Here is a 55661-nt window from a genome sequence, read left to right on the forward strand (position 1 = left end):
ACGTGGTGTTCGCCCGCCAGCTCGCCGCGCTCGGCGGTCCCGGCGACATCGCCTGCGCGCTGTCGACCAGCGGCGGCTCGGCGAACGTGCTGCGCGGCCTGGCCCAGGCCAGGAGCCAGGGCATGACGACCGTCGGCTTCGCCGGCTCGGGAGGCGGGCGCATGGCCGAGGAACGGCTGGCCGAGCACCTGTTCGTCATCCCGTCGTCGTCGGTGCACCGGATCCAGGAGGCGCAGGCGACGCTCTACCACGTGCTGGCCGAGCTGGTCTCAGCAGATGCGCGGTAGCGGATCGCCCACCAGAACGTCGACCACCCGGGTGCCGCCGAAGGCGGTGCGCAGCAGCACCAGTCCCGGCGGGTCGGCGGCGACCGTCCCGACGATCGCGGCCTCGGCGCCCAGCGGGTGGGCGCGCAGCGTGTCGAGGGCCTCCCCCGCGTGCTCGCCGTCGACCACGGCCACGAAGCGGCCCTCGCAGGCGACGTAGAGGGGATCGAGGCCGAGCAGCTCGCACACCCCGGTCACCTCCGGGTGCACGGGGACCTGGTTCTCCTGCAGCACCACGGCCACCTCGGACGCGCGGGCCACCTCGTTGAGCACGGTGGCGACCCCGCCCCGGGTGGCGTCCCGCAGGGTTCTGACGTGCCGCGGCAGCGCCTCGAGCAACGCGGCGACGATGCCGTGCAGCGGCGCGGTGTCGGACGTGATCGCCGCCTCGATGCCGAAGTCGTCCCTGGCCAGCATGATGGCGGCTCCGTGAGCGCCGATCGGGCCCGACACGATGACCGCGTCCCCCGGCCGCGCGCCCGAGGCCGACAGCGTGACCGGCTGCTCGACGACGCCGACCCCGGCCGTGGTGACGTAGCAGCCGTCGGCCTTGCCGCGCTGGACGACCTTGGTGTCACCGGTGACGATCGTCACCTGCGCCTCCGCCGCGGCCGCCGCCATCGAGGCGGTGATGCGCCGCAGGTCGGCTACGGGGAAGCCCTCTTCCAGGATGAAGCCCGCCGACAGGTGGACCGGGCGGGCCCCGCACATGGCCAGATCGTTCACGGTGCCGTTGACGGCCAGGTCGCCGATGTCCCCGCCGGGGAAGAACAGCGGCGAGACCACGTACGAGTCCGTGGTGAAGGCCACGGGACCGTCGCCGAGCCGCACGAGCGCGCCGTCGTCCAGCGGGGCGAGCATCGGGTTGCGGAACGCCTCCAGGAAGACGGCCTCGATCAGGGTCTGGGTGGCCTTGCCTCCGGCGCCGTGGGCGAGCGTGATGCGCTCCTCCCTGACGACGGGCTTGCGCCGCCGCATCCGCTCGATGCGGTCGAGCACCTGCTGCTCGCGGGTCACGGCCGGCTCGCCTCCCTCGGCTCGCGCGCCGCCGCGCTGATCTGCTCGCGGCTGAACCGCCCGAAGTTGTAGTACGCGGCACACGCGCCCTCGGAGGAGACCATGCACGTCCCGATGGGCGTCTCCGGGGTGCAGGCGGTGCCGAACACTTTGCACTCCCACGGCTTGAGCACGCCCTTGAGCACTTCGCCGCACTGGCACGACCTGGGGTCGGCGACGCGGAGGCCGGGCAGGTCGAAGACCCGTTCGGCGTCGAAGGCGGCGTACTCGTCGGCCATGGCGAGGGCGGAGTGGGCGATGAAGCCGAGCCCGCGCCACTCGAAGTGCGGCCGCAGCCGCATCACCTGGCCCATGGCCGACAGCGCGATGCGGTTGCCGTCCCAGGGCACCACGCGGGCGTACTGGTTCTCCACCTCGCAGCGGTCCTCGGCGAGCTGCCCGAGCAGCATGTGCACCGAGGTGAGGATGTCGAGCGGTTCGAAGCCGGCCACCACCAGCGGCTTGCGGTAGTCGCGGGCGATGAACTCGTACGGCCGGCAGCCGATCACCGCCGAGACGTGGCCGGGGCCGATGAACCCGTCGAGGCGCAGGTCGGGCGAGTCGAGGATGGCCTTGATCGCCGGGATGATCATGACGTGGTTGCAGAAGACGGAGAAGTTGCCCAGACCCTCGGCCGCGGCCCGCAGCACGGTCATCGCGGTGGAGGGCGCGGTGGTCTCGAAGCCGATGGCCATGAACACGACCCGCCGGTCGGGGTTGGCCCGCGCGATCTTCAGCGCGTCCAGCGGCGAGTACACCATCCGGATGTCGGCCCCCGCCGCCTTGGCGTCCAGGAACGACCCCGATCCGCCCGGCACGCGCGTCATGTCGCCGAACGACGTCATGATCACGTCGGGCTGCCGGGCGATGTGGATGGCGTCGTCCACCCGGCCCATCGGGATCACGCAGACCGGGCAGCCGGGGCCGTGCACGAGGTTCACCTCGGACGGCAGGTGGTCCTCCAGGCCGTGCTTGTAGATGGTGTGGGTGTGGCCGCCGCACACCTCCATGAACGTGTACCGGCGCCCCGGCCGGCAGCTCTCGGCGATCCGCTCGGCCAGCGCCCGCGCCCGGCCCGCGTCGCGGTACTCATCGACGAACCGCATCGGTCCCCCTCCGGTCCTTCCGGCTCACACGCCTCACGTGATGTCCGAGCCGCGCAGCGCGTCGAGCTCGTCCGCGTACGGCTGCCCGAGCCCCTGGAGGTAGTCGAACACCGCCTGCGCCTCCCGCTCGGAGATCTTCGACAGCGCGAACCCGACGTGCACGAGCACCCAGTCGCCGGGCCGCAGCCCCTCGTCGGCGAGGAGGCCGACGTTGACGCGCCGGCGCACGCCGCTCACGTCGACGACGGCCAGGTCCTCGTGCTCCTGGGCGAACTCGACCAGCTCACCGGGGATGCCGAGGCACATCGGCCGCCTCCTCGCCGAAGGTGACCGACTCCAGGACCAGCTCGTCGCCGCCGCTGAGGTCGACGCTCCCGTCGCCGCAGAGCGGGCAGGCCGCCAGCGGGTCGGCCGACTCGGAGCGGCCGCCGCACGCGCGGCAGACCACCGTCATCGGCGTGATGACCAGCTCCACCACGGCGTCCTGGACGGCGGTGCCGGCCGCGGCCAGCGTGAAGGCCTGCCCGAAGGCGTCGTCCACGACGGCGTGGCGGGCGCCGACCCGTACCCGTGCGGCCGTGACCGGCCTGCCCGCCGCCCGCTGCTCGATCAGCTCGACCAGGCCCTCGCACATCCCGATCTCGTGCATGCCGTCCTACATTCGCTTGATCTTCATGTACCGGTGGATCTCCGGCCATTGGTGGACGACGATCGCCACCAGCCCGCAGAGCGCGACCAGCTTCACCACGCGCTTCTTCCACATCTCACATCACCTCACTGTGGGTGCGGAGCCCGGGAACCAGGCCCGGCGTTTTCCGCAATCATTTCCATAACCAGGGACTTCACGAGGTCGGCCGCCGTCCCGACCATGGCGCGTACCGGCTCGCTGAGCTCGAACAGCGCCTCGTCGGCGGTGACCGGCTCGCAGCAGACGACCCGCACCAGGGCGGGCAGGTGTCCCATCCGCCTGGCCAGCCGCAGGACGCTGACCGGGTCCATGCCGTGTCCTTCCAGAGGTCCTTCCAGGGGCCCTCCCGAGGACACCTCACCGTCGCCCGGCAGGTCGGGTTCGAGCACGGTGAGCGTGCCGGGCGCGTGGCCGCGTGGCGCCGCGTCCACGAAGATCACGCCCGTGTACGCGCGCTGGAGCGCGTAGGCCAGGTCCATGCCGCGGATGCCGAAGTCGACGACGTCCGCGCCGGGGACGGCGGGCCCTTCGGCCAGGTGGCGGGCCACCTCGACGCCGAAGCCGTCGTCCCCGAGGAAGACGTTGCCGATGCCGGCGACCAGGATCCGGGCGCCGCCCGGCCGCTCCTGGTGCTCGCCCATCGGCTCGATCTCCTCCGCGGAGTAGAAGAACCGGTGCCCGGGCATCCTGGCCTCGCCCAGGTCGCGTCCGGGATCGTCGGCGAGCGTGACCGCGACGTGCAGGGCGCCCTCGTCGTCCTGCTCGACGCTCTCCACGACCGCCACCCGGCCGTCGAGGACGAGGTCGAAGACGTCGGTCCGGCTTCTCGGCCGCAGCCGGACCAGGCTGCCGGGGCCGACCGCCGTCCCGTCCACGATCACCTCGCCGGGGCCGCGCCCGGCCATCCGCGTCCAGAAGTCGTTCATGCCTGTGGCTCCGTCCTGCGCATGAGACCGTGCAGGCGCATCAGGTCCTCGGGAGCGAGCGCGGTGCAGCGGTCGAGGATCGCGCGGGCGCGCGGGTCGCCGTCACGGATCTCCTGCCGCTCCTGGTCGCTGAGCGCGAGCACGCTCAGCGTGAGCAGCTGGTCGATCTCGGTGTTGTCGAAGAGGTCGCCGGGGCTCTCGGGCGCGATCTCCGGGTGGTCGTACAGGATGATCGGCGAGGCCAGGACGGTGTGCCGGTCGCCGTGCGGGCCCACGAGCACCGGCCAGGCGCCCTCGTTGCGGCACGCCTCGGCGTGTTCGCGCAGCTCCGGCGGCGGATCCGTGAGTGAGACGAACCGGGCGCGCGGCGCGTGCAGCACGGTGTGCGCGGAGACCAGCGTGCGGCGCAGCGCGTCGGCGCGGGTGCCCGGACCCCAGGGCGTGGTGTTGACCACCTCCACGGCGATCGCGAACAGGCCGGGTCCCAGCCGCCGCGCGCTCGCCTCGATCCGGCCGCGCAGCGGCTCCCAGCTGCGCACCACCGCGCCCGCCGGCCCGCCCGCCCCGGGGGACAGCCCGGTCGGGGGCCCGGTCGGCGGCCCGGTCGGCGGCTCGGTCGGCGGCTCGGTCGGCGGCTCGACCGGCTCGCCCGGCGGCGCCGCCGCTCGGTCCGTGGCGCCGTCGAGCGCGTGCAGCGGCTCGATCCGGCGTCCGGCGGGCAGGTCGATGGCCGTGACGGCCGGGCCCTGCGCCAGCTCGTCCACGACGAGGCCGGGCATGGTCAGCTCGCGCTCCCGCGCCTCCTCGCCGGGCCGGCGGCCGGGGCCGCCGGCGACCGGCTCGCGGGTGACGACGTGCAGGAACCGCACGCACACGTCGACGGCGTCGCCGGGCTCCGCTTCGACGAGGCATTCCGTACGCATCAGCCAGCGGTTGCCCTCGTGGGCCCGGCCGTACGCCTCCGGGTGCACGCCGCCGATCGTCCAGCGGTGCCGGTTCTTCAGCGACGACTCGCGGTACGGCCACAGCAGGTAGCCCTCGTACAGCACGGCCTGGGCGATCTGCCGTACCTGATCCGTCTGCGGGTCCATGCGCGGTCAGCCTCCGCTCGTTTCCAACAGTGACCTGACCGTGTCGTCCCATCCGAGCAGGGTGTGCCGCACCCGGTGCGCGTACAGGCGGTCGAACGTGTCGCGCTCCAGCCGGATCCAGGCCGTGCGCGGGAAGTGGCGGTCCATGAGCTCCTTCCACGCCCGCACCGGCATGCGGTGGCCCGCCTCGGTGTCCCACGGCAGGCAGGCCGCCTGCAGGCGGCCGCCGTCGAGGTAGAAGACGGTGCCGGTGAACAGGAACCGCAGCGGCACCTCCCCGCCGGGCAGGCCGTGCAGGTAGGTGGCCGCGGCCACGTCGAAGTCGTAGGTGCACGGGACGGTGAGCGTCGCCGGCGTGCTGCCGGTGAAGGCGGGCACGTGGGTGACGGTCCGGGCCCACAGCAGGCTGGACACGTTGCGCCCCCACGTCTCGGGCGGGCCGAACAGCCCTTCGAGCCGCCGTCGCGCGTCCTCGTCGTAGTCGCGCGCGTCGGCGTCGATGCGCAGCTGCGTGGCCAGCGTGAGCGCGCGGACCGGCGCGTCGGCGTGCACGCGCAGCCGGAAGTCCAGGGCGGGCGCGGCGGCAGGAGCGGCCGGCTCGACGCCCTGGACCTCGATCCGCACGGCCGGTGCTGTCGGTGGCATCGTGATCAGGCGGGCGACAGGTTGGGCATGTCGGGGTCGACGGGATCGTGTTTGCGGGGGCTGATGCCGGTCGAGCGCCGGGCCGTGGAGCGGCCGTCGGGCAGGTGGCCGTCCTGCTTGTCGTAGTTGCCGCGGCTGTTGCCCTCCTTGACGCCCTTCACGTGTGCGGAGGCGTCGGGATGCACGTCCGGGCGGCCTGTCCTGATCGGGTGTTTCTTGCTCACGCTGGGCTCCTGGTGTCGGTGGCCGGTACGGTGACGGACCGGTCGTCGAGGTCGGTGAAGAATCTGGCGAGGTGCGTGCGCACGTCCTGGCCGCCGGTCAGCCCGCGCCAGCGGGCCCGGATCGTCCCGACGAGCGCGTAACAGTCGTCCAGCGGCACGATCCACGCGCCGCGGTCGCGGTCGACGAGCAGGGCTTCCACGTCCTGGCGCAGCTGCGCGAGCACCGGGTTGTCCCGCACCAGCAGGTCCCAGGCCGCCGGGTCGGCGGGCGCCCGCACCGCCCCCGCAGGGCTCGGGTAGAACTGCACGATCCCTCCGGAGTCCGAGTCGCGCACCAGGCACACCATGCGCACCGGGGCGCCCAGCCGCGCCCAAACCGGCTCGGGAAGGACGAAGCCGCTCAGCCGCCGGCGTTGGTCCGGCACCAGGACGAGGTGCCCGCCACCGGCCGCCACGTGGTCGAACAACACCTGGCAGGCCCGGCACGCGCAGCGCAGCTCGCGGGACGGCAGCTCCAGCAGGTGGCGGTGCACGTCCGGCAGCGCCTCGCCGCACAACGCGCACGCCTCCGCCTGACGGGACGGCTCCCGCTCGCGGGCCTGCTGCGCCTGCGCGGCGAGCCGGCGCAGCAGGCCGGTCACGGCGCCCGCGGGCCGGAGCGCACGGCCAGGCTCTCGACCGGGATCAGCGGCGTCTCCCCGCGTTCGACCTCGATGTCGACGTGCTCGATCTCCGGGGCGGCGGCGCGTACCGCCTCCCGCAGGGCCGACGTCGCGGCCTCGGAGGAGGAGCGGCAGCCGGCGGGCCGCACGCGCAGCCGTACCAGGTCGTCCTCGACGGCGAGCACCTCGGCCGAGCCGCCGATCGCCGCCTCCACGCGGGCCCGCACGTCCACCGGATGCAGGTCGTGCAGCAGCAGGAGCGGCGCCACCGACTCGTCGGCGGCCAGCCGCGCCGCCTGCTCCTCCTCCAGGACCGCCATGACACGGGCCAGGCCCTCGCCGTACAGGTCGAGCAGCTCCTTGACGAGCTCGACCGCGTCGGGGCCGGCCTCGTCGAGCATGACCTCGATCCGCGCGATGCGATCGTCCATCCCCCGCCCCTAACCGGAGAGACTCGCGCCGAAGGTGGGCGAGTGCACCTGTTTGAGCTCCTTGCCGCCACCCAGGTACATGTGCACGCCGCACGGCAGGCAGGGGTCGAAGCTGCGCACCGTACGCATGATGTCGATGCCCTTGAAGTTCTCGGGCCCGTTCTCCTCGAAGATCGGCAACCCCTGCACCGCGTCCTCGTACGGCCCCGGCGTGCCGTACATGTCGCGCGGGCTGGCGTTCCACGGCGTCGGCGGGTACGGATGGTAGTTGGCGATCTTGCCGTCGCGGATCACCATGTGGTGCGACAGCACGCCCCGCACCGCCTCGTGGAAGCCGCAGCCGATCGCGTCGTCCGGCACGTCGAAGTCGGTGAACACCTGCGTGCGGCCGGCCCGCACCTCTCCCAGCGCCTGGTCGAGGAAGTGCACCGCCATCGCCGCCGCGTACGCGACGAAGTACGCGCGGGCCCGGTTGCGCTCGATGGTGTTGGCCCAGCGCGGCACCTTCCACTCCAGCCGCATCTCCGGCAGGGAGCCGCTCTTGGGCAGGTTGATCTCGACGCTCCGGCCCGTGGCGCGCACCGTGCCGGTGTCGACCAGGCCCGCGAGCGCCGTCGACCACAGCCGCGCCAGCGGGCCGCCGCCGGTGTCGAGCGCCAGGTGGTCGCCGGTGCGCTGGTCGTACCAGCGCGGGCTCATCACCCAGCTGTAGTTGCCGTGCTCCAGGTCGCGTTTCTGCGGCTTGGGCAGGGTCGTCTGGTTCCACGGGTGGCGCTGGTCCACCGGGTTGCCGAGCGGGTCGTGGGTGACGAACGTCTCCTCGGACTGCCAGTCGTCGTAGTAGGAGCTGCCCAGCAGGATCCGGATGCCGAGGTTGATGTCCACCAGGTTGGTGGTCAGCAACTCGTCGTCCAGGACGATGCCCGGCGTGACGAACATCTTCCTGCCCCACGCGTTCATGGTCCGGTAGTCGTAGTCGACCACGGACGGGTCCTGGAAGGCGCCCCAGCAGCCGAGCATCACCCGCCGGCGGCCGACCTCCTCGTAGCCGGGCAGCGCCTCGTAGAAGAAGTCGAACAGGTCGTCGTTCATCGGGACGGCCTTCTTCACGAAGTCGAGCACCCGCAGCAGCCGCACCAGGTAGTCGGTGAACACCTGGGGCGTCGCCACGGTGCCCACGCCGCCCGGGTAGAGCGTCGACGGGTGCACGTGCCGGCCCTCCATCAGGCAGCACATCTCCCTGGTCACCCTGCTGACCTGCAGCGCCTCCTTGTAGACGGAACCGCTGAACGGGTTGAACGCGCGCATGACGTCGGCGATCGTCCGGAAACCGTGCACCCCGGCGTTCGGCGCCTCGGCGGTCTCGGCCCGCCGCAGCAGGCTGGGGTTGGTCTCCTTGACCATCTGCTCGCAGTAGTCGACGAAGACCAGGTTGTCCTGGAAGAGGGTGTGGTCGAACATGTATTCGGCCGCTTCACCCAGATTGATGATCCATTCGGCCAGTGGCGGGGGTTTGACCCCGTACGCCATGTTCTGGGCGTAGATCGAGCAGACCGCATGGTTGTCACCGCAGATGCCGCAGATCCGGCTCGTGATGAAGTGCGCGTCGCGCGGGTCCTTGCCCTTCATGAACACGCTGTAGCCGCGGAACAGCGACGAGGTGCTCTTGCACTCGACGACCTCGCGGTTCTTGAAGTCGATCTTGGTGTAGATGCCCAGGTTGCCGATGATCCTCGTGATCGGGTCCCAGGACATCTCCACCAGCTCGCGGGCCTCGCCCGCTTGCTGCTTGGCGCCCGCCGTACGGGTTGTCACCTCGCCACTCTCCCTTTAGCCGTTTCCCCAGCGCGGGTCGTACCCGCTCGTCAGCCTGCGGCGGTTGTGACGCCACTTCGGTTCCTTGTTGGCCGTGTTGTTCGTGATCGACCGCATCTTGCGGATCAGTGAGCCGTACGCGCCGCTGACCGCGGCCGACACCGATCCGCCGGGGGGTTCGTCCATGAACGGCATGAACTTGTCGGGGAAGCCGGGCATGGTGCAGGCGATGCAGATGCCGCCCACGTTGGGGCAGCCGCCTACGCCGTCCATCCAGCCGCGCTTGGTGACGTTGCAGTTGACCACCGGGCCCCAGCAGCCGACGCGCACCAGGCACTTGGGGGAGTTGTAGTCGTGGGCGAAGTCGCCCTGCTCGTAGTAGCCGCCCCTGTCGCAGCCCTCGTGCACGGTCTTGCCGAACAACCAGGTGGGACGGAGCATCTCGTCGAGCGGGATGGTGGGGGCCATCCCCGCCGCCTGGTAGAGCAGCCAGGTCAGGGTCTCCATGAAGTTGTCCGGCTGCACGGGACAGCCGGGCACGTTGACGATGGGCAGGCCGCCGGCCGAGCGGAAGTCCTTGCCGAGGTAGTCGGCCAGCCCCATGCAGCCGGTCGGGTTGCCGGCCATGGCGTGGATGCCGCCGTACGTGGCGCAGGTGCCGATGGCGACGACCGCCCAGGCCTTGGGAGCCAGCCGGTCGATCCACTCGTTCACCGTGATGGGCTCGCCGGTGGCCGGGTCGTTGCCCATCGACGTCCAGTAGCCGTCGCCGTTGATCTTCTCGTTGGGGATCGATCCCTCGACCACGAGGATGAACGGGCCGAGCTCGTCCTGATGGGCCTGGTGGAAGGCGGCCATGAAGGCGTCGCCCACCTCGGTCGCCAGGACCTTGTTGTGCAGGTGCACCTTGGGCAGCCCCGGCACGAGCCCCAGCAGCACGTCCTCCAGGCTCGGCAGCGACGCCGCGGTGACGGAGACGGTGTCGCCGTCGCAGCTCATCCCCTCCGAGGTCCACAGGATGTGAAGCTCGTCCAGACCTGTTGGCGTCTGCGTGGTCGTCATGGCCCAAGCCCCCTTCGTGGCCGGATGCAGAGATTCCGGTCCGGTGTCGTGATGTGCCCGGACTGTAGCTCTACGTAGCGGACATACCGCCCCCGAAGCCGGCCGAAACCTCGCTGACCTGCACGGAGGCGAACGCGCCCGGCTACCGGAAGAGGTCGCGGGCGGCGGCGACGGCTGCCTGGCCGAGGCTGATGCCGCCGTCGCCGGCCGGAACGCCCGCATGGGTGAGCACCCTGAACCCGGCCTGCTCCAGCCGCTCCACCGTGCGCTCCGCCAGCAGCACGTTCTGGAAGACGCCACCGGACAGCGCCACCGTCGTCAGCCCCGTCTCCTCGCGCAGCGCCGTGCAGCAGCGCACGATGAGCTCGCGGACGCCGTTGTGGAAGCGGGCGGACACGACGGGCGGGCCGGCGCCCCCGGTCAGGTCCTCCAGCGCCGCCCGCACCAGGTCCGCGCCGGCGACCACGAGCACCCCGTCGTGCCGCGCGATGCCCGCCGGGTAGGCGCCGCGTTCCGCGGGGTCGGCGAGCTGCTCCAGCTCGATCGCGGCCTGCCCCTCGTACGTGATCGTGTCGCGCACGCCGGCCAGCGCCGCCACGGCGTCGAACAGGCGCCCGGCGCTCGAGGTCAGCGGCGCCGCCGCCCCGCCGCGCAGGGCCAGCGCGGTCACGCTCTCCCACTGGGCCCTCCACCGGTCCCCCGCGCGGCGCGCCACGGCCGCGTCCGCCGCGACGTCCAGGCCCGCCAGGTAGGCGGCGGCCATCCGCCACGGCTGCCTGACCGCCATCGCGCCGCCCGGCATGGGAACGGGCGCCAGATGCCCGGCCCGCTCGAAGGAGACCAGGTCGGCCAGGAGGAACTCGCCGCCCCACAACGTCCCGTCGGCGCCGTGGCCGAGGCCGTCGAACGCGACGCCGATCACCCGGCCGTGCTCGCCGTTGTCGGCCAGGCACGAGGCGATGTGCGCGTGGTGGTGCTGCACCGGGACCGGTTCGGCGTCCGGCAGGCCCAGCGCGTACCGGGTGGACGGGTAGTCCGGATGGAGGTCGTGCGCGGCCACTTCGGGACGCACCCCGAGCAGGGCGGAGAAATGCTCGATCCCCGCCTCGTACGCCCGCAGCGTCTCGTAGCCCTCCAGGTCGCCGAGGTGCGGGGAGACGACCGCGTGCCGCCCCCTCACCAGGCAGAACGTGTTCTTCAGCGCCGCGCCGCAGCCGAGGACCGGCCGGGGCGCCTCCCACGCCAGCGTGAACGGGGCCGGGGCGTGGCCGCGCGAGCGCCGCACCAGCGTGCCCCTGCCCCTGACCACCCGGGCGACCGAGTCGTCGGCCCGCAGGTGGATGGGCCGGTCATGGGTCAGGAACGCGTCCGCCATGCCGCCGAGCCGGTCGAGGGCGGCGCGGTCGTCGTACTCGATCGGCTCGCCGGCGAGGTTCGCGCTCGTCAGCACGATGGGCGCGCCCGTCTCCGCGAGCAGCAGGTGGTGCAGCGGCGTGTAGGGCAGCATCAGCCCGAGGTGGCGCTGCCCGGGGGCGACCGCGCCCGCCACGGCCCCGGAGACGTCCGTGCGGCGGGGCAGCAGCACGATGGGGCGCTCGCGGCCGGTCAGGAGCTCCTGCGCCACCGCGTCCACCTCGCACAGCCGCCGGGCCTGCGCCAGGTCGGCCACCATGACGGCGAACGGCTTGTCCGCCCGCCGCTTGCGCCGCCGCAGCTCCGCGGCGGCCCGCTCGTCGGAGGCCACGACCGCCAGGTGGTAGCCGCCGAGGCCCTTCACCGCCAGCACCCCGCCTCCGCGCAGCACTCCGGCGGCGCCCGGCAGGTCGCCGCCGGCCTGCGGCCTGCCCCGCGCGTCCACCAGCCTGAGCGCCGGGCCGCAGGCCGGGCAGCAGACGGGCTGGGCGTGGAAGCGCCGGTCGGCCGGGTCGTGGTATTCGGCCAGGCAGGCGTCGCACATGGCGAAGCCCGCCATGGTCGTCAGCGGCCGGTCGTACGGCAGGGCCCGGGTGATCGTCAGCCGTGGCCCGCAGTTGACGCAGTTGACGAAGGGGTAGCGGTAGCGCCGGTCGGCGGGGTCGGCCAGCTCCGCCAGGCAGTCGGCGCACGTCGCGATGTCGGGCGAGACCAGCGTGCGCGGCGTTCCCGAGCGCTCGCTCGCCACGATCAGGAACCGGCCGCCACCCCCGGCGGCCGCCCGGCCGCTCGGGGTGACGGTCACGCTCTCGATCGCGGCCAGCGGGGGCGCGTCGCGTTCGAGCCGCGTCAGGAACTCGGCGATCCGGTCGTGCTCGCCGTCCAGCTCGACGAAGACGCCGCGGGCGTCGTTGCCGACCCGGCCCGCCAGACCCAGCCGGGTGGCGAGCCCGTGCACGAACGGGCGGAACCCCACCCCCTGGACCACACCCTCGACCCGGACCCGCACCCCCATCGGGCCAGTCTGCACCGGAGGGCGGCGGGATCGGGGCAGCCCCGCCGACACGTGGCACGCCCATGACGTTCGCACCGCCGGATCGGGAGAGAGGGCGGCGCACCGTGGGTAGGGACAGCGCGACGCCGGAGAAGAGGTTGCCATGGCCGAGACATTCGATCAGGGGGTCCGCGGCGGGCCCGCCCGTTACCTGCCGATCGCCGAGCACGGCCTGATCGGCGACCTGCGTACCGTGGCGCTGGTGGGCACCGACGGCACCATCGACTGGTACTGCTGCCCGACCTTCGACTCGCCCAGCGTCTTCGGCTCGATCCTCGACGCCGACAAGGGCGGAGCGTTCGAACTGGCCGCGAGCGTGCCCGCGAAGACCAAGCAGTTCTACTTCCCTGACACCAACGTCCTGATCACCCGGTTCTTCACCGAGGGCGGGGTGGGCGAGATCCAGGACTTCATGCCGGTGACCACCGACTCGGGCGAGGCCCGCCGCCACCGGCTGATCCGGCGGGTGATCTGCGTGCGCGGGTCGATCCCCTTCCACGCGCGGGTGGCGCCCAGGTTCGGCTACGCGGCGCAGCCGCACCGCGTGCGCGAGCACGACGGGATGGTGCTGTTCGAGTCGGAGGACCTGTCGCTGGCGCTGACCGCCACGGTGCCGGTCGAATGCGACGACCTGGACGCCAGAGCGGCCTTCACCCTCGACGAGGGCGAGTCGGAGGTGTTCGCGCTCGACCAGGTCGGCGGCGAGGTGATGCCGCGCGCCTGCGCGTACGCCGAGGCCGAGGACGAGTTCGCCGCCACGGTCACCTTCTGGCGGCGGTGGTTGTCCGCCTCCCGCTACCGCGGCCGGTGGCGGGAGATGGTGCACCGGTCCGCGCTGACCCTCAAGCTGCTCACGTACGCCCCGACGGGCGCGATCGTCGCCGCGCCGACGACGAGCCTGCCCGAGCAGGTCGGCGGCGAGCGCAACTGGGACTACCGCTACCTCTGGGTACGCGATGCCGCCTTCGCCGTCTACGCCCTGCTCCGGCTGGGATTCACCGGCGAGGCCGAGGCGTTCATGAACTTCCTCACCCGGCGCGTCACCCGGTGCGCCGACGGCCCGTCGGGACCGCTCCAGATCATGTACGGCATCGACGGGCGTACCGACCTGCCAGAACGCGAGCTCGACCACCTGGAAGGGCACCAGGGCTCCGCCCCCGTACGCGTCGGCAACGCCGCCGCGGACCAGCTCCAGCTCGACATCTACGGAGCGCTCATCGACTCCATCTACCTCTACGACAAGTGGGGACAGCCCATCTCCAGCGACCACTGGGACGAGGTCTGCGGCCTGGTGGACTGGGTCTGCGACCACTGGGACCAGCCCGACGAGGGCGTCTGGGAGACCCGGGGCGGGCGCAGGAACTTCCTCTACTCGCGGCTGATGTGCTGGGTGGCGATCGAGCGGGCCATGCGGGTGGCCATCCGGCGCGGCCTGCCCGCCGACATCCCGCGCTGGCGGCTCGCCCGCGACGAGATCTACCGCACGCTCATGAGCCGCGGCTGGTCCAAGGAGCTGAAGGCGTTCGTGCAGTACGAGAACGCCGACGTGCTCGACGCCGCCGTCCTCATGATGCCGCTGGTGAAGTTCATCTCGCCGACCGACCCGAAGTGGCTGGCCACCCTCGACGCGCTCACCGCCGAGCTGGTGTCCGACTCGCTGGTCTACCGCTACGACCCGAAGGCCAGCCCGGACGGCCTGCGCGGGGAGGAGGGCACGTTCTCCATCTGCTCGTTCTGGTACGTCGAGGCGCTCGTGCGCGCGGGCCGCGTGGAGGAGGGCAGGCTGGCGTTCGAGAAGATGCTGACCTACGCCAACCACGTGGGCCTGTACGCCGAGGAGATCAGCCGCAGCGGCGAGCAGCAGGGCAACTTCCCGCAGGCCTTCACCCACCTGGCGCTGATCAGCGCGGCGTTCAACCTCGACCGCGCGCTCGGCTGAGGCTCAGCCCGCGGCCCGGTGATTCCTGAGCACGTCGGGGAGCTCGCGCCGGTCGCGTCGCGATCGCGGAGAGGGGTGGCCCAGCTCACTTGACCCAGGCGGAACACGAACCGGTCTCCTCGCAGACGCGCATTCTGAGCACGTTACCCGGGGCGACACCTGTCGCTGCATCACCGTCTGGATCACGGTCCCACACCTCGTACGTGCGTTCGGAATTGGAGCGCGAGTCGTGATACCACACCTGCCCGACGACATCGTTTCCATCCTTCTCGACGTCGTTCACGTACAGCGAGTTGGTCATTGCAGGAACCCAACCGGTGTCGGACCCGTGTTCGGCATAGAGGGCGTGGGGGCCTGCCGATGCCTGTGCCGGCCCTTGTGCCGCCAGCGTGACCAATAGTGCGGATGTCACACCGACGGCGGCTCGGCCAACCGGGGATACAACGTTTGCCATGGCATTCCTCTCCTGGGGGGCATGGGTCGCCGTTCATGCGGTTTCGACAGCCCTCTTCGGCTCCTCAGCGTGCCGGACCAACCCATGAGCTTCAATGGTGCTGAGCCGCCACCACTCGGCAATCGGTCTACTCTCGAAGACTCGGCGCCCTCCCGCCGCTTCCGGCGACCCTCTGCGGACCACCGAGCGACTAGGGCCTGTACGGAGTTCGGATCTTTAGGCCGGCCGGAGGCTGCGGAGCCATAAGACGGCTCCTCGGAGATGAAGACCGGCCAGGTAACTGTCGGGGGTCTTGTCGAACCGGAAGGCCAGCCCACGCCACTCCTTGATCCGATTGACGCACCGTTCCACGGTGTTGCGCTCCTTGTAGAGATCCGGATCATGACGGACTGGCCGGCCGCCACGAGAACCACGCCTTTTGCGGTTGGCTGCCTGGTCGACCTTCTCCGGGATGACCGCCTTGACTCTGCGCTGGCGCAGGTAGGCGCGGTTGCCGTGGGAGGAGTACGCCTTGTCGGCGGCCACCGCGCCCGGCCTGGTACGCGGACGGCCGACCGGCAGGCGGATCCTGATGCGCTTCAGCACCGCGCGAAACTGCGGGCTGTCTCCCGCCTGACCGGGAGTGAGAACGAAGGACAGCGGACGGCATCGCCGGTCAGCCGACAGATGCACCTTGCTGGTCAGCCCGCCCCGCGAGCGACCCAGCTTGGCCACCTTCAGCCGGAACCTGTGCCCACGTCGCAGGCGCCGGCGCGCGTTCCCCTCTCCGTCGTCGGGGCCATCGTCACCGGCGTTTTGCCCCTTTGGCGTAGCCCCTTTTCCTGCTCGGCCGCCTTACTCAGCGCTGCGGCCAGCTCGCCGTCCAGCGCCATCCCAGCAGCGTGATGGTGGGCACGGGCCGTGGTGGAGTCCACGCTGACCACGTCGAGGTCTGCCTGACCACGGGCCGCAGCCTCAGCGATCATCGCCTGCATCAACTGCTCGAACACCCCGCTCACCGCCCACGAGCGGAACCGGTCATAGACCGTGGACCAGGGCCCGTACTCTGCGGCGGGCAGGTCCCGCCACGGGCTGCCGGTCCGAAACCGCCACATCACCGCGTTGAACTGCTGCCGCAGGTCCGGGATCGGGCCTCGCTCGCCCAGCGGCAAGTGAGGCTCGATCAAGGACCACTCCTCGTCAGTGAGGTCTCCACGCGCCATGGCGAAGACCTACCAGGATCGCGGATCGGAGCGCAGGAAATCCTCCTGATCTCAACTCCGTACAGGCTCTAGGTGGGCGCCGGTCCCGTGCTGTCGCGGATGAGCAGCCGGGGCTGGAAGCGCACGTTGTAGCCGCCGCTCTCGCCGTTCATCAGCGCCCACAGCCGGTCCCACGCCTGCCGGCCCAGCTCGTTCTTGGGGATCGACACCGTGGTCAGCGGGGGAGTGGTGTAGCGGGCGAACGGGATGTCGTCGAACCCGGTGACGGACACGTCGCCGGGCACCCGCACGCCCAGCTCGTGCAGGCCGGTCAGCGCCCCGGAGGCCACCATGTCGTTGAACGCCACCACCGCGCTCGCGCCGCACTCCAGCACCGGGCCGGCCGCGGCGTGGCCGTCGTCGAACATCGAGCCGCACGGCACCTCCGTCAGCGTGAACCCCGGGTTGCCGGCCGCCGCCGCACGCAGCGCGGCGAGCCGCAGCACGTGCGAGGAGCTGGCCTCGGGACCGCTCAGGTAGGCCAGGTGGCGGTGGCCGAGGCCGGTGAGGTGGGAGATCAGGTCGTCGATGCCCGCGACGTTGTCGACCGACAGCGACGGGGCGGCCAGGCCGGGGACGTCGCGGTAGACGAGCACGAAGGGCGCCAGGCGGTCGCTGAGCTCGCGCAGCCGCTCGTCGGGGGCGCGGGGCGAGGCGAGCACGAGCCCGTCGGAGTTGCGCCGCGCCTCGATCGCCAGGATCGTCTCCTCCTCGATGTCCTCGTTGGACTCGGCCACCAGCAGCTGGCGCCCTGCCTTGCCCGCGGCCTGGCTGAGCCCGCGCAGCACGCCCTGGAACAGCGGGTTGGCCAGGTCGGGGACCACCAGGGAGATCGTGCCCGTGCGGCCGAGCGCGAGGCTGCGGGCGGCCACGCTCGGCTCGTAGTCGAGCGCCTGCGCGGCCGCGCGCACGCGGGCGGCGAGCTCCGGCTTGACGGTGGTGGAGCCGTTCATCACCCGCGACACGGTGGCGCGGGAGACGCCGGCGGCCTCGGCGACCCGGCTGATGGTCGGCGCGCCCGCCGGCCGTGGCCCCCGCCTCCCGGCCGATCCCGGCTGGGAGGCCGGCTCCTCCCGGTCCTCCGCACGCTCTCCGGTTCCTGCCCTCATCCGCTCCCCCTGCACGCTCCGGCCGTTCCGCCTGCATGCATTAAATCGCCGAGCCGTGACGAGCGCGCCCGCGGCCGGGCGCGCTCGCAAGATACCGGTTTCTCAATCTGCCTGCAACCGGTTGCCGCAGGAGTCGGAAGGAAAAATAGCCCGGCATTGCCGCAGCTCAGTGCTTCGCTCGACAGGCGTTGACACCCTCTGACGGCTCTGTTAGAAACTGGTTACTCACTGGCCGGACGGCACCTTGGCCCCGGTCGCCCTGACACGCGCATCCCCCGCGCGATCGGCAAGGGGTGGTCTATGAGCAACCGTTCGACCCCGGCCGTCGCCCCGCCCGAGCGAGAGCCCCCTCTCGCGAGGGTGAGGCGGCGGCGACGGCGGTCCTCGCCGAGCGGCCCCGCGCGCGACCGCATCGGCTATCTCTTCCTGACGCCGTGGCTCATCGGCATGGCGCTGTTCACCGTGGGGCCGATCCTGGCCTCCCTCTACCTGTCGTTCACCGAATACACCCTGCTCAAGCCGCCCGAATGGCTGGGGCTGGACAACTACCGGCAGATGCTGGCCGATCCGCGGCTGCACAAGTCGCTCGGGGTCACGTTCCTCTACGTGTTCGTGTCGGTTCCCGTCCAGCTGGTCCTGGCGCTGGCGCTGGCGCTGCTGCTCAACCGGGGCGTGCGCGGGCTGAGCTTCTACCGCTCGGTCTACTACCTGCCGTCGCTGCTCGCGGGCAGCGTGTCCGTCGCGATCCTGTGGCGGCAGATCTTCGGCAAGGAGGGCCTGGTCAACCAGGTGCTCGCGATGGCCGGCATCGAGGGCGTCAGCTGGGTCGCCCACCCCGACTTCGCCCTGGGCACGCTCATCGTGCTCAACGCGTGGACGTTCGGCGCGCCGATGGTGATCTTCCTGGCCGGGCTGCGCCAGATCCCGCACTCCTACTACGAGGCGGCGGAGGTCGACGGCGCGGGCCCGGTGTCGAGGTTCTTCCGCATCACGCTCCCGCTGCTGACGCCGATCATCTTCTTCAACCTCGTGCTGCAGCTGATCGGCGCCTTCCAGAGCTTCACCCAGGCGTTCGTGATCAGCGGGGGTCGCGGCGGCCCGTCCGACGCCACCCTGCTCTACACGCTCTACCTCTACGAGCGCGGCTTCGGCTCCTTCGACATGGGCTACGCCTCCGCGATGGCGTGGGTGCTGCTGGCCATCATCGCCGTCCTGACCGGGCTCAACTTCCTCTTCGCCAAGCGGTGGGTGTTCTATGGCAACTGAGCTGAGGCCATCGCGCCGCCGCCGGTCGTGGCGGCTGCCGAGGCACGTGCTGCTCATCGGCTTCGGGCTGGTGATGCTCTATCCGCTGTTGTGGATGGTGTCCAGCTCCGTCAAGCCCACCGAGACCATCTTCCGTGACCCCTCGATCTGGCCGACCGAGCTCGACCTGGGCAACTACGTCGAGGGCTGGGGGGCGCTGAGCCACCCGTTCCACTTCTACCTGTGGAACTCCGCGGTGATCGCGATCCTCGCGGTGGCCGGCAACCTGCTGTCGTGCTCGCTGGCGGCCTACGCGTTCGCCCGGCTGAGGTTCCGGGGCCGCAACCTCTTCTTCGCCGCGATGCTGGCCACGCTGATGTTGCCCATCCACGTGCTCATCGTCCCGCAGTACGTGCTGTTCTCCCAGCTCGACTGGATCAACACCAACCTGCCGCTGGTGGTGCCGAAGTTCCTGGCGCACGACGCGTTCTTCATCTTCCTGATGGTGCAGTTCATCCGCGGCCTGCCCAGCGAGCTCGACGAGGCGGCCCGCATCGACGGTTGCGGCCACATCAGGATCTACTGGCGGATCATCATCCCGCTGTCGGTTCCCGCGCTGGCGACCTCGGCGCTGTTCACGTTCATCTGGACCTGGAACGACTTCTTCAGCCAGCTCATCTTCCTGACCGATCCCGAGCTGTGGACGATGCCGGTGGCGCTGCGGTCGTTCATGGACGGCCAGGGTGAGACGGCCTGGGGTGAGCTGTTCGCCATGTCCATCGTCGGGCTGATGCCCATCTTCGGCTTCTTCCTCGCCGGTCAGCGTTACCTGACCCAGGGCATCGCGACCACGGGCTTCAAGTGATCCCGGCACGGCAGGTCACGCGGGCGTCACCGCACGGGCGATTAAAACGTTCTATATCAGCAGAAAGGAAAGGACCGATGTCACGAAGGTCCAGAAGGCTCGCGGCGCTCTGCCTGGCCGGCGTCATGCTGGCGGTCTCCGCCTGCGGCGGCGGGTCGCCGGAGAGCGGCGACGGCACCGTCGAGCTGCGCTTCGGCTGGTGGGGCAACAACGACCGCGCCGATGCCACCCAGAAGGTCATCGACGCGTTCCAGGCCAAGAACCCCGGCATCACGGTCAAGGGCTCCTACACCGACTTCAACTCCTACTTCGACCGGCTGGCCACCGAGGTGGCCGCCGGGCGCGCGCCCGACGTCATCACCCTCGGCGGCGCCTACCCGCGCGAGTACGGCGACCGCGGCGCCCTGCTCGACCTGTCCAAAGTGACCCTCAAGACCGACAAGATCGGCGCCGCGGCGCTGGACAACGGCAAGTTCGGCGGCATCCAGTACGGCGTGCCCTCCGGGGTCAACACGATCGCCACCGTGATCAACCCCGCCGTGTTCGAGAAGGCGGGCGTGGAGGTGCCCGACGGCGACACCTGGACCTGGGACGACTTCAGGCGCATCGCCAGAGAACTGGCCGGCAAGCTGCCCAAGGGCACGTTCGCGCTGGCCGACCCCACCAGGACCGACATGCTGGACGTCTACTCGCGCCAGCGCGGCGAGGCCCTCTACACCGCCGACGGCAAGGTCGGCATCAGCGCCGCGACGCTGGCCGGCTGGTGGACGATGACCCTCGAACTCCGCGACGCCGGGGCGACCCCGCCCGCCTCGCAGACGGCCGAGCTCATCACCCAGCCCGCCCCCGAGCAGTCGCTGATGGGCCGCGGCCTGGCCGCGATGCAGTTCGACTGGAGCAACCAGCTCACCTCGCTGACCAAGGCCGCGGGCAAGCCGCTGAAGCTCATCCGGGTGCCCGGCGAGACCGGCGCCACGCAGCCGGGCATGTGGCTCCAGGCGTCGCAGATCTACAGCATCAACGCCAGGAGCGAGCACCCGGAGGAAGCGGCCAGGTTCGTGGACTTCCTGGTGAACGGCCCCGACGCCGGAAAGATCATCCTCGCCGACCGCGGCATCCCGGCCAACTCCGACGTACGGCAGGCCATCGCGAGCGTGCTCGGCGAGGAGGAGAAGGCCCAGGCCGAGTTCATCGACGACCTGACGCCCAAGGCAGGACCGCCGCTGGTGATCGGGCCCGCGGGCTCCACCGACACGCCCAAGATCCTCGACCGGGTCAACGCCGAGGTGCTGTTCGACCGGCAGAAGCCGGCCGAGGCGGCCGCCGACTTCATCCAGCAGGTCGGGACGGCGATCCAGCAGTGACCGGGGCCGGGATCGACCGCCGCGCGCTCGTCGGCCGGCACGCGGTCGAGGTGACGCGGATCGTGCCGGAGTCGCCGCTGTCGGTGGGCAACGGGGAGTTCTGCTGCACGGTCGACGTCACCGGGTTGCAGACCTTCCCGGACGCCCACCCGGTCGAGGACCGCACCGCCGCCTGGCCGGGGACGCTGCTGGCCACCATGTCCGCGTGGGGCTGGCACAGCGTTCCCGGCGCGTACGAGCCGGGCAAGACGACCCGCATGTACGACACGCCACGCGGGCCGGTGCCGTACGTGGACATGGCAGGCGATCTGAGCGGCTCGGGCGAGTCGCCCGCCTCGGCCGCCGAGGCGTGGTTGCGGGCCAACCCGCACCGGCTGGACCTCGGCCGGATCGGGTTCGCCGCGACCGCCGGCCCGCCGCTGAGCCCCGGCGACCTCACCGGGATCCACCAGCGGCTCGACCTGTGGACCGGCGTGATCACCAGCCGCTACCTGCTGCGCGGCGCGCCGGTCCGGGTCACCACCGCCTGCCATCCCGAGCGCGACGTGCTCGCCGTGCGGGTCGAGTCGCCGCTGCTGGCGGGCGGTCTCGCGGTGCGGCTGGCGTTCCCGTACGGGTCGCAGGCGTGGGGGAACGCGGCCGACTGGTCGCGTCCCGGCGCGCACTCCTCGAAGGTGCGGCCCGCTCCGGGCGGATGCACGGTGGAGCGGGCGCTCGACGGCACCGCGTACGGCGTGGCGGTGGCCATGACCGGCGGCGGCCGGGCCGCGCAGGACGGGCCGCACGAGGTGCTGCTCACCTTCACCGAGCCGGCCGCGGAGCTGGTGGTCGCCTTCGCGCCCGCCGCCGGCGGCGAGCTCCCCGGCTTCGGCGAGGTCGCCGCCGCGTCCGGCCGCCACTGGGCGCGCTTCTGGAGCACGGGCGGCGCGGTGGACCTGTCGGGCGCCGGCGACGCGCGGGCTCCCGAGCTCGAACGCCGCGTCGTGCTCTCGCAGTACCTCACCGCGATCCACTGCGCCGGCTCCACCCCTCCGGCGGAGACCGGGCTGATGGCCAACAGCTGGCGCGGCCGCTTCCACCTGGAGATGCACTGGTGGCACGCGGCGCACTTCCCCCTGTGGGGGCGGGCGGAGCTGCTCGAACGCAGCCTCGGCTGGTACGCCTCCATCCTGCCGCGGGCCCGCGAGACGGCCAGGGCGCAGGGTTGCCCGGGGGCGCGCTGGCCCAAGCAGGTCGGCCCCGACGGGCGGGAGAGTCCCAGCCCGATCGGGCCGTTCCTGCTCTGGCAGCAGCCGCATCCGATCTTCCTGGCCGAGCTGGTGCGCCGCGCGACCGGCCCTCGGGCGCTGGCCGAGTACGCCGGCGTCGTGCTCGACACGGCCGCGTTCATGGCCGCCTTCGCGACCAGGGGCCCGGGCGGGCACGGGCTGGGGCCGCCGCTGGTGCCGGCCCAGGAGTCGTACGCGGACGTGCGGGCGAGCGCCGCCAACCCGACGTTCGAGCTCGCGTACTGGTCGTGGGCGCTGGAGGTGGCCCAGCGCTGGCGGCGGCTGCTGGGCCTGCCGCCCGAGCCGGTGTGGGCGCAGGTCGCCGCCGGCATGGCCCGCCCGCTGGTGCGCGACGGGGTGTACGCCGCGATGGACGCCCCGCCGTACACCGTGCGGGACGACCACCCGTCGATGCTGTACGCCCTGGGCTTCGTCCCGCCCACCCGGCTCATCGACCCGGAGATCATGCGCGCGACGCTGCGCGACGTGCTCGCCACGTGGGACTGGGAGAGCACCTGGGGCTGGGACTACCCGGCCATCGCCATGACCGCGACGCGGCTCGGCGAGCCGGAGACGGCCGTGGACGCCCTGCTGATGCCCGTGGCCAAGAACGCCTGCCTGCCGAACGGCCACAACCGGCAGACCGCGTCCCTGCCCGTCTACCTGCCGGGCAACGGCGGCCTGCTGGCGGCGGTCGCCCTCATGGCCAGGGGCTGGGACGGCGGCCCGCCCGCCCCCGGGTTCCCCGCCTCCTGGCAGATCCGCCACGAGGGCCTGCTGCCGCTGCCCTGACCCTTACCGAAAGGGGCAACGGACGGCCCTGATCGGGGAAAGGAGGGTTGAAAGCGTCTCCGCCCGGCCAGATGGCATGGCACGGGGGTGGAGATGGCGAAGCCGAGGGTCGTGGTCGTGGGTGCGGGGTTCGGCGGGTTCTCCTGCCTGCGGGGCCTGGAACGGAGGCTGCCTCGGGGCGCCGCGGAGCTCGTCCTCGTCAACCCTTCCGACTACCACCTCTACACCCCGCTGCTTCCCCAGGTCGCGGCCGGTGTCATCAACCCGGCGGACGCGGCGGTCCCGCTGCGAGGGCTGCGGCGCACCCGGCTCAAGCCGGGGGAGGCGATCGGGATCGACCTGGACGCGCGCACGGTGACGGTGCGCGACCGCGACGGGAACGTCAGCGGCATCGGCTGGGACCGGCTCGTGCTCGCCCCCGGCAGCGTCACCCGCGCGTTCGACATCCCCGGCCTGACGGAGCACGCGCACGGCTTCAAGACCATCATCGAGGCGGTCTACCTGCGCGAGCGGGTGCTGGCGCAGCTCGAACTGGCCGACGGGCTGCGCGACGGGGCCGAGCGCGCGGCGTACACCACCTTCGTGGTGGTCGGTGCGGGGCTGGCGGGCACGGAGTACGTCGCGCAGATGCGGATGTTCGTGCGCTCGGCGCTGGCCGCCTACCCCCGGCTGCGGGCCGAGCACATCCGCTGGATCATGGTCGACCCCGGCCACCGGGTCCTCTCGCACCTGGACCCCGGGCTGTCCGAGCGCGCGCTGGCCATCCTGCGTGCCCGGGACGTCGAGGTACGGCTCGGTGCCGCCGTCGACCGGCTGACCGCCGACACGGTCCACCTGAACGACGGCACCACGGTGGCGTGCCGGCTGCTGGTGTGGACGGCGGGCGTCGCCGCCTGCCCCCTGGTGGGCGAGCTCGGGCTGCCGACGGAGAAGGGCCGGATCGTGGTGGGCGCCGACCTGGCCGTACCCGGACGGCCCGACGTCGTCGCCCTCGGGGACGCGGCGGCGGTGCCCGACCTGACCCGCCCGGGGTCGGTGTGCCCGCAGACCGCCCAGCACGCGATGCGGCAGGGCCACGCCGCCGCCCGCAACGTCGCCGCCGGTCTCGGTCATGGGCGGGCCAGGCCGTACCGGCACCGCGACCTGGGCGCCGTGGCCGATCTGGGCGGCGGGCAGGCCGTCGCCGCGCCGTTCGGCCTGCGGGTGACGGGCCGGGCGGCGGCGGCGATCACCGGCGCGTACCACCTGTTCGCCCTGCCCGCCGCCGGCACCCGGCTGCGGGTCGCCGCCGACTGGGCGCTGGCCGGGCTGGTCAGCCGCCAGACCGTCAGCCTCGGGCTGGTCCCGGACGCCGCCGCCGAGCTCTCCCGGGCCGAACAGCTGAGCATCCAGCCCTCCGCCGGGCCGGAGCCCTCCGGGCGAACCCCAGCATGAGCTCCGGCCGGACCGGACGCCATCGAGAGCCGTGCCGGGGAAACGGCTCAAACGATCATGACCCGGCGCCCGCGGGTGTGACCGGCTTGGCTGTCGATGCACGCCTGGAGGGCCTCGGCCAGGGTGTACGACTTCTCGACCGGGATGTGGAGCCTGCCCCGCGAGATGAGGCCGGCAGCCTCGGCGAGCGCCTCCGGCATGCTCCCGGCCACGCCGGAGAAGCGGACACCGAACTCCGGCGCGGCGAGATCGGCGATGGAGATCACCTTCTGCGGGTCCCCGGTCAGCTCGACGAGCTCGCGGATCACGCCTTCTGCCACAGCGCCCTCACGGACCCTCCAGTCGTGCGGGTTCACGCCCGCCGCGCGCACGGCGATGCGTACTTGACCGGGGCCGGCGTGGGGCTCCTCGGCATCGATGAGGTGCAGGACATCGGGGCCGCCGAACTCGGCCGCACGTGCCGCTCATGCCCGCGCTGCGCCGCGAGATCCGTGACGGGGCTGAGCGCCGCGCCCGATCAGCTCTTCGACGTCGTGGAGCGCCCCGAAGTCCCGTTCTTGTGGGCGCCGGGCCGCGCCCGGCACACGGTCCCGGCGGCGGGCAGCCTTCCCGTCACGAGGTAGGCGTCGACGTGCCGGGTCGCGCAGGCGGACCTTCGGTAGGCGGTGTGGCCGTCGCCGTCGTAGGTCAGCAGGCCGGAGCCCCGGATGCGGGCGGAGAGGCTGCGCGCCCAGCGGAGCGGGGTGGCGGGGTCGTGGGTGTTGCCGACCACCAGGACGGGCGGCAGCCCCTTGATCGGCCGCGCGTGCGGTGCGCGGGCCGGGGCCACCGGCCAGCCCGCGCAGCTCACGGTCATGTCCCAGAACTCCGACGTGCCGCGCATGTGGGGGGCCGCCTTGGCGACCCGCCGCATCCGGTCGCGCACGTCACGGTAGCCGCGGATGCGGGGGTCGACGTCCGTGCAGAGGATCGAGCGGTAGGCGGCCGTGCTCACCGGGTCGTCCAGCGCCTGGGCCCGCATGGACGCGAAGAGCTGGGCGTCCCCCCGCTCGGCCTGCGCGATCGCGGTGGCCAGCCCTCCGGCGAACTCCGGGATGCCGGTGAGGAACGCGTAGGCGGTGTAGCGCAGTTCGCCGGCGGTCAACGGCCGGCCGCCGCGCACCCCGATCGGTTCGCGCTCGGCCCTGGCGACCAGGCTGTCCCACACCGTGCCGGCATCGCGGCCGTGCAGGGCGCACGTCGCGGTGCCCGCGCACCAGGCGGTGAAGCGGCCGAAGGAGTCCTCCACCGCCCCGGCCGCGTCGACGACCAGCCTGGACGTGGGGATGCCCTGGTCGACCGCGCCGTCCAGCGCCATCGTGCGCACCCGATCGGGGAACATCCGGGCGTACCGCGCGCCGAGCATGCTGCCGTACGACTTGCCGAAGAAGCTCACCTTCGCCACGCCGAGCGCGGCCCGTACCGCGTCGAAGTCGCGAGCGACGTCGGCGGTGCCGAGGTGGCCGAGCAGAGGGCCGGTGCCCCGGGCACAACTGCGGCCGACGGCCCTGCTGGACGCGACGAGGCGCTCGTAGCCGGTCCGGCTCTTCGGGAACTGGCTGATGGCGGGGTCGTGGACGGGCAGTCCGCACCGCACCGCGGGCGTGCTCGCGCCCACGCCCCGCGGGTCGATGCCGACGATGTCGAAGCGGCGGCGCAACTCGTCGGAGAAGGTGCCGGACGCGTGGTCGCGCACGAGAAGCGCGGCCGGCACGCCCGGGCCCCCGGGGTTGTAGAACAGGGTGCCGACCCGGGAGCCGGGGTCGGTGGCCTTTCGGCGTACGACGGCCAGGTCGATCGTCGCCCCCGCGGGGGCGCTCCAGTCGAGCGGCACCTTGATCACGCCGCACTCGGCGCCCGGCCGGTCGGGGCACGCCCTCCACGACAGGCCGCCGGGAGCGGCGGGGGAGGGGCGGGCGCCGGCGGCGGCGGAGGCCCCGCCGACCAGGCCGATCGCCGAGGCGGACGTGACGGCGATGAGCATGCGCAGGAAGTTCACGGGGGAGCATTCTTCGCGGGCCGCCCCGGCCCGGCATCGGCCGTTCGGCCGATCTCCCCTCGGCCGAACGGGCCGTCACGTGCCCTGAATTTGACTGAGCCGCCCGAATGGGCCACGCCAAAACGGGCAGAAGCCGCATCATGCCAGGAAGGGGATGGCTGGCCCGGTGGCCGGTGATGCGCCAGCTCGCCGGCGAGGACGGCAGGAGCGACGCGGCACGCTCGGCCCGCACCGACGCCCTGCGCCCCCGCACCGAGGACGCCGGCACGGTCGCCCGCTCGATCTGCCCCTACTGCGCCGTCGGGTGCGGCCAGCTCGTCTACGTCAAGGACGGTGCGGTCACCCAGATCGAGGGAGATCCCGACTCGCCCGTCTCCCGTGGCCGGCTGTGCCCCAAGGGCTCGGCCAGCAAGCAGCTCGTCACCCATCCTGGCCGCCAGACCGAGGTGCTCTACCGCAGGCCGCACGGCACCGCCTGGGAGCGCCTCGACCTGGACACCGCGATGGAGATGATCGCCGACCGGGTGGCGCGCACCCGGCGGGAGACCTGGGAGGAGAGCCACGAGGGCAAGGTCGTGCGCCGCACGCTGGGCATCGCCAGCCTGGGCGGGGCGACGCTCGACGACGAAGAGAACTACCTCATGAAGAAGCTCTACACCGCCCTCGGAGCCATCCAGGTCGAGAACCAGGCCCGCATTTGACACTCCTCCACCGTCCCCGGTCTGGGGACCAGCTTCGGGCGTGGCGGCGCGACCACCTTCCAGCAGGACCTGGCAGGCGCGGACTGCATCGTCATCCAGGGCTCCAACATGGCCGAATGCCACCCCGTCGGTTTCCAGTGGGTGATGGAGGCGAAGGCCCGCGGGGCCAGGGTCTACCACGTCGACCCGCGCTTCACCCGTACGAGCGCGCTGGCCGACCGGCACCTGCCGATCCGCGCGGGCAGCGACATCGTGCTGCTCGGCGCGCTGATCAACCACGTGCTGGAGAACGAGCTGGACTTCCGCGAGTACGTGCTGGCCTACACCAACGCCGCCACGATCGTGTCCGAGGACTTCCGTGACACCGAGGACCTCGACGGCCTGTTCTCCGGCTGGAATCAGGAGACGGCCACGTACGACCCGAGGAGCTGGGCGTACGAGCCCGCGGGCGAGCAGCCCCCGGCCGCTCAGGCGGAGGGCGGGCCCGAGGACGCGGAGGCGGCCGGCGCGGACGCCTACGGCGCGGGCGGGCCCGGCGCGCACCCCAGCCCGCACACCGACCCGACGCTCAGCCACCCGCGCTGCGTCTACCAGATCGTGAAACGGCATTTCGCCCGCTACACCCCGGAGCTGGTCGAGCGGCTGTGCGGCATCCCGCGCGACGGTTTCGCCGAGCTGGCCGAGGCGGTGACCGCCAACTCCGGCCGCGAGCGCACCACCGCCTGGGTCTACTCGGTCGGCTGGACCCAGCACACCGTCGGCGCGCAGTACATCCGCACCGCCTCGATCCTGCAGCTCCTCCTCGGCAACATGGGACGGCCCGGCGGCGGCATCCTGGCGCTGCGCGGCCACGCCAGCATCCAGGGCTCGACCGACATTCCGACGTTGTTCAACATCCTGCCCGGCTACCTGGACATGCCGCACGCCGGGCGGCACGGCGGCCTCGACCACTACCTGGAGGTGGAGGGCGGCACGACGGGCTTCTGGGGCAACCGGCGCTCCTACCTGGTGAGCCTGCTCAAGGCGTGGTGGGGCGAGGCCGCCACCGAGGAGAACGACTTCTGCTTCGGCCACCTGCCGCGCATAACCGGCGACCACGGCCACTACACCACCGTGATGGGCCAGATCGACGGCACGGTGAAAGGCTATTTCGTGGTCGGGGAGAACCCCGCCGTCGGCTCCTCCGGCGGCCGGGCCCAGCGCCTCGGCCTGGCCAACCTCGACTGGCTCGTCGTCCGGGACCTGACCCTGGTGGAGACCGCCACGTTCTGGCTGGACGGCCCGGAGCTGGAGACGGGCGAGCTGCGCACCGAGGACATCGGGACCGAGGTGTTCTTCCTGCCCGCCGCGAGCCACGTGGAGAAGGAGGGCACGTTCACCAACACCCAGCGGCTGCTCCAGTGGCGGGAGAAGGCGCTCGACCCGCCCGGCGACTGCCGCAGCGAGCTGTGGTTCTACCACCACCTCGGCAAGCTCCTCAAACAGCGGATGACCGGCGACGAGATCGACCGGCCGGTACGCGAGCTGACCTGGGACTACCCGGAGCACGGCGTGCACCGCGAGCCCTCGGCCGAGGCCGTGCTCCGCGAGATCAACGGGGTCGGCCCCGACGGGCGCGCCCTGTCGACCTCCACCCAGCTCCAGCCCGACGGCTCCACGCGCTGCGGCTGCTGGATCTACTGCGGCGTGTACGCCGACGAGGTCAACCAGGCCGCCCGCCGCCGCCCCGGCCGGGAGCAGAGCGCCGTGGCGCCCGAATGGGGCTGGGCCTGGCCGGCCAACCGGCGCATCCTCTACAACCGGGCCTCCGCCGACCCCGAGGGCCGCCCGTGGAGCGAGCGCAAGGCGTACGTGTGGTGGGACGCCGAGCGCGGCGAGTGGACCGGGGACGACGTGCCCGACTGCGAGATCGGCAAGCCGCCCGGCTACGTGCCGCCCGAAGGCGCCCGCGCCCAGGACGCGCTCGCCGGGACCGACCCGTTCATCATGCAGTCCGACGGCAAGGGCTGGCTGTACGTGCCGGCCGGCCTCGTCGACGGCCCGCTGCCCGCCCACTACGAACCCCACGAGTCGCCGGTCGCCAACCCGCTCTACACCCAGCAGGCCAACCCGGCCCGCCGCACCTACCACCGGCCCGAGAGCCCGTACAACGTGCCGGACGGACGGTTCCCGTACGTGCTGACGACGTACCGGCTGACCGAGCACCACACCGCGGGCGCCATGAGCCGGCCGCTGGCCTACCTCGCCGAGTTGCAGCCCGAGCTGTTCTGCGAGGTGTCCCCGCAGCTCGCCGCTGAGGTGGGACTGGTCAACGGCGGCTGGGCCACGATCGTGACCAGCCGCGCCGTGGTGGAGGCCAGGGTGCTGGTCACCGGGCGGATGCGGCCGCTGCGCGTCGGGGGCGGGATCGTGCACCAGGTCGGGCTGCCGTACCACTGGGGGTGGGGCGGACGCGGCCTGGTCACCGGTGACGTCGCCAACGACCTGATGCCGCTGGTGCTCGACCCGAACGTCTACATCCAGGAGGGCAAGGCCATGACCTGTGACGTGCGGCCGGGCCGCCGGCCGAGGGGCCCGGCGGCGCTGGATCTGCTGGAGAGGTACCGCCATGGCTGAGCGGATGGGGTTCTTCACCGACACGAGCGTCTGCATCGGGTGCAAGGCGTGCGAGGTCGCCTGCAAGGAGTGGAACCAGATCCCCGACGACGGCTTCGTCTTCGAGGCGACCTCCTACGACAACACCGGCATGCTGGGGGCGAACACCTGGCGGCACGTCGCCTTCATCGAGCAGTCACGGCCGGTGCGCGCCGGCGACGAGGAGGGCGTGGACCGGTGGCTGATGTCCTCCGACGTGTGCAAGCACTGCACGCACGCCGCCTGCCTGGACGTCTGCCCGACCGGGGCGCTGTTCAGGACCGAGTTCGACACGGTGGTGGTGCAGGCCGACATCTGCAACGGGTGCGGCTACTGCGTGCCCGCCTGCCCGTACGGCGTGATCGACCGGCGGGAGGACGACGGGCGGGCCTGGAAGTGCACGATGTGCTACGACCGCCAGCTCGGCGGCCTCGAACCGGCCTGCGCCAAGGCGTGCCCCACCGACTCGATCCAGTTCGGGCCGCTCGACGAGTTGCGGGAGCGCGCCGAGGAACGGGTGAGCCGGCTGCGCGACGACGGCCACGAGGAGGCCCGCCTGTACGGCGAGAGCCCCGGCGACGGCGTGGGCGGCGCGGGGGCGTTCTTCCTGCTGCTGGACGAGCCCGAGGTGTACGGCCTGCCGCCGGATCCCGTGGTGACCACCCGTGACCTGCCGGCCATGTGGCGCTGGGCGGGCGCGGCCGCGCTGTCGGCGGCGGGCGCCGTGGCCCTCGCCTTCCTCGGGCCGGCGCGCAGGGGGGAGCGGCGGTGACGCGGGAGCGGGAGGTGGTGCCGGAGGTGGAGTTCCGGTCCTACTACGGACGCCCGGTGCTCAAGCCGCCCGTCTGGCACGAGCCCCATATGCCGACATATCTCTATCTGGGAGGGATGTCGGGAGCCTCGTCCACCATCGCCGTCATGGCCCGGCTGACCGGCCGCACCCGCCTGGACCGCACCGCCCGCATCGCGGCGGCCGCCGGGGCGTCCCTCGGAGCCGCCCTGCTCGCCGCCGAGCTGGGCAGGCCGGAACGGTTCCTCAACATGTTGCGGATCTTCAAGCCCACCTCCCCGATGAGCGTCGGCTCGTGGATCCTCGCCGCCCAGGGCGGGCTGTCGGCGGTCGCTCTGCCCGGAGTCCTGCCCGGCGCAGTGCCGGGAGTCCTGCCCGGCGTCCTGCCGGCCGCCGGCGACGCGGCGCTGCTGGCCACCGGGGTGACCGGGCCGCTGACCGCCACCTACACCGCCGTCCTGGTCGCCGACACCGCCGTACCCGCCTGGCACGAGGCGTACCGGGAGCTGCCGTTCCTGTTCGCGGGCAGCGCCATGGCCGCGGCGGGCGCGGTCGCCATGCTCGGCACGCCCCGGGCCCAGGCCGGCCCGGCCCGTGCCGTGGCCGCGCTCGGAGCGGCCACGGAGACGGTGGCGGGCGCGGTGATGGAACGGCGGCTCGGGTTCGTCGGGGAGCCGTACCGGACGGGCCGGGCCGGCCGGCTCATGCGTGCGGCGCGTGCCCTGACGGTGGGCGGCGGGCTGCTCGCGGTGGTCGCAGGGCGCAGCCGCGCCCTCACCGCCCTGGCCGGGGCCGCCCTCACGGCAGGCTCCCTGTGCACCCGCTTCGGCATCCTGGAAGCGGGCCGCGCCTCGGCCGCCGACCCGAAGTACACCGTCGTCCCCCAACGCCAACGCCTCGACGCGGCCTCGGCACCCGCTCCTGACGGTGACGGCCCGCACGCCGGACGCCTCCCGCACGAGGGCGGCTCTGTCGGCGGCTCTGTCGGCGACGGTCCTCGCGCCGGGCACCTCCCGCACGACGGGGGCTCGGATGGCGACGGCCCTCGCGCGGGACGTCTCCCAGGCGATGCCGGCTCCTGACGGTGAGGCCGTCGCGGGGGACGTCGCCCACCCGTCGACGGCTCCTGGCGGCAGGTTCTCGTGAGGGACGAGACGCGGCGTCGCCGCCCGCGCACGTCCGCCGGCGCTCGTCGAGGACGGCACGCTGCCGGAGGCGTCAGCGCAGGCGGAGGTGAGGGCCGTCCAGGGGGACCAGCTCGCCGATGACCGGCGCGCCCGGGACCTCGCCGGCGACCAGCAGGCCGCCCGACGTCTGGGCGTCGGCCAGCAGCAGGAGTTCGTCCTCGCCGAAGCCGCCGGGGTCGAGCCGGGGCCGTACCCAGTCGAGGTTGCGGCGGGTGCCGCCGCTCACGTAGCCGTCGCGCAGCGCCTGCCGGGCGCCCTCCAGGTACGGCACCGCCGCCACGTCCACCACCGCCGTCACGCCGCTCGCCCGGCAGAGCTTGTACAGGTGCCCGAGCAGGCCGAATCCGGTCACGTCCGTGGCGCACGCCACCCCGGCGGCCAGCGCGGCCCGCGCCGCGTCGCGGTTCAGCGTGGTCATCGTCTTCACCGCCTGCGCGAACACCTCGCCCGTCGCCTTGTGCCGCGTGTTGAGCACGCCGATGCCGAGCGGCTTGGTCAGCGAGATCGGCAGTCCGGGCCGGGCAGCGTCGATGCGCAGCAGCCGTGCCGGGTCGGCCAGGCCGGTGACCGCCATGCCGTACTTCGGCTCCGGGTCGTCCACGCTGTGGCCGCCGGAGACGTGGCAGCCCGCCTCCCGCGCCACGTCCAGGCCGCCGCGCAGCACCTCCTTCACCAGGTCGAGCGGCAGCCGATCGCGGGGCCAGCCGAGCAGGTTCACCGCGACGAGGGGCTCCCCGCCGACCGCGTACACGTCGGACAGGGCGTTGGCCGCCGCGACGCGCCCCCAGTCGTACGGGTCGTCCACCACGGGCGTGAAGAAGTCGGCGGTGACCACGACCGCCCGGTCACCGCCGATCCCCACCACGGCGGCGTCGTCCCCGTCGTCCAGTCCCACGATCAGCTCGCCGGCCGGTGAGCCGGCCGAGCCGGGACGCGGCGCTTTCAGACCGGCGACGACGGCCTCCAGCTCGCCGGGCGGGATCTTGCAGGCGCAGCCGCCTCCGTGCGCGTACCGCGTCAGCCGGACCGGGCCGTCCTCCACCACGTTCGCCGATGTCATGGCTGTCCTCACTGCAGTTCGCGTGTGCCGCCGGGTCACCTACCCCGCGGTGGGTAGGTTCTCCCCTGGAGGCGTCTGGGCGCCTGGTGGCCCCCGCGGTCTTCAAAACCGACGAGGTCGAGGTCCTCGGCCTGGCGGGTTCGATTCCCGTCCGCCTCCGCTTATGTTCGGGAACATGGACCGTCGCAGGCTGGTGCCGCGCACCGACGCCGTGCTCGCCGACCCGCGCCTGGTGGAGGCGGGCGGGCGGCTCGGCAGGCCGGTGGTCAAGGCGGCGGTGGCGGCTGCCCAGGATCGGGCGCGGCGGGGCGAGATCGGCCCGGGGGACGTGGCCGACGCGGCGGTGGCGGCGCTCCCGGCGCACGCGGCGAGCCTGCGCCCGGTCGTCAACGCCACGGGCGTGCTGATCCACACCAACCTCGGCCGGGCGCCGCTGTCGGCTGCGGCCGTCGCGGCGATGACCGCCGCCGCGGGGCCCGCCGACGTGGAGTTCGACCTGGTGACGGGCGCCAGGGCGCGGAGAGGACGGGGCGCGGTCGAGGCGCTCGCCGCGGCCGTGCCCGCCGCGGCGGACGTGCACGTCGTCAACAACAACGCCGCCGCTCTCGTCCTGGTCGCCACCGCGCTCGCCGCCGGGCGGGAGATCCTCATCAGCCGGGGCGAGCTGGTGGAGATCGGTGACGGGTTCCGCATCCCCGACCTGCTCGCCTCCACCGGGGCGCGGCTGCGCGAGGTGGGCACCACCAACCGCACCTCCGCCCGCGACTACGCCGACGCGGTGGGGCCGCTGACGGGGTTCGTGCTCAAGGTCCACCCGTCGAACTTCCGGATCGAGGGCTTCACCGGCGCGGCCGAGGTGCCGGAGCTGACCGGTCTGGGCGTCCCCGTCGTCGTGGACATCGGCTCGGGCCTGCTGGTCCGCGAGCCGCTGCTGCCCGCGGAACCGGACGCCACCACCATGATCGAATCGGGCGCCGACCTGGTGACGGCCAGCGGTGACAAGCTGCTCGGCGGGCCGCAGGCGGGGCTCCTCCTGGGCCGCGGCGACCTGGTCGAACGTTGCCGCCGGCACCCGCTCGCCCGCGCGCTGCGGGTGGACAAGCTCACGCTCGCCGCGCTGGAGGCGACGCTGCGCGGTCCCGCACCGCCGGTCCGGGAGGCGCTGCACGCCGCCCCGGCGGCGCTGGCCAGGCGCGCCGAGGTCCTGGCGGGCCGGCTGGCGGGCGCCGGGGTCGACGCGTCAAGCGTGCCGAGCACGGCCGCCGTGGGAGGTGGCGGCGCGCCCGGCGTGAGGCTGCCGAGCGCCGCCGTGGGCCTGCCCGAACGGCTCGCCGTACCGCTGCGGACGGGCGATCCGCCGGTCGTCGGGCGGATCGAGCACGCTCGCCTGCTGCTGGACCTGCGCACCGTCCCGCCCGAGCGCGACGACGACGTGGAGCGCGCGGTGCTGGCGGCCGCGGAGGTGCGGGACTGATGCACGTCGTGGCCACCGCGGGGCACGTCGACCACGGCAAGTCCACCCTGGTGCGCGCGCTCACCGGCATGGAGCCCGACCGGCTGGACGAGGAACGCCGGCGCGGCCTGACCATCGAACTCGGCTACGCGTGGACGGAACTCCCGTCGGGCGGACGGCTCGCGTTCGTGGACGTCCCGGGCCACGAACGGTTCCTCGCCACGATGCTCGCGGGGGTCGGGCCCGTGCCGGCCGTCATGTTCGTGGTGGCGGCCGACGAGGGCTGGATGCCCCAGTCGGAGGAGCACCTGGTGGCCCTGGAGGCTCTCGGCGTACGGCACTGCCTGCTCGTGGTGACCCGGTCCGACCTCGCCGATCCGGCCCCGGTGGTCGCCCAGGCCCTCGCCCGCCTGGACACGGCCGGCCTCGGCGAGGTGGCGGCGGTCGCCGTGAGCGGTCGCACCGGCCAGGGGCTGCCCGAGCTGCGGCGGGCGCTGGACCGGCTCGTGACCGGGCTGCCCCGGCCCGATCCGGCCGCAGCGGTACGGCTCTGGATCGACCGGGCGTTCAGCGTGACCGGCAGCGGAACGGTGATCACCGGCACGCTGCCCGCCGGAACGGTCTCGGTGGGCGACGAACTGCTGCTGGCCGGCGAGCCGGTGCGGGTCAGGGGGCTCGAGTCGCTCAAGGAGCCGCGGGACACGGTGACCGGGGTCGCCAGGGTGGCGGTCAACCTGCGCGGCCATGACGTGCCCGGGCGCGGGCACGCGCTCGTCACGCCGGGCGGCTGGACGGCCACCGACCTGGTGGACGTGCGCGTCACCAGCGTCGGGGGCCACGTGGCAGGACCGCGGCGCGAGGCCGCCGGGTTGCCCCGGCGGTTGACGGTCCACATCGGGTCGGCGGCGGTGGCGGCCGAGGCGCGGCCGCTCGGCGGGCGCGTCGTACGGCTGCGGCTGGCCCGGCCGGTGCCGCTGCACCTCGGCGACGTGCTGCTGCTGCGTGATCCCGGACGCGACCGGTCGGAGATGCGGGTGCTCGCCGGGGCGAGAGTCCTCGACGTGAGCCCGCCCGCCCTGGGCCGCAGGGGCGCCGCCAGGCAGCGCGCGGCCTTCCTGGAGTCGGCCTTCCTGGAATCGGCGCTGCCGGAGCCGGCCCTGTTGCAGCCGGCCCCGTTGCAGCCGGCCCCGTTGCAGCCGGCCCCGTTGCAGCCGGCACTGCCGGAGGCCGTCGCGTCAGGCACGGCGTACGCGCTGCGCCTGCACCGGTTGCTGCGCGCCGCCGACCTGCGTGCCATGGGCGTCGCGCCGGGCGCTCCCGGAACGTCAGGGGAGTGGTACGCCGATCCGGGACACTGGAGGGATCTGGGCCGGCGGCTCGTGGAGGCGGTGCGGCACTACGCGGCCGGCCATCCCCTCGATCCCGCCATGCCGATCGAGGCGGCCCGCCACGAGCTGGGCCTGCCCGACCGGCAGCTGGTCGCCACGCTGGTACGGCCGCCGCTCACGCTCGCCGGAGGGCGGATCGTGGCCGGGCCCGCGGGCCTGCCGGAGCGGGTGGCCAGGGCGGTCGAGCGGCTGAGACGGGACCTGGCGGCGCGGCCCTTCCACGCGCCGGACGCGGGCCGGCTGGCGGAGCTGGGCCTGGGCCCGCGGGAACTGGCCGCGGCCGAACGGGCCGGGAGCCTGCTGCGCGTGGGCGAAGGAGTCGCGCTGTTGCCGGGAGCCGACGCCCGGGCGGCCGAACTGCTGAGCCGGCTGCCGCAGCCGTTCACGGTCAGCCAGGCCAGCCACGCCCTCGGCACCACCCGCCGCGTCGCCGTGCCGCTGCTCGAACACCTCGACAGGGCCGGTCTCACCGAACGGGTGGACGAGGTGCACCGGCGCTGCAGATGATCGCGGCTCAGCGCCCGGCGGGCTCGAACAGCTCGACGAGATTGCCGGCCGGGTCGGCGAGCAGGATCTGGCGCCCGCCCGGCCCCGCGACGACCTCGCCGCGGAAGGACAGCCCGGCGGCGCGCAACCGGTCGATCTCGGCGTCGAGGTCGTGGACGGTGAGATGGATGCGGTTGCGGCCCGGCGCGGCGGATCCCTCGGGCGTGGCCCGGGCGCCGGAGCTCTCCGGCCCGGACAGGAGCAGCCGCAGCGGGCCGCGGACCACGTCGGCGAAGGCGGGCGCGGGGTTGGCGCGCAGGGTGAAGCCGAGGTGGGTGGTGTAGAAGCGTACGGCGGCGGCCACGTCGTCGACGATGTAGCGGACGCCGGCGAGTTCGGCGGGTGGCGTGGTCATGACGTTACCTCCGGGGCGGCGGTGCGGGTGAGAACGGGCAGCAGGAAGCGGATGCGGGTGTCGATCTCCGCCGCCGTGCGCAGGAAGGCGGGGTAGCTCGCCTGGTCGTCGTCGCCCGGCGCGGCCGGGTCGGGGATGCTCCAGTGCGCCGGCCGGGGCCGGCCGCCGAACACGGGATGCATCTCGCGGACCTTGTCGCACAGGCTGATCAGATGATCGAAACGGCGGTGGGCCACGGTGTCGAGATGGCGCGTCCGCCGGTCGGTCAGGTCGACGCCGTACTGCTCGCGCAGGACGCGTACGGCGTTGGGATGCACGCTCGGTTTCGGGTGGCTGCCGGCGCTGGTCACCTCCACGTGCCCGCCGCCGCGGTGGCGCAGCAGCGCGGCGGCGATCGGCGAGCGGGCGCTGTTGCCGGTGCACGCGAACAGCACCCGGGGAGGGCCCGGGACGTCGCCGGATGACGGGGCGGGTGGCGGGGCGGGATCGAGGCGCAGCGCCGGATGGAGGGCGGCGCCCGCCTCGGCCAGCGCGTGCGCGCAGCGATCGAGGTCGAGGTGGTAATAGCTGTCGCGGGCGTCGAAGCTGCTGCGACGGGCGGTGACCAGCCCGCTGCCGCGCAGCAGCCGCAGATGGTAGGAGATCAGGTTCTGCGGGTGGCCGAGCAGCTCGACGAGCTCGCGGACCCGGTGGTCGCCGGTGGCCAGCGCGGTCAGCAGGCTCCACCGCAGGGGATGGGCGGCCATGCGTACGAACGCCGGGGCGGTTCGGCCGGTGGGCACCATGCCGCCAGAATACATCAAAAGCATTTGATGGACTCAGCCGAGCAGCGTGCGGGCCAGCCCGACGGCCGCGCCGCCGGCGATCAACCACGCGTTGTTGAGCCTGGTCGTCCAGAGCAGCACCAGGCTGAACACCGCTATGGCCGCGGTCAGCGGGTCGACGACGGCCGTGCGGGCGAGCTGGTAGGAGACCCCGGCCATGAGCGCCAGCGCCGCGGCGTTCACCCCGTCGAGCAGGGCGGACGCCCACCGGCTCGAGCGCAGCCAGCCGGTGAGCCGGGTGAGCAGGCCGACGAAGACGAACGACGGCAGGAAGATGGCCACGGTGGCCACGAACGCGCCGATCGGCCCGGCGACGACATAGCCCACGAAGGTGGCGGTGGTGAACACCGGCCCGGGGGTGACCTGGCCGATGGAGACCGCGTCGGCGAGCTGCTGCGAGCTGAGCCAGCCGAGCCGCTCGACGAAATCGCCGCGCAGGAAGGCCAGCAGCACGTAGCCGCTGCCGTACAGCACCGAGCCGATCTTCAGCATGGTGAGGAAGAGCTGCGTCAGCTGACCTCCGGTCGGGTCGGGGAAGAGGGGAGATCCGCCGAAGGCGAGCAGCGGTGCGGCGAGCACGCCGGGCAGCCGGTTCTGGCCGCCGGGCGGGCGGCGTGGCAGCCGGCGTGGCAGCCGGCGGGGCAGCCGGCGCGGCAGGCGTACGGCGGAGGCCAGCAGCGCCCCGGCCGCCAGGATCAGCAGCTCGTTGATCCCCGCCAGGTAGGCGGCCAGCGCGGCGAGGGCCAGGGCGCCCAGCCACCCGGTCTTGATCACTGTGCGCCACAGGCCGAACAGGGCGTGGGCGATGATGGCGATCACCGCCGGGACGATGCCGTACAGGAGGCCCTCGGCCGCGGGCGTGCTGCCGTAGGTGACGTAAGCCCAGGCCAGGGCGGTGACGATGAGCGCGGCAGGCAGGATGAAGCAGACCCCGGCCGCGACGAGGCCGCGCATGCGCGCACGGTCGTGGCCCAGGTGGATGGCCAGCTCGGTGGAGTTGGGCCCCGGGATCAGGTTGGTCGCGCCCATCAGGTCGGCGAAGCGCTCGTCGCTCACCCAGCCGCGGCGGCGCACCAGCTCGTCGCGCATCATCGCGGTGTGCGCGGCCGGGCCGCCGAAGGCGATGGTGCCCAGCTTGAGGAAGAGCAGCGCCACCTCCCGGACCGCGCGCCAGGACGCCCCCGCCCCGCCGGAGCCTCCGGTGACGTGCTCGCTCACCGCCGCGGTCCTTTCCCTGGTGTGGCCGGCTGACCGCGCCGACTCTATCAAATCCATTTGATGTAACGGTATGCCGTGGATCACGTGCGCTGAGCGCCCCATGGCTTACCAGTTGTACAGTCAGCTGACCATATGGTTACTATGCTGAGCATGCGGTCAGATACGGACGATCTCAAAGCGCGTGCCAGGATCAGGAACGCCGCCCTGGAGCTGTTCGGGGCCGAGGGCGTCAGCGGGGTGAGCCTGCGTGCGGTCGCCGCCCGTGCCGGCGTCTCCCACGCCCTGGTCCTGCACCACTTCGGCAGCAAGGAGGGCCTGCGCAAGGAGTGCGACGCGTACGTGATCTCGCTCGTGCGCGGCGGCCCCGGCGTCGAGGCGCTGGGGGACACGGCGGGATTGGCGGCGATGCTGGAGGCCGCCGGCCCCGTGCGGCGATATCTCGGCCGGGCGTTCCTGGACGGCAGCCCCGAGGCGGCGGCGCTCTACGACGAGATCGTCGAGACCACCGAGCAGTGGCTGGAACAGGGCGTGGCGGAGGGGTGGGCACGGCCGAGCCAGGACCCGCGCGCCCGCGCCGCCATCTACGTGACCTGGCTGCTCGCCCCGCTGGCCTTCGGCGAGCACCTGTCGCGGGTGCTCGGCCTTCCGGACCCGCACGACATGGACGCCACGTTGCGCTACTCGCGGGCCGGCATCGAGATCTTCACCGACGGCGTGTTCGCCGACGACCGCGCCCTGACGGCCTGGGAGGCGGTCAGGAAGGAGCGGCGGGCGCGGTGACAGCGCTGCCGCCATGACCGATTTCGCCATCGAGGAGACATGACCATGACCGACATCGCCGGCTTGCTGACCGCCCCCGACAGAGACGCGTTCCTGGCCGACCTGGCCAGGCAGGGGCCGGTGTGCCGGGGCACCTACATCGACGGCAGCCCCGTCTGGCTGGTGACCGGCTATCCCGAGAGCGTCGCGGTGCTCACGGACCCGCGGTTCAGCAGCGACGTCACCCGGCAGTCCACGATCGACCTGGCCGCCGTCGCAGGGCTGCCCGGCGACGTCGCCCCCTACCTGCTGCGCACGCTGGGCGTCAACGACCCGCCCGACCACACCAGGCTGCGGCGGCTGGTGTCGCGGGAGTTCACCGCCCGCCGGGTGGAGAGCCTGCGCCCGCGCATCCAGGAGATCGTCGACGCGTTGGTGTCCGGCCTGCCCGAGGAGTTCGACCTCATCGAGCGCTTCGCCTACCCCCTGCCCGTCCAGGTGATCTGCGAGCTGCTCGGCGTGCCGGCGGCGGACCGCGGCACCTGGCGTTCCTGGGCCGCCGATCTCACGGCTCCCGACCTGGAGAAGGTCGCGGCCGGCGCCAGGGGACTGGTCGGACACATGTCCCGGCTGATCGACGCCAAGCGTGCGGATCCCGGCGACGATCTGCTGTCAGGGCTGATCAGGGCCCAGGAGGCCGACGGCGACCGGCTCGCCGACGAGGAACTGATCTCGATGTCGATCAGCATCCTGATGGCCGGGCACGAGACCACCGTCGGCCTCATCAGCCAGAGCGTCTGGCTCCTGCTCACCCGCCGCCTCGACCCCGGTGACATCTCCGACGCCGTCGAGGAGTTCCTGCGCTTCACGGGGAGCGCGGAGATCGCCGTCCTGCGTTACACGCTGGAGCCCGTGGAGATCGGCGGCGTGACCATCCCGCAGGGGGAGGCGGTGCAGGTGGTGTACGCGGCCGCCAACCGCGACCCGCGCCGCTTCGACCAGCCCGGCCGGCTGGACCTGCGCCGCGCCGACAACGCGCATCTCGCCTTCGGCCACGGCATCCACTACTGCCTGGGCGCGGCGCTGGCCCGGTGCGAGACCCAGATCGCCCTCGCGACCCTCCTGGACCGCTTTCCCGGGCTCACCCTGAGCGTGCCCGCCTCGGAGATCGGCTGGCAGCCCGGGATGAAGCGGGCCCTGACCTCCCTGCCGGTCCGTACGACGCCCTGACCGCTCCGCCGGCCGGGGCGGGCACAGGGCTCGTCCAGGACGGCGGGGCGCGGTCAGGACGACGGCCAGAGCAGCGGGAGGCGGCGCACTCCCGTCATGGTCGGGGTGGGAATGAACTCCACGGGCTGGTCAGGGTCGGCGCGCAGGGGGTCGAGGCGGTCGAGCAGGATGTCGAGCGCGACCCGTCCTTCCAGCCGGGCCAGCGGCGCGCCGAGGCAGAAGTGGATGCCGCGGCCGAAGGCGAGATGCGGGTTGGGGTCGCGGCCCGGGTCGAAGGCGCCGGGGTCGGGGAACTGCCGCGGATCCCGGTTCGCCGGTCCCAGCCACCCCATCACGAGCTGGTCGGCGGGTATCGTCACGCCGCCCAGCTCGGTCTCGCGCATGGTGGTCCTCGCGAGGGCGGCGAACGGGGTGAAGTAGCGCAGGGACTCCTCGATCACGGCCGGAACGGTGGAGCGGTCGGCCCGGACCCTGTCCTGCTGCTCGGGGAAGGCGTCGAGGCACAGCACCGTGTTGCCGAGCAGCATCGTCGTGGTGATGTGCCCGGCGAGCAGGAGGACGATCGCGAAGTTGACCACCTGGTCGTCGGGCAGCCGTTCGCCGTCCACCTCGGCCTCGACCAGCTTGGTGAGCAGGTCGGCGCGGGGTCGCGCCCTGCGCTCCGCGGCGTGGGCGGCGAGATAGCCGGACATCTCCTTCCACGGCTTCAGCACCGCCTCGGTGTCGCGGTCTTCCGGCTGCTCGGTGAGTGAGAGCTTGTTGTCACGCTCGAACAGCGCATCGGCCCACTGCTTGAACAGGGCGCGGTCGCTGCTGGGCACCCCCAGCAACTCGGCGATGACGATGACGGGAAGGGGGTAGGCCAGGTCGGTCACCAGCTCGAACCGGCCGCGCTCGGCCGCCGCGTCGAGCAGCTCGTGGGTGAGGGCGGCGATCCGCGGTTCGAGATCGGCGACCACCTTCCTGGTGAACGCGCTGCTGACCAGCTTGCGCAGCTTGCCGTGCTCGGGCGGGTCGATCTGGGTGATGAAGCCCTCCATCGAGAACTCCTCCGCCTCCGGCATCAGGTGCTTCGGAATCACGCGCATGGTGTCGGAGGAGAACGTCGCGGGATCGCCCAGGATCTCGTGCACTTCCGGATAGCCGTAGACGTTCCATATCCCGGTGGCCGCGTCGAACTCGACCGGCCGGCCCGATCGCGGGCCGTGCAACCAGAAGTGTTGCGGGGGAATGGCGTACCGCTGGACGATGTCGGCCATCGCCTCTCCTTAGTCGTAGATCCACTTTCGGTAGGGCGCGACCAGTTCCGTGAAGATCGAGATGAACTCGGTCGCCGCCGCGGCGAGCACCTCGCGCGAGGGCTGCTCCGCCGGCTCGAACACCTCGCGTACGGCGAAGGCGAGCGCGTCGGCCCTGCTCTCCTCGTCCAGCGCGGATTCGGCGCTCTCGGAGCCGTCGAGGAGGTAGAAGCCCGTCTGCACGGCGGTCATCGTGTACGGCAGGTCGGGCACGTCGGTCCTGAGCAGCGCGTACTTCTCGGCGACCTGGTAGAAGCGCTCGGTCGCGAGGAGGTCGTGGCTGCGCATCGGGTGTTTGGCGAGCTTGCCGAGCAGGTCGAGATCCGTGGTGAGCACCGCGCGCAGGAGCGGCTTGCGGCACATGGCGAGGAAGGACACGCGCGCGAAGCGGTGCGGTTGCACGTTCGCCGGATCCTGGCGCATCAGCGCGGTGAACTCCTCCACGAGCTCGATGGACTCGCGTAACAGCAGGGCGTCGAAAAGCTCGTGCTTGGTGCGCCAGTGCAGGTAGACGGTGCCCTTGCCGACCTCGGCCCGTGCGGCGATGTCGTCGACGGTGACCTTGCGGTAACCGTGCCGGAGCAGCAACTCCCCGGCCGCGTCGAGAATCCGGTCCGCCCGCTCCCGCACCAGAACTCCTTGACTCGATGTGAAATCTGGTCAATAGGTCACACTACGCCGATCGCGGGTGCGGTCAAAGAGGTTGCCGGCGAGAAAAAGGGTGACCTGCGCCACGCGGCCCGGACGTCCGCCGGGCCCGGCCCTGGACGGAGCTACCGGCGGCGGCAGGCCGCCAGCGCGGCCAGGATGACCTCCACGAGCGGCGCGATGTGGTCGTCCAGGGACTCCGCGGGCTGCCACGGGGTGCGCGGCCGCAGGTAGGCCAGCCCGACCAGGCAGTCGACGGCCAGCTCGGTGTCGAGGTCGGCCGGCAGCTCGCCCCGTTCGGCGGCGCGGTGGAGCAGCCGGGCCCCCGCGGAGCGGCGGGGCTGCTCGGCGCTGGTCTGCAGGGCCGCGGCCAGGCGCGGGTTCCTGGTGGCCTCGGCGGTCAGGTCGGTGAGGACGCGCATGGTCCGCGGGTCGGCCCGCAGCGCGGAAGCGTGGCGTACGAAGCCTTCGACGTCCTCGCGCAGGGTGCCGGTGTCGGGCAGCGGCACGGCCTCGTCGGCCAGGCGGGTGAGGATCTCCAGCACCAGCGGCTCCTTGGAGGCCCAGCGCCGGTAGATGGCGGCCTTGCCGACCCCCGCCCGGCGGGCGATGGCGTCCATGGACATCCGGGCGTAGCCGCTGTCGATCAGCTCGTCCAGAGCCGCCTTGCGGATCGCGTCGGTGAGGTCGGCGCGCAGCACGGCCGCGCCTGCCGGCCGGCGGTCGGGGCCGGAGGTGGCGTCGGGCATCCGGAAGGCCCTCCATTGAGACGGAACAGTTGTGTTCCATCGTAGTGGGAGGCTACCGTGATGACGAGGGAACGTAACAGTTCCGTCCTGACGTCAATCACAAGCAGGTGGTCGCCATGAGAGAATCCGCTGAGGTCCTGGTGGTCGGGGCCGGGCCCGCCGGTCTCGCACTGGCCTGCGCCCTGCGGCTGCACGGGGTGGCGGTCCGGGTGGTGGACCAGGCGCCGGCCCCGGCCACCACCTCGCGCGCCAACATCCTGCACGCGCGCGGCGCCGAGGTGCTCGACCGGCTGGGCGCGCTCGGCGACCTGCCCGGCCGCTCGGCCCCGTCGCTCGTCCTGACCACGTACATCGGCGGGCGGGCCGCGCTCGTCACCCGCTTCGGCGAGGCCGGCCCGGGCACGCCCAAACCGGCGCTGGTCCTTCCCCAGACGGACATCGAGGCCCAGCTCCGCGCCCGCCTGGCGGAGCTGGGCGTCGACGTGGAATGGGGCACCGCCCTGACCGACCTCGCCGAGGACGACCACGGGGTCACCGCCGTGCTCGAGGGCGGGCGCAAGGTGCGCGCCGGCTGGCTGGCCGGCTGCGACGGCAGCCACAGCACGGTCCGCAAGCTGGCCGGCATCCCCTTTCCCGGCGCGCCGCTGACCGACCAGTGGCTCCTGGCCGACGTGCACGCCGGCTGGGATCTCGCCCGCGCCGGTGGACACGGGTGGGCACACCCGGACGGGCCGCTGTTCGCCATGCCCATGCCCGGCGGCGAATCGGACGACCGGTGGCGGCTGATGGCCTACCTGCCGGGCGCCAAGGACGAGCAGCTCACCGAGCCCGAGATCCTCACGGTCTTCCGCCGCCTGGTGGGCGAGCGCGCCGGCCTCGACGGGGAGAAGATCCTCGACGCGGTCTGGGCGTCGGTCTTCCGCGTCCACCGCCGGCTGGCTGACGTCTACCGCAAGGGCCGGGTCCTGCTGGCCGGCGACGCGGCCCACATCCACAGCCCGATGGGCGGGCAGGGCATGGTCACGGGGATGGGCGACGCCGAGAACCTCGCCTGGAAGCTCGCGCTCGTCATCCAGGGCCACGGCGGCGAGCGGCTGCTGGACACCTACCAGGACGAACGCCGCCCCCTCGCGACCGAGGTGCTCCGCAACACCAGCGCCACCACCCGCCTCCAGATCGGCGACAGCCCGCTGCTGCGGCTGCTGATCAAGTGGGTGCTGGTGCCGCTGGGCAACCACCCCGCGGTGCAGCGCCGATCCACCCAGATCGCCTCGCAGCTGGGAGTGAGCTACCGCCGCGGCCCTCTGGCGGTCCGCGGCTCCCTGCCCGGGCCCGGCCGCCGGCCACGATCCGGCGACCGCGTTCCCGACCTGCGGTGCGTCGACGCGCACGGCGACGTCACCCGGCTGCATGCCGAACTGGGCGGGCGCTGGGCGCTGCTGGCCACCCCCCGCGCCGCGCCCGCGTGCCGCTCGGAGGCGGGCGCGGCCCTGGGCGAGCGCGTCGTCGTGCTCACACCGGCCGGCTGGCGAGACGACGAGGTGTGGCTCGTCCGTCCCGACGCGCATCTGGCCTGGCGCGGCCGGCCGGCCTCCGGCGGCCTCGGCCGCTGGCTGCGGGGCGCGCTCCAGCACGGACGCGCGCAGGCGTGACGGGCGACGACGTGGCGGGCGTCAGTCTGGCGGAGCCTTCTTCTCGGGGGTCCTCGCGGCCTGTTGCTCGCCGTCGTGGCCGTCGCCGTACGGGATCTGCTCCTCGCCGTACGCGCGGCTCATCCTCAGCCTGAGCCGGCCGAGCGGGCCCCGGGCGCTCTCGGGCGGGACCCGGTCGCCGTCCCCGGGCGTTCCGGGCAACATCGGGATGGCTGACCTGCCGCGCAGGTGGGCCTCGACGTCGTCCGATGGCGGCGTGTGGACCTCGATGAACTCCCCGTGAGGCAGCCGCCGGATGACTCCCGCCTCCACCCCGTGGTCGATGGTGGCGGCGTCCGAGCGCTGCAGGCCCAGGCACAGCCGGTAGGTGACCAGGTAGGCCACCGCCGGGCCAACGAAGATCAGCACCCGGCCCGCGTACGTCGTCCAGTTGAGGCTGACGTTGAAGTAGACCGCGATCAGGTCGTTGGCGCCGAGCACCAGGAGCAGGCCGTAGAAGGTGATGCCGGTGACGCCGATCGCGGTGCGGTGCGGGTTGTTGCGCGGCCGGTCCACGATGTGGTGCTCGCCGCGGTCGCCGGTGACCCAGCGTTCCATGAACGGATAGAGCACCAGACCGGTGAGGATCAGGCCCAGCGGCCCCAGCGCCGGGATCAGCACGCTCAGCGGCAGCGTGCCCGCGTGGGCGGTCCCGAACATGTTGATCTCCCAGGAGGGCATGATCCGCAGGGCGCCTTCGAGGAAGCCCATGTACCAGTCCGGCTGGGATCCCGCGGAGATGTCCGCCGGCGAGTAGGGGCCGTACAGCCAGATGGGGTTGATCTGGGCGAAGGTCGCCAGCCCGGCCAGCACGGCGGCCGTGAACAGCAGGTACGCGCCCGACTTCGCCATGAAGGCGGGCAGCAGCGGCGCGCCCACCACGTTCTTCTCGGTACGGCCCTTGCCCGGCATCTGCGTGTGCTTCTGCACCCACATCAGCACCAGGTGGGCGGTGATGAGCGCGATGAGGAGGCCGGGGAGCAGCAGGATGTGCAGGGTGAAGAAGCGCTGGATCACGGCGTCGCCGGGATACTCGCCGTTGAACAGGAGGAACGACAGGTACATGCCCACCAGCGGGATCGACATCAGCACTCCCTGAGTGATCCGCAGCCCGGCTCCGGACAGCAGGTCGTCGGGCAGGGAGTAGCCGGTGAGCCCTTCGGCCAGGGCCAGGACGAAGAGCGTGATGCCGATCAGCCAGTTCAGCTCGCGCGGCTTGCGGTAGGCCCCGGTGAAGAACACCCGCATCATGTGCACCATCAGGCCGGCGGTGAACAGCAGGGCGGCCCAGTGGTGGATCTGCCGGAGCAGGAGACCGCCGCGCACGTCGAAGGAGATCTCCAACGTCGAGGCGTACGCCTCGGACATCACCACGCCCCTGAGCGGCGCGTAGGAGCCGTCGTAGACGACCTCTCCCATGCTGGGCGTGAACCAGAAGGTCAGGAACGTTCCGGTGAGCACCAGGATGATGAACGAGTAGAGGGCGATCTCGCCCAGCAGGAACGACCAGTGGTCCGGGAATATCTTGCGCAGGTTGCGTTTGAGGAAGGGCGCCATCCCCAGCCGGGCGTCGAGATATCCGCTCGGACCGGCGATGAATCCGGGCACTGTGTTCATGCGTGGCCTCCCCGTGGGCCGCCGTGCCGGCGCTGCGGGACGCGGGAGAACGTCGTCAATCCCCCCGCGGCGAGCCGCCGAAGCAACTGGTAAGCCGCATTACGGAAGCGTAGTCTCGCGACCTTCAACGGCGGCTAAGCCGGATCGGTGTTCCGGGCAAAAGGATGGAAGTCCGGCGCGCGGACGGTTCAGGCCGAGTCCGGCGTGCCCCGCCGCGCGGGCGGGAATGATCCTCGCACCGGCCGCAGAGGGCTAGGCTGGGAGCTTTGAGGGAGAGGGGGAGAGATGCGCGGGAAACTGCCTGCCGCACTGGTCTTCCTCCTTTCCTGGTTCCTGCCGGCCGTCGCGCACGCGCAGCCCGTCCAGCCGGTCACCACGGTCAAGAGCGCCACCTTCGCCGCCGGGCAACAGCCCGCCGCCCGGCAGCACCCGCTCCAGCCCGCCGCCGCGCGCATCTGGGCCGGCACGCAGACCTTCACCGGCGCGGGCGGCGCGGCGCTGCCCGCCTCCGAGCTCCTGGACTTCCGGCACGCGTGGGCCGTGGTCGTCTCCAGGCCCGCCCCCGAGGCCACCGCGCAGCGCAAGCCGGTGGCGTCGCCTGCCCGCGCGCCTCCCTCCACAGCGCACTGACGATCTTTTCCCGCACGTCTAGCCTGTGGAGGCTGCCATGTTCCGTGCGCCGTTCTGGCGTGCGGTGACGGCGCTCGCCGTCATCGCGATCTCATCCGTACTCACGCTGTCCATGGAGCCGCGTCTGGGCCTCGACCTGCGCGGCGGTACCCAGCTCGTCTTCGAGGCGAGAGACTCACCGACCGTGAAGGCCGACGCGGCCGCCACCGACCGCGCGCTGTCCGTGCTCCGCCAGCGGGCCGACGCGCTCGGCGTGGTCGATCCGACGCTGGTCCGCTCGGGGGAGAAGCGCATCATCGTCGAGCTGCCCGGCGTGCTCGACCCGCGCAAGGCGGCCGAGGTCATCGGCCGCACCGCGCAGCTCGCGTTCCACCCCGTGACGGGCGCGGCCGAACAGGGGGACAAGTCGGCGCTGCCCGACGAGAACGGGCAGCCGCTGAAGCTCGGGCCGGCCGCCATCACCGGCGACGGGGTGAGCGATGCCGCCGAGCAGAGCGACCCGCAGCGCGGCCCCGGGTGGTTCGTGACCCTCGACTTCCGCGACGCCGCCGCCTGGCAGAAGCTGACCGGCGCGGCCGCCTGCGAGCCGGTCGGCGACCCCAAGCGCAGGGTCGCGATCGTGCTCGACAAGGAGATCATCTCCTCGCCGCCGCTCGACCCGTCCGTGGCCTGCCAGGTGGGCATCCCCGGCGGGAAGTCCGAGATCACCGGCTCGTTCACGCATCAGGAGGCCCGTGACCTCGCCGTGCTGATCAAGGGCGGTGCGCTGCCCGTCCCGCTCGCGATGGTCGAGCAGCGTACGGTGGGCCCGACGCTCGGAGAGGCGGCCATCGAGGCGAGCGCCCAGGCGGCGGTCGTGGGTCTGATCCTGACGGCCGGGTTCATCATCGCCGTCTACCGCCTGTCCGGGCTGCTGTCCACGATCGCGCTGGTCTGCTATGGCCTGATCTCCTACGCGGCTCTGGTGGCGATGGGGGCGACGCTGACGCTGCCGGGCCTGGCCGGGTTCGTGCTGGCGATCGGCATGGCCATCGACGCCAACGTGCTCGTCTTCGAACGAGCCAGGGAGGAGTACGGCCAGGCGCCCAAGAGAGGGCTGAAGTCGGCGATGGCCAAGGGCTTCAAGAACGCCTGGAGCGCCATCGCCGACTCCAACATCACCACCCTGATCGCCGCCGGCCTGCTGTTCTGGCTGGCGTCGGGACCCGTCAAGGGCTTCGGCGTGACGCTGGCCGTCGGTGTGCTCGCCTCGCTCGTCTCCGCGATGCTCATCACCCGCGTGCTCACCGAGATCGCCATGAACAAGATGAGCCCCCGCCTGTCGGGCGTCGGCTCGCCCGGCACTGTCAGGACCTGGCTGGCGCGCAGGAACCCGCAGCTCATGAAGGCCGGAAAGGTGTGGCTGGCGGTCGCGGGCGGACTGGTCCTGGTGGCCGTCGCCGGGCTGCTCGTCCGCGGGCTGAACTTCGGCGTCGAGTTCACCGGAGGCCGGCTCGTGGAGTTCACCACGAACCGCCCGATCCCGGCCGAGGCCGCGAGTGAGGCGGTCTCGCGCGCCGGGTTGCCGACGGCGGTGGTGCAGTCCAGCGGCGACACCGTCACCGTGCGCGCGGCCGAGCTCGGCCTGAACGAGGCCGCGCAGATCGAGCAGGAGCTGGAGCGGGAAGCCGGCGAGGTGACGAAGCAGCGCGAGGAGTTCATCGGCCCGAGCCTGGGCGAGGAACTGCGCCGCAACGCGCTCATCGCGCTCGGCGTGGCCGTCGCGATGCAACTGCTGTACCTGGCGGTCAGGTTCCGGTGGACGTTCGGCGCGGCGACGGTGACCGCGCTGCTCGTGGACGTGTTCGTGGTCGCGGGCCTGTTCGCGTGGCTGGGCAAGCCGATCGACGGTGTCTTCCTCGCCGCGATGCTGACCATCGTCGGTTATTCGGTCAACGACAAGGTCGTGGTGTTCGACCGGGTGCGGGAGTTGTGGACGGCACGCCGCAAGGAGCCGTTCGCCGCGTCGGTGAACGGCGCGATCCTGCAGACCATGCCGCGCACGGTCAACACCGGGCTAGGTGCGCTGTTCATCCTGATGGCCCTGATGGTCTTCGGCGGCGACTCGCTGCAGGACTTCGCGATCGCGCTGGTCGCCGGCATCGTGATGGGCACGCTCTCGTCCGCCTTCGTGGCCGGGCCCACGGCGATCGTGCTGTCCCGGTTCGACCGGCGGCCGCCCCCCGAGCCCGTCAAGCGCCGCGCCCCCGAGGCCCGCAAGGGGTCGGGTGCCGTGGTGTAGCACGCGCTTCGGCCGGGGCGGGCGCCACGGTGCCCGCCCCGGCCGGGACCCCCGGAGGGATCGTGCCGTCGGCCGGGGTGCCCGCTAACCGGGTCGTGCCGTCGGTCTGACAGTGGCCGGAGTGCCCGCGTCTCGCGGGTGCTCCGGCCGTTTCACGCCTGCTCCCGCCGTTGGGCGCCGCCGCCTGCGCTCTGGCCGGCGAGGGCCGCGAGGCCTTCCCGCACGTAGTCGAGCAGCGGGCGGGAGCGGCCGTCGAGGTGCCACTGCTCCAGCGCGCCGAAATAGGCGCCGAACAGGTAGGACCGGGCGAGGACGCGGGCCCGTGCCGGGCTCTGGCCGGCGTCCCGCAGCAGGGCGGCAAGCCGCTCGGCCTCCTCGTCGAGCGCGCCGTAGACGGCGGCCCGCACGGAGGGTTCCTCCATGACGTAGCGCATCCCCCGCCAGGACCTGCGGGGTTCGCCCTCGGACGCGTCCGGGCCCTCGCCGATGAGGGTGATCAGCCGTTCGAGCGTGCCCGGCAGGTCGCCGGGGTCGATCTGGCCGGAGTAGCCGTCGATGCCGACGGCGGCGAGGGGATCGGCGGTGAACAGGCCCTCCTTCGTGCCGAAGTAGCGGTAGAAGGTGCGCGGCGACACGCCGGACGCGGCCGCGATCTCCTCGATCGTGACAGCGGAGTAGCCGCGCTCGTCGAACAGGTCCATGGCGGTGTCCATGATCCGGTGGATCGCGTCCAGCCGGTTGCGCTGGCGAAGGGTCAGGGGCACGGGGCAAGCGTACTGGGTGTTCCCTTATTGTCAGCAGCTGCCGTGTTGACAGTTACTGCCTGTTCGCTGATCCTGGAGGCACCAGGAGAGGAGGACGGAATGAGACCCTTCGAGATCGTGCTGGTGGCGGTGGACCTGCTGGCGCTCCTCGTGCTCGCGGTGCCGCCGCTGCGCCGGGCGCGGCACGTGGCGCCGCTCGCCGCGCTCGCCGCCGTGGCGCAGGTGCTGGTGGAAGGGGCCCGCATACCGCTCGTCCCCGCGTACGCCCTCGCCGTGGCGCTACCGGCCTGGTGGCTCTGGCGGATCCTGCGCCCGCCCGTTCCCGCCCGGGCGGGCAGGCTCGGCACCGCGCTCGGCGCGATGGCGCTGGTGCCGGCCGTGGCCCTGCCGATGGTGCTGCCGGTGCTGCGCTTCCCCCCGCCCGAGGGCCCGCATGGCATCGGCACGCTGACCTATCACTGGAAGGACGCCGGCCGCCAGGAGATCCTCGGCCCGGACCCGGCCGCGCGCCGGGAGCTGATGGTGCAGATCTGGTATCCGGCGCGGCCCGACCCGTCGGCCCCGCGCACCCCGTACGTGGAGGATCCCGGAGTCATCACCGCGGTCGCCCGGCTGGCGGGCGTGCCCGACGCCACCTTCCAGCACATGCGCCAGTCGACCAGCAACGCCGTCACCGCCGCCCCCGCCGTGCCCGGCCGCCATCCGGTGCTGGTCTTCCTGGAAGGGGCGCAGGGCTTCCGGCAGATGAACATGTTCCAGGTCGAGCCCCTGGTCTCCCGCGGTTACGTCGTCGTCGCCATCGACCAGCCGTACACCGCCGGATCGGTACGCTTCCCCGACGGGCGCTCGATCGCCGGGCTGCCCCGCGACAGCCTGATGGCGCTCGTCGACCAGAGTCTCAAGCCGGCCGCGACAGCGCCGGTGCTGAACGGCCGCCCCCTCCCGGACGGCATGATCCCGCACCTCGCGCAGGACGTGACCTTCACGCTCGACCGGCTGGCCGGGCTCGACCGGGCCGACCCCCGCGGCGTCCTGACCGGGCGGCTGGACCTGCGGCGTACCGGAGTCTTCGGCATCTCGCTCGGGGGCATCGTCACCGCGCAGGCCTGCGCGCGCGAACCCCGCCTGCGCGCCTGCCTGATCATGGACGCCCCCATGCCGGAAGGCGTGGTGCGCGACGGCATCGAGCAGCCCGCCATGTGGCTCACCCGCGACGCCGCGACCATGCGCCGAGAAGGCTGGGACGAGGCCGAGGTCGAGCGGCACCAGATCACCATGCGGGCGCTGTACGACAAGCTGCCGGGAGCGGGCTATTTCGTGCTCGTGCCGGGCGCGTACCACGTCGACTACACCGACGCGCCCCTCTGGTCGCCGCTCATGCGCGCGGCGGGCCTGGCCGGGCCGATCGGCGCCGAGCGGGCGCACGCCATCATCAACGCGTACACGCTCGCGTTCTTCGACCGGCACCTGAAGGGCGCCCCGGCGGACCTGCTCGACGGGAAGCCCGGGTTCCCCGGCGTGCGGTTCGACAGCCGCCAGGAGAGCGAAGCGGCCGGGGTCAGCGGGGGGTGGTGAAGCGGGACAGCAGGGTGTCGGCGGTGGCGAAGTCCGCTACCACGTCGGCCGCCGTGCGCTGCCGCCGCACCAGGCCCACGGCCTGCCCGGCGTAGACGCAGGCGGTGTCGAAGTCGCCCTCGCGACGCGCCCGCGCCAGCTCCGACTGCGCCGCCTCGTCGCCGGCCAGCTCCGCCTCCCGGCCCGCCCACCGGTCGAAGAACGTGTTGCGCAGGGCGCGGCCGCCGTACTCGGAGGGCCAGGCGAGCCGCTGGGCCACGTCGAAGACGCGCCCGTACGCGGTGCCGGTCTCGCCGGCGTCGAGGATCCGCTGCCGGGCCGCCTCCGAGGCGGTCGTCTCCGAACACCCGAGGAAGGCGGTGCCCACCCAGGCGCCCTCCGCGCCCGCGGCCAGGACGGCGGCCAGGCCGCGGGCCGTGGCGATACCGCCGGCGGCGAGCACTGGCACGTCCACCACGTCCAGAACGCTCTGCAGCAGCGGCAGCGTGGCCACGTCGGCGCGCCCGTGCCCGCCGCCCTCGCCGCCGCGGGCGACGACCAGGTCCACCCCGGCCCGCTCGGCGGCGCGGGCCTCGTCCGTGGTGCCCGCCTGGACGGCCACGGTGACGCCGGCCTCCCGCAGCGGTCCGACGTACGGCAGGTAGTCGCCGAAGCTGACGGACACCAGGGCGGGACGGGCCGCGAGCACCGCCTCGAACTGGCCGGGGTTGCCCGGCAGCGCCCAGGCCATCAGCCCGACGCCGTACGCCCGCCCGCTCGCGGCGGCCACGGCCGCCTGTTCGGTGACCCACGAGCCAGGCGCGGTGGGGGGCACGCCGACCATGCCGAGCCCGCCCGCCCTGGAGACGGCCGCGGCGAGCCGCCCGTCGCCCACGCCCGCCATCGGCGCGCCGACGAGTGGCACATCGAGCCGGAAACGGCCGGTCAGCCAGGTGTTCGGCATCCTGTCAGCTCCTTCGGGACTCCCGGGAGCGCCTGCCGCGCTCCACGCCGGTCGTGACCATGGTGCCAACGACCCGGCCCGCCCGCACGATGCGCGGGTGCGCGGCATGTCGCGGGCCGTGCCACCGGCGGCGCCGGGACCCCGCCGCGCCGGCCGGCAGGCGGGACGGCGGGGAGTCAGGTCCGCTGCTGGGCCTTGAAGGCGCCGAGCCAGTAGTTGGGAGCGGACGTCCCGTCTCCGCGCGGCTTGACGGTGTAGGCGGCGAAGACGCTGTTGAGCAGCCACGGGTCCTTGTCCGGGCCGAAGTTGCGCACCATCAGGTCGTCCTGCTTGAAGCCGTACGTCGCCACCGCCAGCCGGCCGGTGCCGCGGTAGAGCCGCATCTGGTCGCGCAGGAAGGTCGACTGGCTCGTGAACCACGGGCAACTGGTCAGGAAGTCACGCCATTTGCGCTGCGGGAAGGGGTCGTCGACGGCGGCCTTGATCACCTGCCAGACCTTGGTGCCGGGGGCGAATCCGTACCGCTGGGCGAAGTCCGCCGCGACGGGGTCCTCCATGTGCCGTTTCCAGTGCCACACCAGCGAGAACTCGGTGACGAGGAACGTCTGGCCCGCGCGCATCCGCGGCAGGATGTAGTCGAGGAACGGCTGCGTGTTCTCCGGCGCGGGCACGTGGGGGTGGATGTCGACGCCCTCGATCTCCGGAGTCTCGCGGACGAAGGTCATCCAGCGCTCAGCGGCGGGCGTGCGGCGGTCGGCCAGGTCGAGCCGGTTGAGCGCGCCCATGTAGAGCTTGGTGCCGCAGCCCGCGCCGCAGTGCTCGCGCCGATAGCGGATCACGTGCCGGGCGACGGTCTCGTAGAAGGCGTTGAGCCGCTCGTCGCGTTCGGCGGGCAGGCTCTCGATGAACGGCTCGTTGCCGATCGTCATGATGTCGATCTTGCCCATCACCGCGGGCAGCACCCGGTCGAGACGGGCCAGCTCCGCGGCCATCTCCTTGCTGCCGGGCGCGGGGAAGGACGCCTGGTTGTAGGGGAACTTCAGGCTCAGCAGGGTGTCGTGGCCGCGTCCAGCGGCTTCTGTGAGGGTGCGGATCGCGAAGTGATCGGCGGGGTTGACGTCGTCGGCCGCGGGCATCGGGAAGAACCCGCGCACCCAGCGGGCGCCGGCCTCCCGCAGCTCGCGGTAGTCCAGCGCGTCGAGGTTCTGGTTGAAGTTCGCCCCGAGGGCTCCGAGAGCGCGGGGCTGGTCGTTCCGTACGGGTCCGCCTTCCTGGGTGGTGGCGTGGGCGGCGGTCGAGAAGGCCAGAACCGCGGTCATGGTGAGGATCGGCAGTCGGCGCAGCATGGTTGCTCCCTGGGGGATGAGCGGTGGTCATCGGCGCACTCGCCGGTCATGTTTGCGCTAACTCGATCGCGCTGTCAATGGCCGGTCGGCGCGGGCTCAGCGGCGCGGCGGCGCGGTGGACGCGCGGATCACCAGCTCGGGACGGACGAACCGGCTCGTGCCGGCGGCCGTGGCGGGTCCGGCGGGCGTCTCGATCTGGGCGATCAGATGCTCCAGGCAGCGGCGCCCCACCGCGGCGAGGTCCTGGCGCACCGTGGTCAGCGGCGGGGTGAGGAAGGGCGCGAAGTCGAGGTCGTCGAAGCCGACGACGCTCAGATCGTCGGGAACCCGGCGGCCCAGCTCGGCCGCCGCCCGCAGGACGCCCACGGCCATCTGGTCGTTGGAGGCGAAGACGGCGGTCACGGAGTCGTCGGCCAGCAGGCGGAGAGCCGCCTCGTAGCCGGACCGCGGCGACCAGTCGCCGACGACGGGCGGCGGGATCGTGCGTCCCGCCCGCTTCAGCAGCCGCTGCCAGGCCGCCCTGCGCCGCTGGGCGGGATTGGACCCGGCGGGCCCCGCCACGTGGTGGACCGTGGCGTGCCCCAGCTCCAGGAGGTGGTCGACGGCGGCGCGGGCGCCGGCCGCCTCGTCCATGCCGAACGTCGGATGCCGGTGCGCCGCCTTGCTGTCGGCGATGACCAGGGGCACCTCGTCGGACAGCTGGAGGTGGGGGGTGTCGAGCACGCGCGCCTCGATCACGATCACGCCGTCGACCGCCCGGTCGGTGAGACCGCGCACGGCCGCGCGCACGTCCTTCTCCGTGGGTGCGTCGACCACCGCGATGCTCACCGAGTAGCCGCGGGCCTGGGCGCCGGTCACGACGGACTCGACGATGCGCACGTTGAGCACGGCGCTGAGATTGAACGTGACGACGCCGATCGTGCCGAACCGGCCGGTCGCCAGCGCCCGCGCGGCGATGTTGGCGCGGTAGCCCAGCTGTCTCATGGCCGTCTCGACCTTGAGCCGGGTGGCGGCGGTCACGCGGTCGTTGCCGTTGACGACCCTGGAGACGGTCTGGCCGGAGACCCCGGCGAGTTCGGCGACGTCGGCCATGGACGGCCCTCCGGACGCTCTCGTGCCTGGTGCTCGAACCACGCCGGGCGTCTCCCTTCGTCATCGCAGCGGGCGGAGCGCACGAAAAGGCGGGGACGGGCCGGTCAGGGCCTGGCCGCCGGCGCTCTCGACGTCGCTCAAGGACGTGTCGCCGCCGACAGCGTACATCTCCGCCCAGGGCCGCGGAAATCGTTCCCTGAGCCCTCGTGCGCCCGCTTCTCTTGTTTACGCAAACATGCATATCACGACGTCAAGCCTACGAGGCCCAGCGTAGTGACCGATGTCGTCCACTCAGAAACCTCACCGGCACCATCTTGACGCTGATGGGCGGCGGACATAGGTTTGCGCAAACATAAATCCGCTTGACCGGGGGATCCCTGCGATCAGGGACGGGCGGGACAGGTCGCTGACCGAACCGACGAAGAGGAGTCGCCATGCGGCGGCAGCAACGGATCCTTGGAAGCCGGCCCGGCGCCGGGAGCGCCGGGCGACCCAGTATGGGCCGGCGCCAGTTCATCGGCGGCGCCGGCGCCGCCGCGCTTGTGGTGGTGGTGGGGGGGGGTCCGGGTGGGGGGTGGGCTAGCCGGGGGGGCTGTTGCTTTGGTGGGTCCCTCCCATGGTGTGGCCACTTTCC

The 55661-nt window shown here is 72.7% G+C and carries 48 protein-coding genes, 1 tRNA gene and 1 pseudogene (1 of these 50 only partly in view); 19 read left to right on the forward strand and 31 right to left on the reverse strand.

Going from position 1 to position 55661, the window contains the following annotated elements:
- Positions 1–287 carry the final stretch of a D-sedoheptulose-7-phosphate isomerase gene (locus ACZ6SA_RS13565; RefSeq protein WP_443155025.1) on the forward strand. It extends 313 nt beyond the left edge of the window, so 287 of the gene's 600 nt are visible here — the last part of the coding sequence; its start codon lies beyond the left edge, outside the window; its stop codon occupies positions 285–287.
- Here the strand turns inward: ACZ6SA_RS13565 and hypE are convergent.
- The 14 genes from hypE to hypF form a co-directional block, all read right to left on the reverse strand.
- A complete protein-coding gene (hypE, locus tag ACZ6SA_RS13570) occupies positions 270–1343 on the reverse strand; it encodes a hydrogenase expression/formation protein HypE (protein WP_347647373.1) in 1074 nt (357 codons plus the stop codon). The two genes, ACZ6SA_RS13565 and hypE, sit on opposite strands and share 18 nt — an antisense overlap.
- On the reverse strand, positions 1340–2488 hold the full coding sequence (gene hypD, locus ACZ6SA_RS13575; protein WP_347647374.1) for a hydrogenase formation protein HypD: 1149 nt from the start codon (positions 2486–2488) through the stop codon (positions 1340–1342). Before hypD ends, hypE begins: the two co-directional genes overlap by 4 nt.
- A 33-nt stretch (positions 2489–2521) precedes the next feature.
- On the reverse strand, positions 2522–2794 hold the full coding sequence (locus ACZ6SA_RS13580) for a HypC/HybG/HupF family hydrogenase formation chaperone (protein WP_347647375.1): 273 nt from the start codon (positions 2792–2794) through the stop codon (positions 2522–2524).
- Positions 2772–3137: a hydrogenase maturation nickel metallochaperone HypA/HybF gene (locus ACZ6SA_RS13585; RefSeq protein ID WP_347647376.1), complete on the reverse strand. Its 366-nt coding sequence runs from the start codon at positions 3135–3137 to the stop codon at positions 2772–2774. The genes ACZ6SA_RS13580 and ACZ6SA_RS13585 overlap by 23 nt, the downstream gene beginning before the upstream one ends.
- Before the next feature lie 6 nt (positions 3138–3143).
- Positions 3144–3251, reverse strand: coding sequence for a DUF6893 family small protein (locus ACZ6SA_RS13590; protein ID WP_443155022.1), 108 nt, complete (start codon positions 3249–3251; stop codon positions 3144–3146).
- An 11-nt stretch (positions 3252–3262) separates the two neighbouring features.
- A complete protein-coding gene (locus ACZ6SA_RS13595) occupies positions 3263–4102 on the reverse strand; it encodes a hydrogenase maturation protease (RefSeq protein ID WP_347647377.1) in 840 nt (279 codons plus the stop codon).
- Positions 4099–5193: a hypothetical protein gene (locus ACZ6SA_RS13600; protein ID WP_465828092.1), complete on the reverse strand. Its 1095-nt coding sequence runs from the start codon at positions 5191–5193 to the stop codon at positions 4099–4101. The genes ACZ6SA_RS13595 and ACZ6SA_RS13600 overlap by 4 nt, the downstream gene beginning before the upstream one ends.
- A gap of 6 nt (positions 5194–5199) precedes the next feature.
- A complete protein-coding gene (locus tag ACZ6SA_RS13605) occupies positions 5200–5838 on the reverse strand; it encodes a DUF6084 family protein (RefSeq protein WP_347647379.1) in 639 nt (212 codons plus the stop codon).
- 5 nt (positions 5839–5843) lie between these two features.
- The gene (locus ACZ6SA_RS13610; RefSeq protein WP_347647380.1) at positions 5844–6062 is read right to left on the reverse strand and encodes a hypothetical protein; all 219 of its coding nucleotides are present in this window, start codon (positions 6060–6062) and stop codon (positions 5844–5846) included.
- Positions 6059–6703 carry a DUF5947 family protein gene (locus tag ACZ6SA_RS13615; RefSeq protein ID WP_347647381.1) on the reverse strand — a complete coding sequence of 215 codons (645 nt, stop codon included), beginning with the start codon at positions 6701–6703 and terminating at the stop codon, positions 6059–6061. The genes ACZ6SA_RS13610 and ACZ6SA_RS13615 overlap by 4 nt, the downstream gene beginning before the upstream one ends.
- Positions 6700–7155 (reverse strand): hypothetical protein, encoded by a 456-nt coding sequence (locus ACZ6SA_RS13620; RefSeq protein WP_347647382.1) that lies wholly within the window; start codon positions 7153–7155, stop codon positions 6700–6702. The genes ACZ6SA_RS13615 and ACZ6SA_RS13620 overlap by 4 nt, the downstream gene beginning before the upstream one ends.
- Before the next feature lie 9 nt (positions 7156–7164).
- Positions 7165–8970, reverse strand: a complete 1806-nt coding sequence (locus tag ACZ6SA_RS13625) for a nickel-dependent hydrogenase large subunit (RefSeq protein WP_347647383.1) — start codon at positions 8968–8970, stop codon at positions 7165–7167.
- Between the two features lie 15 nt (positions 8971–8985).
- Positions 8986–10032, reverse strand: a complete 1047-nt coding sequence (locus ACZ6SA_RS13630; protein WP_347647384.1) for an NADH-quinone oxidoreductase subunit B family protein — start codon at positions 10030–10032, stop codon at positions 8986–8988.
- A gap of 142 nt (positions 10033–10174) precedes the next feature.
- A complete protein-coding gene (hypF, locus tag ACZ6SA_RS13635) occupies positions 10175–12460 on the reverse strand; it encodes a carbamoyltransferase HypF (protein ID WP_465828095.1) in 2286 nt (761 codons plus the stop codon).
- A 142-nt stretch (positions 12461–12602) separates the two neighbouring features.
- On the opposite strand from hypF, the gene ACZ6SA_RS13640 reads away from it, so the two are divergent.
- Entirely contained in the window at positions 12603–14438 is a 1836-nt protein-coding gene (locus ACZ6SA_RS13640) for a glycoside hydrolase family 15 protein (RefSeq protein WP_347647386.1), read from the forward strand.
- Positions 14439–14523: 85 nt separating this feature from the next.
- On the opposite strand, the gene ACZ6SA_RS13645 is transcribed toward ACZ6SA_RS13640, so the two are convergent.
- The 3 genes and pseudogenes from ACZ6SA_RS13645 to ACZ6SA_RS13655 all read right to left on the reverse strand — a co-directional run bounded on the left by ACZ6SA_RS13645 (position 14524) and on the right by ACZ6SA_RS13655 (position 17242).
- A complete protein-coding gene (locus ACZ6SA_RS13645; protein ID WP_465828097.1) occupies positions 14524–14892 on the reverse strand; it encodes a hypothetical protein in 369 nt (122 codons plus the stop codon).
- A gap of 216 nt (positions 14893–15108) precedes the next feature.
- A pseudogene (locus ACZ6SA_RS13650) lies at positions 15109–16094 on the reverse strand (IS5 family transposase).
- 68 nt (positions 16095–16162) lie between these two features.
- Positions 16163–17242 carry a LacI family DNA-binding transcriptional regulator gene (locus ACZ6SA_RS13655; RefSeq protein ID WP_347647388.1) on the reverse strand — a complete coding sequence of 360 codons (1080 nt, stop codon included), beginning with the start codon at positions 17240–17242 and terminating at the stop codon, positions 16163–16165.
- A 300-nt stretch (positions 17243–17542) separates the two neighbouring features.
- Between ACZ6SA_RS13655 and ACZ6SA_RS13660 the strand changes: the two genes are divergently transcribed.
- The 5 genes from ACZ6SA_RS13660 (at position 17543) to ACZ6SA_RS13680 (ending at position 24210) form a co-directional block, all read left to right on the forward strand.
- Positions 17543–18508, forward strand: coding sequence for a carbohydrate ABC transporter permease (locus tag ACZ6SA_RS13660; protein WP_443155014.1), 966 nt, complete (start codon positions 17543–17545; stop codon positions 18506–18508).
- A complete protein-coding gene (locus tag ACZ6SA_RS13665) occupies positions 18498–19352 on the forward strand; it encodes a carbohydrate ABC transporter permease (RefSeq protein ID WP_347647389.1) in 855 nt (284 codons plus the stop codon). The genes ACZ6SA_RS13660 and ACZ6SA_RS13665 overlap by 11 nt, the downstream gene beginning before the upstream one ends.
- A 77-nt stretch (positions 19353–19429) precedes the next feature.
- Positions 19430–20716: an ABC transporter substrate-binding protein gene (locus ACZ6SA_RS13670; RefSeq protein WP_347647390.1), complete on the forward strand. Its 1287-nt coding sequence runs from the start codon at positions 19430–19432 to the stop codon at positions 20714–20716.
- Positions 20713–22776 carry a hypothetical protein gene (locus ACZ6SA_RS13675; protein WP_465828101.1) on the forward strand — a complete coding sequence of 688 codons (2064 nt, stop codon included), beginning with the start codon at positions 20713–20715 and terminating at the stop codon, positions 22774–22776. Before ACZ6SA_RS13670 ends, ACZ6SA_RS13675 begins: the two co-directional genes overlap by 4 nt.
- A gap of 93 nt (positions 22777–22869) precedes the next feature.
- On the forward strand, positions 22870–24210 hold the full coding sequence (locus ACZ6SA_RS13680) for an NAD(P)/FAD-dependent oxidoreductase (RefSeq protein WP_347647392.1): 1341 nt from the start codon (positions 22870–22872) through the stop codon (positions 24208–24210).
- A 47-nt stretch (positions 24211–24257) separates the two neighbouring features.
- Here ACZ6SA_RS13680 and ACZ6SA_RS13685 read toward each other — a convergent pair whose 3' ends face one another.
- Both ACZ6SA_RS13685 and ACZ6SA_RS13690 read right to left on the reverse strand, forming a co-directional pair.
- A complete protein-coding gene (locus ACZ6SA_RS13685) occupies positions 24258–24638 on the reverse strand; it encodes a zinc-binding dehydrogenase (protein WP_347647503.1) in 381 nt (126 codons plus the stop codon).
- Positions 24639–24727: 89 nt separating this feature from the next.
- Positions 24728–26248: an alpha/beta hydrolase gene (locus ACZ6SA_RS13690; protein WP_465828103.1), complete on the reverse strand. Its 1521-nt coding sequence runs from the start codon at positions 26246–26248 to the stop codon at positions 24728–24730.
- A gap of 140 nt (positions 26249–26388) precedes the next feature.
- Between ACZ6SA_RS13690 and fdh the strand changes: the two genes are divergently transcribed.
- From fdh to nrfD, 3 genes are read left to right on the forward strand one after another with little or no spacing between them, the layout of a single operon-like run.
- Positions 26389–29565 (forward strand): formate dehydrogenase, encoded by a 3177-nt coding sequence (fdh, locus tag ACZ6SA_RS13695; protein WP_465828105.1) that lies wholly within the window; start codon positions 26389–26391, stop codon positions 29563–29565.
- Positions 29558–30355: a 4Fe-4S dicluster domain-containing protein gene (locus ACZ6SA_RS13700; RefSeq protein ID WP_465828107.1), complete on the forward strand. Its 798-nt coding sequence runs from the start codon at positions 29558–29560 to the stop codon at positions 30353–30355. The genes fdh and ACZ6SA_RS13700 overlap by 8 nt, the downstream gene beginning before the upstream one ends.
- Positions 30352–31455, forward strand: a complete 1104-nt coding sequence (nrfD, locus tag ACZ6SA_RS13705; RefSeq protein WP_465828109.1) for an NrfD/PsrC family molybdoenzyme membrane anchor subunit — start codon at positions 30352–30354, stop codon at positions 31453–31455. Before ACZ6SA_RS13700 ends, nrfD begins: the two co-directional genes overlap by 4 nt.
- A gap of 136 nt (positions 31456–31591) precedes the next feature.
- Here the strand turns inward: nrfD and selD are convergent, their stop codons facing one another.
- Positions 31592–32620 (reverse strand): selenide, water dikinase SelD, encoded by a 1029-nt coding sequence (gene selD / locus ACZ6SA_RS13710; RefSeq protein ID WP_347647397.1) that lies wholly within the window; start codon positions 32618–32620, stop codon positions 31592–31594.
- Positions 32621–32687: 67 nt separating this feature from the next.
- On the opposite strand from selD, the gene ACZ6SA_RS13715 reads away from it, so the two are divergent.
- The 3 genes from ACZ6SA_RS13715 (at position 32688) to selB (ending at position 35968) form a co-directional block, all read left to right on the forward strand.
- A tRNA-Sec gene (locus ACZ6SA_RS13715) sits at positions 32688–32781 on the forward strand.
- 14 nt (positions 32782–32795) lie between these two features.
- Positions 32796–34094 (forward strand): L-seryl-tRNA(Sec) selenium transferase, encoded by a 1299-nt coding sequence (selA, locus tag ACZ6SA_RS13720; RefSeq protein ID WP_347647398.1) that lies wholly within the window; start codon positions 32796–32798, stop codon positions 34092–34094.
- Positions 34094–35968 carry a selenocysteine-specific translation elongation factor gene (selB, locus tag ACZ6SA_RS13725; RefSeq protein ID WP_465828111.1) on the forward strand — a complete coding sequence of 625 codons (1875 nt, stop codon included), beginning with the start codon at positions 34094–34096 and terminating at the stop codon, positions 35966–35968. The genes selA and selB overlap by 1 nt, the downstream gene beginning before the upstream one ends.
- Positions 35969–35975: 7 nt before the next feature.
- Here selB and ACZ6SA_RS13730 read toward each other — a convergent pair whose 3' ends face one another.
- From ACZ6SA_RS13730 to chrA, 3 genes are read right to left on the reverse strand one after another with little or no spacing between them, the layout of a single operon-like run.
- Complete coding sequence (locus ACZ6SA_RS13730; RefSeq protein ID WP_347775189.1) at positions 35976–36362, reverse strand: VOC family protein; 387 nt, start codon at positions 36360–36362, stop codon at positions 35976–35978.
- On the reverse strand, positions 36359–37147 hold the full coding sequence (locus ACZ6SA_RS13735) for an arsenate reductase/protein-tyrosine-phosphatase family protein (protein ID WP_465828113.1): 789 nt from the start codon (positions 37145–37147) through the stop codon (positions 36359–36361). Before ACZ6SA_RS13735 ends, ACZ6SA_RS13730 begins: the two co-directional genes overlap by 4 nt.
- Before the next feature lie 33 nt (positions 37148–37180).
- Positions 37181–38404, reverse strand: a complete 1224-nt coding sequence (gene chrA / locus ACZ6SA_RS13740) for a chromate efflux transporter (RefSeq protein ID WP_465828115.1) — start codon at positions 38402–38404, stop codon at positions 37181–37183.
- Between the two features lie 150 nt (positions 38405–38554).
- Here chrA and ACZ6SA_RS13745 point away from each other — a divergent pair, with 150 nt between their 5' ends.
- Both ACZ6SA_RS13745 and ACZ6SA_RS13750 read left to right on the forward strand, forming a co-directional pair.
- The gene (locus ACZ6SA_RS13745) at positions 38555–39184 is read left to right on the forward strand and encodes a TetR/AcrR family transcriptional regulator (RefSeq protein ID WP_465828117.1); all 630 of its coding nucleotides are present in this window, start codon (positions 38555–38557) and stop codon (positions 39182–39184) included.
- A gap of 39 nt (positions 39185–39223) precedes the next feature.
- A complete protein-coding gene (locus tag ACZ6SA_RS13750) occupies positions 39224–40393 on the forward strand; it encodes a cytochrome P450 family protein (RefSeq protein WP_465828118.1) in 1170 nt (389 codons plus the stop codon).
- Positions 40394–40446: 53 nt separating this feature from the next.
- Here ACZ6SA_RS13750 and ACZ6SA_RS13755 read toward each other — a convergent pair whose 3' ends face one another.
- The 3 genes from ACZ6SA_RS13755 to ACZ6SA_RS13765 form a co-directional block, all read right to left on the reverse strand.
- On the reverse strand, positions 40447–41652 hold the full coding sequence (locus ACZ6SA_RS13755) for a cytochrome P450 (RefSeq protein WP_465828120.1): 1206 nt from the start codon (positions 41650–41652) through the stop codon (positions 40447–40449).
- Between the two features lie 9 nt (positions 41653–41661).
- Positions 41662–42321, reverse strand: a complete 660-nt coding sequence (locus ACZ6SA_RS13760) for a TetR/AcrR family transcriptional regulator (protein ID WP_465828121.1) — start codon at positions 42319–42321, stop codon at positions 41662–41664.
- A gap of 143 nt (positions 42322–42464) precedes the next feature.
- Positions 42465–43088 (reverse strand): TetR/AcrR family transcriptional regulator, encoded by a 624-nt coding sequence (locus tag ACZ6SA_RS13765; protein ID WP_465828123.1) that lies wholly within the window; start codon positions 43086–43088, stop codon positions 42465–42467.
- A 116-nt stretch (positions 43089–43204) separates the two neighbouring features.
- On the opposite strand from ACZ6SA_RS13765, the gene ACZ6SA_RS13770 reads away from it, so the two are divergent.
- Positions 43205–44740 carry an FAD-dependent monooxygenase gene (locus ACZ6SA_RS13770; protein WP_465828125.1) on the forward strand — a complete coding sequence of 512 codons (1536 nt, stop codon included), beginning with the start codon at positions 43205–43207 and terminating at the stop codon, positions 44738–44740.
- A 21-nt stretch (positions 44741–44761) separates the two neighbouring features.
- Here ACZ6SA_RS13770 and qcrB read toward each other — a convergent pair whose 3' ends face one another.
- Entirely contained in the window at positions 44762–46396 is a 1635-nt protein-coding gene (gene qcrB / locus ACZ6SA_RS13775) for a cytochrome bc1 complex cytochrome b subunit (protein WP_465828127.1), read from the reverse strand.
- 285 nt (positions 46397–46681) lie between these two features.
- Here qcrB and ACZ6SA_RS13780 point away from each other — a divergent pair, with 285 nt between their 5' ends.
- Both ACZ6SA_RS13780 and secD read left to right on the forward strand, forming a co-directional pair.
- Positions 46682–47026 carry a hypothetical protein gene (locus ACZ6SA_RS13780; RefSeq protein WP_347647410.1) on the forward strand — a complete coding sequence of 115 codons (345 nt, stop codon included), beginning with the start codon at positions 46682–46684 and terminating at the stop codon, positions 47024–47026.
- A gap of 37 nt (positions 47027–47063) precedes the next feature.
- Positions 47064–49307, forward strand: a complete 2244-nt coding sequence (gene secD / locus ACZ6SA_RS13785) for a protein translocase subunit SecD (protein ID WP_347647411.1) — start codon at positions 47064–47066, stop codon at positions 49305–49307.
- A gap of 152 nt (positions 49308–49459) precedes the next feature.
- Here secD and ACZ6SA_RS13790 read toward each other — a convergent pair whose 3' ends face one another.
- Complete coding sequence (locus ACZ6SA_RS13790) at positions 49460–50071, reverse strand: TetR/AcrR family transcriptional regulator (protein WP_465828129.1); 612 nt, start codon at positions 50069–50071, stop codon at positions 49460–49462.
- 99 nt (positions 50072–50170) lie between these two features.
- Between ACZ6SA_RS13790 and ACZ6SA_RS13795 the strand changes: the two genes are divergently transcribed.
- Positions 50171–51646 carry an alpha/beta hydrolase family protein gene (locus ACZ6SA_RS13795; protein WP_465828131.1) on the forward strand — a complete coding sequence of 492 codons (1476 nt, stop codon included), beginning with the start codon at positions 50171–50173 and terminating at the stop codon, positions 51644–51646.
- Here the strand turns inward: ACZ6SA_RS13795 and ACZ6SA_RS13800 are convergent.
- From ACZ6SA_RS13800 to ACZ6SA_RS13810, 3 genes are all read right to left on the reverse strand, one after another.
- On the reverse strand, positions 51630–52589 hold the full coding sequence (locus tag ACZ6SA_RS13800) for an NAD(P)H-dependent flavin oxidoreductase (protein WP_465828132.1): 960 nt from the start codon (positions 52587–52589) through the stop codon (positions 51630–51632). The genes ACZ6SA_RS13795 and ACZ6SA_RS13800 overlap by 17 nt on opposite strands.
- A 176-nt stretch (positions 52590–52765) precedes the next feature.
- Positions 52766–53935 (reverse strand): hypothetical protein, encoded by a 1170-nt coding sequence (locus ACZ6SA_RS13805; RefSeq protein ID WP_443154991.1) that lies wholly within the window; start codon positions 53933–53935, stop codon positions 52766–52768.
- A gap of 96 nt (positions 53936–54031) precedes the next feature.
- Positions 54032–55027 carry a LacI family DNA-binding transcriptional regulator gene (locus ACZ6SA_RS13810; RefSeq protein ID WP_347647416.1) on the reverse strand — a complete coding sequence of 332 codons (996 nt, stop codon included), beginning with the start codon at positions 55025–55027 and terminating at the stop codon, positions 54032–54034.
- Positions 55028–55661: the final 634 nt, after the last annotated feature.

The sequence above is a fragment of the Nonomuraea sp. NPDC049378 genome, from assembly GCF_055586745.1.

Bases quoted from the DNA above. Each gene is read 5' to 3' on its own strand.
- ACZ6SA_RS13600 (WP_465828092.1), bottom strand. From the start codon at position 5,193: ATGGACCCGCAGACGGATCAGGTACGGCAGATCGCCCAGGCCGTGCTG.
- ACZ6SA_RS13580 (WP_347647375.1), bottom strand. From the start codon at position 2,794: ATGTGCCTCGGCATCCCCGGTGAGCTGGTCGAGTTCGCCCAGGAGCAC.
- ACZ6SA_RS13640 (WP_347647386.1), top strand. From the start codon at position 12,603: ATGGCCGAGACATTCGATCAGGGGGTCCGCGGCGGGCCCGCCCGTTAC.
- ACZ6SA_RS13655 (WP_347647388.1), bottom strand. From the start codon at position 17,242: ATGAGGGCAGGAACCGGAGAGCGTGCGGAGGACCGGGAGGAGCCGGCC.
- ACZ6SA_RS13780 (WP_347647410.1), top strand. From the start codon at position 46,682: ATGCGCGGGAAACTGCCTGCCGCACTGGTCTTCCTCCTTTCCTGGTTC.
- selA (WP_347647398.1), top strand. From the start codon at position 32,796: ATGGACCGTCGCAGGCTGGTGCCGCGCACCGACGCCGTGCTCGCCGAC.
- ACZ6SA_RS13745 (WP_465828117.1), top strand. From the start codon at position 38,555: ATGCGGTCAGATACGGACGATCTCAAAGCGCGTGCCAGGATCAGGAAC.
- ACZ6SA_RS13585 (WP_347647376.1), bottom strand. From the start codon at position 3,137: ATGCACGAGATCGGGATGTGCGAGGGCCTGGTCGAGCTGATCGAGCAG.
- ACZ6SA_RS13605 (WP_347647379.1), bottom strand. From the start codon at position 5,838: ATGCCACCGACAGCACCGGCCGTGCGGATCGAGGTCCAGGGCGTCGAG.
- hypF (WP_465828095.1), bottom strand. From the start codon at position 12,460: ATGGGGGTGCGGGTCCGGGTCGAGGGTGTGGTCCAGGGGGTGGGGTTC.
- ACZ6SA_RS13735 (WP_465828113.1), bottom strand. From the start codon at position 37,147: ATGGTGCCCACCGGCCGAACCGCCCCGGCGTTCGTACGCATGGCCGCC.
- ACZ6SA_RS13800 (WP_465828132.1), bottom strand. From the start codon at position 52,589: ATGCCGAACACCTGGCTGACCGGCCGTTTCCGGCTCGATGTGCCACTC.
- ACZ6SA_RS13645 (WP_465828097.1), bottom strand. From the start codon at position 14,892: ATGGCAAACGTTGTATCCCCGGTTGGCCGAGCCGCCGTCGGTGTGACA.
- ACZ6SA_RS13805 (WP_443154991.1), bottom strand. From the start codon at position 53,935: ATGCTGCGCCGACTGCCGATCCTCACCATGACCGCGGTTCTGGCCTTC.
- selB (WP_465828111.1), top strand. From the start codon at position 34,094: ATGCACGTCGTGGCCACCGCGGGGCACGTCGACCACGGCAAGTCCACC.
- ACZ6SA_RS13770 (WP_465828125.1), top strand. From the start codon at position 43,205: ATGAGAGAATCCGCTGAGGTCCTGGTGGTCGGGGCCGGGCCCGCCGGT.
- ACZ6SA_RS13680 (WP_347647392.1), top strand. From the start codon at position 22,870: ATGGCGAAGCCGAGGGTCGTGGTCGTGGGTGCGGGGTTCGGCGGGTTC.
- ACZ6SA_RS13630 (WP_347647384.1), bottom strand. From the start codon at position 10,032: ATGACGACCACGCAGACGCCAACAGGTCTGGACGAGCTTCACATCCTG.
- ACZ6SA_RS13730 (WP_347775189.1), bottom strand. From the start codon at position 36,362: ATGACCACGCCACCCGCCGAACTCGCCGGCGTCCGCTACATCGTCGAC.
- qcrB (WP_465828127.1), bottom strand. From the start codon at position 46,396: ATGAACACAGTGCCCGGATTCATCGCCGGTCCGAGCGGATATCTCGAC.
- ACZ6SA_RS13810 (WP_347647416.1), bottom strand. From the start codon at position 55,027: ATGGCCGACGTCGCCGAACTCGCCGGGGTCTCCGGCCAGACCGTCTCC.
- ACZ6SA_RS13665 (WP_347647389.1), top strand. From the start codon at position 18,498: ATGGCAACTGAGCTGAGGCCATCGCGCCGCCGCCGGTCGTGGCGGCTG.
- selD (WP_347647397.1), bottom strand. From the start codon at position 32,620: ATGACATCGGCGAACGTGGTGGAGGACGGCCCGGTCCGGCTGACGCGG.
- ACZ6SA_RS13795 (WP_465828131.1), top strand. From the start codon at position 50,171: ATGAGACCCTTCGAGATCGTGCTGGTGGCGGTGGACCTGCTGGCGCTC.
- hypD (WP_347647374.1), bottom strand. From the start codon at position 2,488: ATGCGGTTCGTCGATGAGTACCGCGACGCGGGCCGGGCGCGGGCGCTG.
- ACZ6SA_RS13660 (WP_443155014.1), top strand. From the start codon at position 17,543: ATGAGCAACCGTTCGACCCCGGCCGTCGCCCCGCCCGAGCGAGAGCCC.
- ACZ6SA_RS13595 (WP_347647377.1), bottom strand. From the start codon at position 4,102: ATGAACGACTTCTGGACGCGGATGGCCGGGCGCGGCCCCGGCGAGGTG.
- ACZ6SA_RS13755 (WP_465828120.1), bottom strand. From the start codon at position 41,652: ATGGCCGACATCGTCCAGCGGTACGCCATTCCCCCGCAACACTTCTGG.
- ACZ6SA_RS13750 (WP_465828118.1), top strand. From the start codon at position 39,224: ATGACCATGACCGACATCGCCGGCTTGCTGACCGCCCCCGACAGAGAC.
- ACZ6SA_RS13700 (WP_465828107.1), top strand. From the start codon at position 29,558: ATGGCTGAGCGGATGGGGTTCTTCACCGACACGAGCGTCTGCATCGGG.
- ACZ6SA_RS13765 (WP_465828123.1), bottom strand. From the start codon at position 43,088: ATGCCCGACGCCACCTCCGGCCCCGACCGCCGGCCGGCAGGCGCGGCC.
- secD (WP_347647411.1), top strand. From the start codon at position 47,064: ATGTTCCGTGCGCCGTTCTGGCGTGCGGTGACGGCGCTCGCCGTCATC.
- ACZ6SA_RS13620 (WP_347647382.1), bottom strand. From the start codon at position 7,155: ATGGACGATCGCATCGCGCGGATCGAGGTCATGCTCGACGAGGCCGGC.
- ACZ6SA_RS13590 (WP_443155022.1), bottom strand. From the start codon at position 3,251: ATGTGGAAGAAGCGCGTGGTGAAGCTGGTCGCGCTCTGCGGGCTGGTG.
- ACZ6SA_RS13670 (WP_347647390.1), top strand. From the start codon at position 19,430: ATGTCACGAAGGTCCAGAAGGCTCGCGGCGCTCTGCCTGGCCGGCGTC.